The organism is Streptomyces sp. NPDC004126, from assembly GCF_050275515.1.
Classification (GTDB): domain Bacteria; phylum Actinomycetota; class Actinomycetes; order Streptomycetales; family Streptomycetaceae; genus Streptomyces.
The window spans coordinates 1-42,697 of the sequence record NZ_JBNNPF010000061.1; the positions used below are offsets into that span (position 1 = coordinate 1).

Sequence of the window (42,697 nt, forward strand, 5' to 3'; positions counted from 1 at the left end):
GCTGGAATTTCGCTGCGCGAAATCCAGCCCCGCCGGCGTTTGAGGCGCGGGGTCTGGGGCGGAGCCCCAGGGAACGGGCGAAGGGCGGGTAGGGGACCTCGGCCCGCGCAGCGGCACACCCACCCGCACCCCACCCACCGCCCCCTTCCCAGACGGCGCGCCGCAGGCGGAGGGCGCACAATGGGCCCATGCGTAGGCTCCGCGCAGCCGCACTGGTCGGGGCCGCGGTCCTGCTGGTCTCCGCGGCCGCCCCGGCGGGAACGGCCGCGCCGCAGCCGCCACCGCCCCCGGGACCCCGCCTCTCCGACGCCGCCGTCGCCGCCGCGGTCGCCCGCCTCGACGCCACCATCGCGGCCGGCATGCGCCGCACCGGCGTCCCCGGCGTCTCCGTGGCCGTCGTCCACGACGACGAGGTGCTCTACCTCAAGGGCTTCGGGCTCCGCCGCACCGGCGAGACCGCCAAGGTCGACCCCGACACCGTCTTCCAGCTGGCCTCCGTCTCCAAGCCGGTCACCACCACCGTCATCGCCGGCGCCCTCAGCTCCCCCGACGCCTGGGACAAGCCGCTCGGCGACACCCTCCCCGGCTTCGCCCTCAAGGACCCGTGGGTCACCTCGCACGTCACCCCCGCCGACCTGCTCTCGCACCGCAGCGGCCTCCCCGACCACGCCGGGGACCTCCTGGAGGACCTCGGCTACGACCGGGCGTACATCCTCGGCCACCTCCGCGAGGAGCCGCTGAGCCCGTTCCGCTCCAGCTACGCCTACACCAACTTCGGGTTCACCGCCGCCGCCGAGGCCGTCGCCCGCGACCACGGCGTGAGCTGGCAGAAGCTCAGCGAGGACACCCTCTTCAAGCCCGCCGGGATGACCCGCACCAGTACCGAGTTCTCCGCCTACGCCAACGCCCCGGACCGGGCGTACGGCCACGCGAAGAACCCCGACGGGACCTGGAGCCCCCGCCACGTCCGCGACGCCGACGCCCAGACCCCGGCGGGCGGGACCAGCTCCACCGCCCGCGACATGTCCCGCTGGCTGCGGCTGCAGCTGAACACCGGCACCCTCGACGGCAAGCGCGTCATCCCCGCCGACACCCTCACCCGCACCCGGATCCCCGAGATCGTCTCCCAGGCCCAGACCCCCCGCGGCGTCCCGCAGTTCTACGGGCTGGGCTGGAACGTCAACTACGACGACGCGGGCCGGCTGCGCCTGAGCCACTCCGGCGGCTTCGAGCTCGGCGCCAACACCAACGTCACGATGGTCCCGCTGGAGCGCCTCGGCATCGTCGTCCTGACCAACGGCTCCCCCGTCGGCCTGGCCGACTCCATCGCGCTGGACTTCTTCGACATCGCGGAGCACGGCAAGCCGACCGCCGACTGGCTGGGGCTCATCGCCGCCACGTACGAGCAGCTGAACGACGCGGTCCGGTCCGACACCGACTACGCCCACCCCCCGGCCGGAGCCGGGCCCGCCCGCGACGACAGCGCCTACACCGGCACCTACGAGAACCCGTACTACGGCCCCGCCACCGTCACCGCCGACCCCTCCGGCAAGGGCCTGGTCCTCTCCCTCGGGCCGAAGCCGATGCGCTTCCCCCTGACCCACTACGACGGCGACACCTTCAGCTTCGAGACCAGCGGCGAGAACGCCGCCGGCCGCACCGGGGTGTTCTTCTCCGACGGCACGCTCCGCATCGAGTACCTCGACCAGAACCACCTCGGCACCTTCACCCAGAAGTAGCCGCCTACCCTGGTCCCGATGACCCGCAGATCCCACATCCCGCCCGCGCCCCTCCCCCAGCAGGCCGGTATCGACCCGGTCCGGATGCGCCTGCCCCCCGACCACGAGGGCCGCTGGCCCACCCTCGGCGCCTACCTGACCGAGCGGTACGCCGGTACGCGCGGCTCCGAGTCCATGGCGCGGCTGCTCGCCGGCGGCCGGGTGCTGGGCGAGGGCGGGCGGGTGCTGCGGCACGAGGACCCGTACGAGCCGGGCGGCTGGCTCTGGTTCCACCGGGACATGCCGCCCGAGCCGGCCGTGCCCTTCCCGATCGGCGTGGTCCACCGCGACCGGCACCTCCTGGTGGTGGACAAGCCGCACTTCCTGGCGACCACCCCGCGCGGCACCCACGTCACCGAGACCGCGCTGGCCCGGCTGCGGCGGGAGCTGGACCTGCCGGAGCTGAGCCCCGCGCACCGCCTGGACCGGATGACGGCCGGGCTGGTGATGTTCAGCATCCGGCCCGAGGACCGCGGCGCCTACCAGCTGCTGTTCCAGCAGCGCCTGGTGCGCAAGGAGTACGAGGCCCTCGCGCCCCACGATCCCTCGCTGGAGCTGCCCCGGCTGGTCCGCAGCCACATCGAGAAGACCCGCGGGGTGATGGCGGCCGTCGAGGTGCCCGGCGCCGAGCCGAACGCCGAGAGCCTGGTCGAGCTCACCGGCGTACGGGAGGGTCTGGGCCGCTACCGGCTGACCCCGCACACCGGCCGCACCCACCAGCTGCGGGTGCACATGAACTCCCTGGGCGTGCCCATCCTGGGCGATCCCGTCTACCCGGTGGTCGCCGAGGCGGCGGATCCGGCGGACTACCGGCGCCCGCTCCAGCTGCTGGCCCGGACCCTGGAGTTCACCGATCCGGTCACCGGCACCCGGCACCGGCTGGAGACCGGGCTCACCCTCCGGGCGTGGGAGGACCGGGCGGGCTGGGAGGCGGGCCCGGCGGCGTGAGCCCGGCGATCCGCAGGGCGGCGTCGGCGGCGGCCTCCGCGAAGGCCGCGACCGGGCGGCCGGGATCGGAGCGGCGGACCAGCATGACGCCCTCGATCAGGCCGAAGACCAGGTCGTTGCGCAGGGCCAGCCCGCCCCGCTCCCGCGCCAGTTCGGCACCGGCGGGGGTGTCGGCGAGCAACGCCCGGTAGCCGTCGCGCAGTTCCCCGCGCATCCGCCGGAACCGCGCCAGCCGCGGCTCCCCCAGCTCGGGCAGCAGGTAGAGGGCGCCCAGGTCGTACGGGCCGCCGCACAGCAGCAGCACGTCCGAGCGGCACAGCTCCCACAGCCGCAGGGCGGCCGGCCGGGCGGTGTCGGCCAGCAGCCGGCGCGACAGCGCCAGTGAGGGCGAGACCGTGGACTCCAGGAGTTCGGCGAGGAGTTCCTCCTTGCCGCCGAAGTAGTGGTACATCGTGGCCTGCCGCATTCCGGCCCGTTCGGCCACCGCCCGGGTGGTCGTGGCCCCGTACCCCCGGACGGTGAACAGCTCGGCCGCCGCGCAGAGGAGTTCCTCGCGCGGCGGCCGGCCGCTGTCCCGTCTCAGCTGGTCGGCGCGCGGCCGACCGACCCGTCTCGGGCCTTCGCCCGTTCCCCCGCTCATACGCTCGATCGTCGCACAGGACACCGGCGAACGATCATGGCAAGAGATGAGATCCGGCCATCAGGGGCTTCGGACGAAGCCCCAAAACCGCCTAGCCGACCGAGCTGTAGGCCACTACGCCCCGCAACAGGGCGTCGACGGCCTTGCGGGCGTTGCGCGCCACCGTGCTCCCGCCCGCCGAGGACGGCGGGGCCGTCGAGGCGGGGGCCGCCTGCGCGATCTGCCCGAGGACGTCGATGACCTGCTTGCACCAGCGCACGAAGTCGCCGGCCGGCATCTCCGCCTCGCGCAGCACCTCGTCCAGGCTCTTGTCGGAGGCCCACTGGTAGGCCGCCCACGCGAAGCCGAGGTCCGGCTCGCGCTGGCCCACGCCCTCCGCCTGGTTGATGCGGTGCTCCTCCTCCAGCGCGTCGAGCCGGCCCCAGATGCGGACCATCTCGCCGAGCGCCGTCTTCGCCGCGCCGTTCGGCACCTTGGGCGGTGCCGCGTCGTCGGACTGCCGCGCCTCGAAGACCAGCGCCGAGACGCAGGCGGCCAGTTCCGCGGGGTTCAGGCCCTCCCAGACGCCCTCGCGCAGGCACTCCGAGGCCAGCAGGTCCAGCTCGCCGTAGAGCCGGGCCAGGCGCTTGCCGTGCACGGTGACCTCGTCCTCGCGCAGGTAGTCCAGCTCGGTGAGCAGCGCGTGGATCCGGTCGAAGGTGCGGGCGATGGTGTTGGTCCGGCCCTCGATGCGCCGCTCCAGCTGCTGCGTGTCCCGCTTGAGCCGGTGGTAGCGCTCCGCCCAGCGGGCGTGGTCCTCGCGCTCGTCGCAGCCGTGGCAGGGGTGCGCCCGCAGTTCGGCGCGCAGCCGGGCGATCTCGCGGTCGTCCGCCGCGGCGGCCCGGCCGGGCCGGTGCCGCTTCGGGTCGATGTGGCCGGCCTTGTTGCGCAGCGCCGTCGCCAGGTCCCTGCGGGACTGCGGGGAGCGCGCGTTGAAGGTCTTGGGGATCCGCATCCGGTCGATGGCCTCGACCGGGACCGGGAAGTCGATCGCGGCGAGCCGCTTGACCTGCCGTTCGGCGGTGAGCACCAGCGGGCGCGGGCCCTCGTGGTACTCGTGGCCGCGGTGCCCGTTGCTGCGGCCGCCCGGCACTCCCGGGTCCAGGACCAGTGCGAGGCCGGCGAACTTGCCGGTGGGGACGTGGATGACGTCGCCCGGCTTGAGCTTCTCCAGCGAACCGGCCGCCTGGGCCCGGCGCTGGGCCGCGCCCTGCTTGGCGAGGTCGGTCTCGCGGTCCTTGAGGTCGCGGCGCAGCCGCGCGTACTCCTCGAAGTCGCCGAGGTGGCAGGTCATGCCCTCCCGGTAGCCTTCCAGGCCCTCCTCGTTGCGCTGGACCTGCCGGGAGATCCCGACGACCGAGCGGTCGGCCTGGAACTGCGCGAAGGAGGTCTCCAGCAGTTCGCGGGAGCGGTGGCGGCCGAACTGGGAGACCAGGTTGACGGCCATGTTGTACGAGGGCTTGAAGCTGGAGCGCAGCGGGTAGGTGCGGGTGCCGGCGAGCCCGGCGAGCTGGACCGGGTCCATCCCGCGCTGCCACAGCACCACCGCGTGGCCCTCGACGTCGATGCCGCGCCGGCCGGCCCGGCCGGTGAGCTGCGTGTACTCGCCGGGGGTGATGTCGGCGTGCTGCTCGCCGTTCCACTTGACGAGCTTCTCCAGGATGACCGTGCGCGCGGGCATGTTGATGCCGAGGGCGAGGGTCTCGGTGGCGAAGACGGCCTTGACGAGGCCGCGTACGAACAGCTCCTCGACGACCTCCTTGAAGGTGGGCAGCATGCCCGCGTGGTGCGCGGCGATGCCCCGCTCCAGGCCTTCGAGCCACTCGTAGTAGCCGAGGACGTGGAGGTCTTCGGCGGGGATGGACGCGGTCCGCTCCTCGACGATCTCGCGGACCTTGAGGCGCGCGGTGTCGTCGTTGAGCCGCAGGCCCGCGTACAGGCACTGCTGGACGGCGGCCTCGCAGCCGGCCCGGCTGAAGATGAAGTTGATGGCGGGCAGCAGGTTGTCGTTGTCGAGGCGGGCGATCACCTCGGGGCGGCCCGGGGTCCAGATCCGGCTGCGGGAGCGGCGTTCGCGCTCGCGGTCGGCCTCGCGGACCATCTTGCCGCGGCGCCGGTCCTTGGGGCTGTAGCCGCGGCTGTTCTCCTCGCGGGCCATGCGCAGCAGGTCGGGGTTGACCTCGCGGCGGGCGGAGCCGCGGCCTCCGTGGTCGGACTCCTCCTCGAAGAGGTCGTAGATCCGCCGGCCGGCCATCACGTGCTGCCACAGCGGTACGGGGCGCTCCTCGGAGACGATGACCTCGGTGTCGCCGCGGACGGTGTCGAGCCAGTCGCCGAACTCCTCGGCGTTGGAGACGGTCGCGGAGAGCGAGACGAGGGTCACCGACTCGGGGAGGTGGATGATCACTTCCTCCCAGACGGCGCCGCGGAAGCGGTCGGAGAGGTAGTGCACCTCGTCCATCACCACGTATCCGAGGCCGCTGAGCGCCTGGGAGCCCGCGTAGAGCATGTTGCGGAGCACCTCGGTGGTCATCACGACCACGGGGGCGTCGCCGTTGACGCTGTTGTCGCCGGTCAGCAGGCCCACCTTGGCGGCGCCGTAGCGCTTGACGAGGTCGGCGTACTTCTGGTTGGACAGGGCCTTGATGGGCGTCGTGTAGAAGCACTTGCGGCCCTGCTGGAGGGCGAGGTGCACGGCGAACTCGCCGACGATGGTCTTGCCCGAGCCGGTCGGGGCGGCCACCAGGACGCCCTTGCCGGCCTCCAGTGCCTTACAGGCCTCGATCTGGTACGGGTCCAGGTCGAATTCGTACATCTCCCGGAAGGGGGCCAGGGCGGAGGCCTCTTCGGCGGCGCGGATCCGGGCAGCGGCGTACCGCTCGGCGGGTGAGAGTTCTTCGGTCATCTTGTCTTCGAGACTACCCGCCGCCTCTGACAACAGTCGCGGTCATTTATGTGAGGAGCCGGACCGCCCCGGGAACGCACTCGGCGGTCACCGGGAGGGGGCCCAGCGGCTCCCCGTCGGCGTAGGCGGTCAGGCCGGGGGCTTCGAGGGTGACCTTGGCGGCCCGGTGGACGGTGACCTTGGGGTGGGACAGGTGCGTCCCCTTGTAGACCTGCGGGAACACCTTGAGCAGGGTGCCGCGGCCGCAGTCGCCGACCACCGTGACGTCGAAGAGCCCGTCGTCGGGCTCGGCGTCGGCGCAGATGCGCATCCCGCCGCCGTACGAGGTGCCGTTGCCGACGGCGACGAGGGTGGCCTCCGTCTCGATGACCGGCCCGTCGTCGAGGGTGATCCGGTACGGGAAGGGCCGGAAGGCGGCCAGCTCCAGGGCGATGGCCAGGTCGTACTTGAAGCGGCCCAGCGGCAGCCGGCTCCGGTTGCCGCGGTCGTTGACCCGCGAGTCGAAGCCGGAGCACAGCACGGTCCCGTACCAGCTGCCGGCCACCCGCCCGAGGTCGATCTCCCGGATCCGGCTCTCCTTGAGGGCGGCGGCGGCCAGCCGGCCGGCGCCGGCCGGGTCGCGTACGGGCAGCCCGAGCGAGCGGGCGAAGTCGTTGCCGGTGCCGGCCGCGACCACGCCGAGCGGGACCAGCGTCCCGGCCAGGGCCTGCAGGGCGAGGGAGACGACTCCGTCGCCGCCCACCGCGATCACGGCTCCGGTGCCCTCCCGGACCGCGGCGCGCAGCCGGGCCAGGGCGTCGGCGGCGTCGGTGCCGACGACGGTCCGTACGGAGAAGCCGGCGGCCCGGAGCGCGGAAGCGGCCGGCTGCGCGGCGTGCGCGCCCCGGCCGCGTCCCGCGGTGGGATTGACGAAGAGGGTGATCTCAGCGGTCACCCACCGGAACCTACCTGTCAGGTGGCGTCGTCGTAACCGTTGATCTGGCGGCGTCCGCCGTCGTCCTGGCCGGGCAGCGCGGAGGCGGACGGGGCGGCTCCGGCCGCGCCGACCGGGGCCGGGGTCAGGTCCAGCTCGGAGGCCTCGTCGTCGTCGAGCCCGGCGTCGGGGTCGTTGCGCTTACGCCTGCGGTCGTTCAGCAGGCAGATGCCGAGGGCGATGAAGTACAGGGCGACGATCGGGGAGGCCAGCGTGAGCATGGTGAGCGGGTCGCCGGTGGGCGTGGCGAAGGCCGAGAAGATCGTGATGCCGAGCACCATGGCGCGCCACCAGCTGCCCAGCCGCTTCGCGGTGAGGACGCCGGTGAAGTTCAGCAGCACCAGCATCAGCGGCAGCTCGAAGGCGAGGCCGAAGACCACGACCATGCGCGTGACCAGGTCGAGGTAGTCGTCGACCGGGAGCAGGTTCTTGACGTGGTCCGGGGTGAAGCCGAGGAGGATCTCCGCCGTCTGCGGCAGGATCTTGTACGCGAGGACCGCGCCGGCGACGAAGAGCGGAGCGCCGACGGCGACGAAGCTCAGCGCGTACTTCTTCTCGTTGCGGTGCAGGCCGGGGGCGGCGAACGCCCACAGCTGGTACAGCCAGACCGGGGCGGAGAACACGATGCCCGCGGACAGGCCGACCTTCAGCGCGATGGAGAAGGGCGCGGTCAGGCCGTTGGTGGTCATCTCGGCGCAGGGGGCGCCGTTGCGCTGGTGCGTGGCGCCGCCGGTGCAGCCCACGGACGACAACATCGGCTCCAGCAGGAAGTCGATGATCGGCCGGTAGTAGTAGGCCGCGACGACCGTGATCACGACGATCGCCACCACCGACTTCAGCAGCCGGTTCCTCAGCTCACGCAGGTGCTCGACGAGCGGCATCCGCCCTTCGGCGTCCTTCGCCTGCCGGTCGTTCTTCCCCTGCTTGCGGGCAGACTTGAGCAACCCACGTCCCTTGTCTCGTTGCAGATGACTGTCGTGACGGGCGACCGCCGCGCGTCAGCCCTGGGTGGTGCGGTTCGTCTCGTTCACGGGCCGGGCGCTGGTGACGTCACCGGGCGCGGCCTGGATGGTGCGCGGGGCGACGGGCTGCTGCGCGGCCTGGTCGGCGGCGGGAGCGGCGGCTTCGGCGTCGGCCTCGCCGTCCTTCTTCATCGCCTTGGCCTCGCTCTTGAGGATGCGGGCCGACTTGCCGAGCGAGCGGGCCATCTCGGGGAGCTTCTTGGCGCCGAACAGCAGCACGATGACAGCGATGATCAGAAGGATCTCAAGGGGCTTCAGATTGCCGATCATGTGTGTCTTCCTTCTCACCGAAACGGCTGGTTGTGGTGGCCTTGGGCGATACCGGACAAAGATCCGGTACCGCTCTGACATGGATCGTAACCCCCGAGGGTTAACGCCCGGCAATCCCCGGGGGTATCCGCGATTGCCTGCCGCACCGACGGTACGGGTCCGGCTCCGCGGTTTCCATATCCAGAGGGCTACGTGCTCGTGGCGCGACCGCTACGGGGCCGCCGCCCGCCCGGCCCGGGCGAGGTCGGCCGCGGCCCGTTCCAGGTCGCCCGAGGCCTCGGTGATCCGGCGGCTGGCCAGCGCGACCTGCCCGGCCAGCCGCCGCACCTCCAGGAAGACCCGCAGGGCGAGGACGGACAGGACGGCGAGCCCGAGGAATCCCAGGGCGATCGCGAGCATCGGCCACAGCATGCCAAGAGCCTAGCGCCCCCCCTCACACGCTGCGCAGGGTGCTCACTCCCCCGCCCGTCAGCAGCTCCACGATGCGCTCACCGGCGGGTTTGCGGACGGCCGCCGCGCACTCGGGGCAGGTGAAGGAGTAGAAGGTGGCGCGCCGGCTGCCGCCGATGGCCAGGCGCAGCGCGTCCGCCGCGAGCTCGAAGCGCGCCCGGCACTCGGGACATGCCGCCTTGAACGTGACCGGTACGAGACCTGCTGATCGCGACATGGCTCCCCGCTCCCTCTAGACCTGTTCCCCGTACCCCGCGAGCGCCTCTCCAGCGGCCTTCCGGGCGCTGTCCGCCAGCTCCGGCGGCGACACGATCCGCCCGTCGCGGCCCAGGCGCAGCGCGAGCCGGCGCAGCGAGGCCGGGTCGGGGCTGCGCAGCGTGATCCGCAGGCCGCCGTCGGTGAGCTCCTCGGCGCTGTCGTGCGGGTAGTACTCGGCGACCCAGCGCCCGCCGGGGCCCACCTCGACGACCACCTCCGGGTCCTCGGCGGCCGGCTGCACCAGGCCCACCGACAGGTCCCGGGGCTCGATGGCGGGCGGCTCGGCCCGCTCGTCGAGGAGGCGGATCTCGGCGACCCGGTCGAGCCGGAAGGTGCGCCGGGCCTCGGAGAGGTGGCACCACCCCTCCAGGTACGTGTGCCCGACCGCGAAGAGCCGGATCGGGTCGACGGTGCGCTCGGTGAGCTCGTCGCGGGCGGGCGAGTAGTAGCGCAGCCAGAGGCGGCGCCGCTCGGAGATGGCCCGGTCGACGTCCGCGAAGACGCCGCCCTCGGACTCGAAGGTCACCGACAGGCGGGAACTGGCCCCGGCGGCCTCGCCGGCGGCGGCCTCCAGCTTGGCGGTGGCCCGCAGCAGCGCGTCCCGGTCGCTCTCGCGCAGCCCCGGCAGGGTCGCGACCGCCCGGGCGGCGACCAGCAGGGACGTGGCCTCGTCGGCGGCGAGCCGCAGCGGCTCGGCCGTGGACTCCCCCGAGGCGTCGGCGTTGTGCCACCAGATGCGGTCGCCGTCGGTGTCGATGTCGAGCAGGTCCCCGCCGCGGAAGCTGGTGCCGCACATGGGCAGCACGTCGAGGTCCGAGATCAGCTCGTCCTCGGTGATCCCGAAGGCGCGGGCGACGTCCGCGACGTGCGCGCCGGGGCGCTCGCGCAGGTAGGTCACCAGGGACAGCATCCGGCGGGTCTGGTCGATGGCGTTCGCGGCCATGCTGCTACGTCTCCCCCTCAGGGCGTTGCTGCTGTAGTTGTTCGGGTTCGGCTCCGGGCGGCGGCGGTCAGCCCTGGGCGACGGCGCGCAGCCGGTCGACCACGTCGGCCCGCAGGTCGGCCGGACCCACCACGACGACGTCGGGACCGAACTCCACGAGCCAGGCGTCCAGCCCGTGCCCGTAGGGGATCTCCAGCTCGTCCCAGCCGTCGCCGCCCTCGCGCACGGCGGTGGCCTTGGCCCGCAGCGGGTAGCCCGCCCCGGCGCGCAGCCGGATCAGCGCCGAGCGCTCGGCGCCCTCGCCGGCCCAGGCCGCCACGGTCTCGCGCACGGTCACCACGTCCGGTACGTCGGCGGTGTACTTCCCGGCCCGGGAGCGGACCTTGCCGGTGATCCGGGAGAGCCGGAAGACCCGCTCCGCCCCGCGGTCGCGGTCCCAGCCGGCCAGGTACCAGTGGCCGCGCCAGCACTCCAGGGCCCACGGCTCCACCTGGCGGGGCTCGGGGCGGGCGGCGTTGGACTTGCGGTACTCGAACACCACCGGCCGCCGGTCGCGGCAGGCCAGCATCAGCGGTTCGAAGGCCGCCTCGTGGACGGGGATCCGCGGTTCGATGGCGCTGTGCTGGCCCTCGTACGGGTCGCCGGCCTCCGGCATCCCGCCGGCCCGGAGCTTCTGCAGCGCGCCGCTGGCCGCCCCGGCCAGCCGGGCCTGCTGCCACACCTTGGCCGCCAGCCCCAGGGCGGCGGCCTCCTCGGCGTCCAGGGAGACGGGCGGCAGCCGGTTGCTGTCCCGGCGGGCCAGGTAGCCGGTCTCGCCCTCCAGGTTCTCCACGGTCTCGATCACCAGACCGAGCTCGCGCAGATCGTCCTTGTCCCGCTCGAACATCCGGTTGAACGACTCGTCGTTCCCTGCTTCGAGGTAGGCCTCGATGGAACCGCGCAGCTCACGCTTGCTGAGGGGACGGCGCGTCCCCAACAGGCACAGCGCCAGGTTCATCAGCCGCTCGGCCTTGGCGATCGCCATCGACGCCCTTCCCCCCACTCTTCGGCACACACTCGTGACCGTTGACCGTACCGCCCCCGCGGTCCCCGGCAAAAGCGAGGGCCCCCGCCTCACGGCGGGGGCCCTCGGTGATCACAGCGGGTGAGATCAGACGCCCATCAGGTCGCAGACGAAGATCAGCGTCTCGCCCGGCTTGATGGCGCCGCCGGCACCGCGGTCGCCGTAGGCGAGGTGGGCCGGGATCGTCAGCTTGCGACGGCCGCCGACCTTCATGCCCTGGATGCCCTGGTCCCAGCCCGGGATGACCTGGCCGATGCCCAGGATGAACTGCAGCGGGGCGCCGCGGTTCCAGGAGGCGTCGAACTCCTCACCGGAGGAGAAGGCAACGCCCACGTAGTGGACGGAGACCTTGTTGCCGGCCTCGGCGACCGGGCCGTCGCCCTCCCAGATCTCCTCGATGACCAGGTCGGTCGGGACCGGACCCTCGGGGAAGTCGATCTCGGGCTTCTCGAGCTCGCGCACGGAACTGCTCCTCATACGTACGAAACGATGTACAACCGGAACAGTCTTACACTGCTCCGACGATGTCCACGACGAAGACGAGCGTGGAGTTGGCCGGCAGGTCCTCACCCTTGGCCTGGTCCTTGTACGCCTGCTCCGGCGGGATCACCAGCAGCACGCGGCTGCCGATCTTCTTGCCCACCAGGCCCTTGTCCCAACCCTCGATGACCTGGCCCTCGCCGATCTTCGTCGAGAACGGCTGACCGGTCTTCCAGGAGGTGTCGAAGAGCTTGGCCGCGTCCTTGCCCTGGTTCGGGGCCCACGCCGCACCGCTGTACTGCATGTAGACGGTCTGGCCCTTCTTGACCTCCGCGCCCTTGCCCTCGATCAGGACCTTGTCGACCAGCTCCTTCGGCGGGTCGTTCTTCGGGATCGTGATCGTGGCGGCCTTGTCCTCGTCGGCCTTCACCTGCGGGAGGTCGGACGGGATCGGCGCCTGGGTGCCCTCGGCCTTCTTCGGCAGCACGGAGTCCACGTCGAGGACGAACACCAGGTTGTCCTTCGGGCCGACGCCCAGCTGCGGCTGGCCCTGCTCACCGAAGGCCGCCGCCGGCGGGGCCACGACCAGCAGACGGCTGCCGACCTTCTTGCCCAGCACCGCGTCGCTGAACAGCGGCAGGATCTGCGGCGAACCGGCCGGGACGACGAGCGGCTGGCCGTTCTCGTCGTAGGAGCCGCTGAGCTCCTTGCCGCTCTTCCAGACCTTGCCCGTGTACTTCGTGACCACGAGATCGTCCTTCTTGATCTCCGGCCCGGTGCCCTCCTTGACGGTGTTCACCACGAACTTGCCGCTCGGCTCGCCCTTGGGAACGGTGATCTCCGCCTTCTTGCCGGCCTCACCGGCGACCGTCGGCATCGGGTCGGCCGACGCCACCGGCTTCGGCACCTCGGTCTTGCCGGCACTGGCCGACGGGGACGCCGCGGAGTCCTTCTTCTCGTCGTCGCCCCCTCCGCAGGCCGCGGTGAGCATCAGAGCCGGCACGATGAGCGCGGCAGCAAGTCGGCGTCGCACAATGGTCCTCAGGGTCGCTGGAATGGTCCGTCGTAGCGGCCCACTCTACGGGCTGGCCCCTGCGCGACAAGGCGGTGGCGTGCGGGAACCCCGCACGCCACCGCGTACGGGGTTCCCGGCCGGACCGCGTCACATCCCGGCGATCAGCTTCTCCACCCGGTCGTCCACCGACCGGAACGGGTCCTTGCACAGCACCGTGCGCTGCGCCTGGTCATTGAGCTTCAGGTGCACCCAGTCGACCGTGAAGTCCCGCCGCTGCTCCTGCGCCCGGCGGATGAAGTCGCCGCGCAGCCTGGCCCGGGTGGTCTGCGGGGGCACCGACTTGCCCTCGAAGATCTTCAGGTCGTTGCACACCCGCGCCGCCTGGCCCTTGCGCTCCAGCAGGTAGTACAGGCCCCGGCGGCGGTGGATGTCGTGGTACGCGAGGTCTATCTGGGCGACCCGCGGGTTGGACATCGTCATGTTGTGCTTGGCCCGGTACCGCTCGATCAGCTGGTACTTCATCACCCAGTCGATCTCGGTGCCGATCCGGTCCAGGTCCTGCGCCTCGACGGCCTCCAGGGTGCGGCCCCACAGCTCCAGGACCTGCGCCACGACGCCGGTGTTGATGCCCCGCCGGTCGGCGAAGTCGAGGGCCTTGTCGAAGTACTCCCGCTGGATCTCCAGCGCCGAGGCCTCCCGGCCGGACGCCAGGCGCACCTTGCGCTGGCCCGTGATGTCGTGGCTGACCTCCCGGATCGCCCGGATCGGGTTCTCCAGGGTCAGGTCCCGCATCACCGTCCCCGCCTCGATCATGCGCAGGACGAGGTCGGTGGCGCCCACCTTGAGCAGCATCGTCGTCTCGGACATGTTCGAGTCGCCGACGATGACGTGCAGCCTGCGGTAGCGCTCCGCGTCGGCGTGCGGCTCGTCGCGGGTGTTGATGATCGGCCGGGAGCGGGTCGTGGCGGAGCTGACGCCCTCCCAGATGTGCTCGGCCCGCTGGCTGACGCAGTAGACCGCGCCCCTGGGCGTCTGCAGCACCTTGCCCGCGCCGCAGATCAGCTGCCGCGTGACGAGGAACGGAATCAGGATGTCCGCGAGGCGGGAGAATTCTCCGTGCCGGGCCACGAGATAGTTCTCATGACAGCCGTACGAATTGCCCGCCGAGTCGGTGTTGTTCTTGAAGAGGTAGACGTCGCCCGCGATTCCCTCCTCGTGCAGGCGGCGTTCGGCGTCGACGAGCAGGCCCTCGAGAATGCGCTCGCCCGCCTTGTCGTGAGTGACCAGTTCGGTCAGGTTGTCGCATTCGGGTGTTGCATATTCCGGATGCGAACCCACGTCGAGGTAGAGGCGGGCGCCGTTCCGCAGGAAGACATTGCTGCTGCGGCCCCATGACACAACACGGCGGAAGAGGTAGCGCGCCACTTCGTCAGGAGACAGTCGGCGCTGTCCCCTGAACGTGCACGTGACGCCGTACTCGTTCTCCAGCCCGAAAATGCGGCGGTCCATGACTGAACATTACGCCTTCCGCACACTTCTGAAACCGAGTTCGAGAACGGCGTTCCGGTCAGTTCTTGATCAACGGCTCCCGGGCGGCCTCCGCCGCACCCTCCGAGGACCCGTCCGCCGACCCCGCCACCGCCCGGCTGCGGCCCGCACCGGCCATCGCCCGCTGAGTCAGCATCAGCACCAGCAGGGCCGCGGCTCCTCCACCGCAGGCCACCGCGAAACCGGCCGCCACACCGCCCCGTTCCAGCGCCGGACCCGCCGCCGCCGTACCGATCGCCGCGCCGACGCCGAAGAAGGTCACCAGCCAGGAGAAGGCCTCCGTCACCGTGCCCGCCGGCGCGTGCCGGTCCACCACGATGAACGCGCACGCCAGCGAAGGCGCCAGGAACACGCCCGCCAGCGCCGCCAGCGCCGTCATCGCCACCGGACCGACGTCCAGCAGCAGCGGCAGGTAGCAGACGGCCAGCAGTCCCACCAGCAGCCGCAGCCGCCGCTCCGGCGCCCCGGCCCACTGCCGCGCCCCGTAGAACACGCCGCCGACCAGCGCGCCCAGACCCAGCGCCGCCATCAGCCAGCCGTACACCGCCTGGCCGCCGTTGTCGTCCGCGTACGCCACCGCGGCCACCGCGATCGAGCCCAGCGCCATGCCGACGAAGAAGAACGCGCCCAGCAGCGCCAGCAGCCCGCGCGAGCGCAGCGCGCCCAGCCAGTGCGCCTCGCGCGGCGCGGAGCGCCAGGTCCGCGAGGGCTCCGAGAGCACCACCATCAGCACACCGAGCAGACCCACGCCGTTCAGCACCAGCAGCGCCACCGCCGGAGACCACAGGGCCACGCACAGGGTGACCAGCAGCGGCCCGACCGTGTACATGATCTCCTGGGCCACCGCGTCCATCGCGTACGCCGCGTGCACCCGCTCCTCGCGGCCGCCGAGCACCCCCGGCCACAGGGCCCGCAGGCCGCCCTCCAGCGGCGGGGTGAAGAGGCCGGAGAGCACCATCGCGCCGTACGCGGCACCCACCGAGTCCGTGCCGGCCACCGCCAGCCAGACCATGCCCGCCGCCGACACCAGCGCCGCGGGCAGCTGCACGCGCGGCTGCCCGTACAGGTCCACGGCCCGGCCCAGCAGCGGCTGGCCGACGGCGTTGGCGAGGCCGTACACGGCCGCCAGCGCGCCCGCCAGGCTGTAGCTGCCGCCCTGGTCCCGGACGAAGAGGACGATCGCGATCGCCGCCGTGGCGTTCGGCAGCCGGCCTATCAGGGTGCCCGCCAGCAGCCTCGCGGCGTACCTGGTCCTGAGCAGCTCCGCGTAACCCGCGGCCATGACCGCCCCCTTCTGCCCGGATCCACGCCCGGGGTAATACGTATAACGAGACACGTCATACGTACCATGGCGGCAGACCCGGGGTCCACCCGGCGAGCCACGCGCACCCGCCCCACCTCGCATTTCAGGAGCTACCTGTGACGAGACCCACCAGCCGCGACGTCGCCACCGCCGCCGGGGTCTCCCAGGCCACCGTCTCCCTCGTCCTCGGCGACAAATGGCGCGGCCGCGTCTCCGAGCGCACCGCCGCCCTCGTCCGCGAAGCCGCCACCACCCTCGGCTACCGCCCCAACCTCGCCGCCCGCAACCTCCGGCTCGGCAGCACCCGCACCGCCCTCCTCGTCGTCCCCGCCCTCACCAACGAGTTCTTCGCCCGCGTCTACACCGGCGCCGCCCGCGTCGCCGCCGAGCACGGCTTCGGCGTCGTCCTCTACCCCTCCCCCGAAGGCACCGGCCCCGCCCGCGACCCCTTCGCCTCCGCCCGCGCCGCCCTCGACGGCGTCATCGCCTCCTCCATGGCCACCGACGCCCTCGAAGCCCTCGGCGGCGACGGCCTCCCCCTCGTGATGCTCGACAGCGACCCCGCCGCCGGACGCGCCGCCGCCCACGTCAACCTCGCCATCACCGACGGCATGCGCCAGGTCACCGAACACCTCCTCGGCCTCGGCCACCGCCGCTTCCTCCACCTCGCCGCCGACGTCGACTCCTGGACCTTCGACATCCGCGCCGAAGCCCTCGCCGCCCTCCTGCGCCCCCACGCCGTCCTGCGCGGCGCCCGGGCCGCGCTCACCGTCGACGCCGCCCGCGCCGTCGCCGGGGCCGCCCTGGCCGACCCCCGGGACCGGCCCACCGCCGTCATCTGCGACGACGACATCCTCGCCGCCGGCGTCTGCAAGGCCGCCCGGCGCCTGGGCCTGCGCGTCCCCGAGGACCTCTCCGTCACCGGCGTCGACGACCTCGCCCTCGCCACCGCCGTCGAACCCGAGCTCACCACGGTCGCCCTGCCCGCCGAGCGCGTCGGCGAACAGGGCATGACCGCCCTCCTCGCCGTCCTCGACGGCACCCCCTGGACCGCCCCCGAGATCCCCGTCGCCCTCACCGTCCGCGACTCCACGGGCCCCGCCCCCGCGCCCTGAAACGCGCGTGGGCCCCGGTCCACCCCCCATCGGGAGCGGACCGGGGCCCACGGCACCACACGGCCTACTCGGCGTCGTCCTCCGACACCTCGTCGTTCGAGACGGCATCCGCCTGGGCGGCCGCCGGAACGTCCGCCTCCAGCAGCCGCGCCAGCTGCCGGCCCCGGATCCGCTTGAACTTGCGCTGCTGCGACCGCGTACGGTCCAGCACCGCGACCTCCAGGCGCTCCGCCGGAATGGTCTTGTCCGCGCCGTTCGCCTGGCTCGACAGCGCCTGCACCGCCAGCTTGAGCGCGTCGGGCAGGGTCATCCCGTCCTGGTGGCGCTGGTCGAGGTAGGTGCTGATCTGCTCGGCGTTCCCGCCGACCGCGACCGAGCCGTGCTCGTCCACGATCGAGCCGTCGTGCGGCAGCCGGTAGATCTGGTCCCCGGCGGCCGTCGCACCGACCTCGGCGACGACCAGCTCCACCTCGTACGGCTTCTCGCCGGCCGAGGAGAAGATCGTGCCGAGGGTCTGCGCGTACACGTTCGCCAGACCGCGCGCCGTCACGTCGTCACGGTCGTAGGTGTACCCGCGCAGATCGGCGTAGCGGACGCCGCCAATCCGCAGGTTCTCGTACTCGTTGTACTTGCCGGCGGCCGCGAAGCCGATCCGGTCGTAGATCTCGCTGAACTTGTGCAGCGCACGGGACGGGTTCTCGCCGACGAACACGATGCCGTCGGCGTACTGCAGCACGACGAGGCTGCGGCCGCGGGCGATGCCCTTCCGGGCGTATTCCGCCCGGTCGGCCATGGCCTGCTGGGGTGACACATAGAACGGAGTCGACACCGGTTATCCGTCCCTTTCTTCTGGGCGACGAGACGAGGACTGGTCAGAGCAGGGCGGCACGCGGTCCGTCGGGCTCCTGGAGCCGACGGTCCGTCACCTTCCGGGCGAGCGCCTGCGACTCGTCCTCGTCCAGCCTGCGGAAGCCCTCGTCGGTGATGACGGTGACGATGGGGTAGATGTGGCGGTACAGGTCCGGGCCGCCGGTCGCCGAGTCGTCGTCGGCGGCGTCGTACAGCGCCTGGACGACCAGCGTGGTGGCCTGCTCCTCCGACAGGTCGGGGCGGTACAGCTTCTTCATCGAACCCCGGGCGAAGATCGAACCGGAACCGGTGGCGGCGTACCCGTGCTCCTCGGAGCGGCCGCCGGTCACGTCGTAGGAGAAGATCCGGCCCTTCTCCTTGGCCTCGTCGTACCCCGCGAAGAGCGGCACGACGGCGAGCCCCTGCATGGCCATCCCCAGATTGCTCCGGATCATGGTGGACAGCCGGTTGGCCTTGCCCTCCAGCGACAGCGTCGCCCCTTCGACCTTCTCGAAGTGCTCCAGCTCCAGCTGGAACAGCTTGACCATCTCCACGGCCAGGCCGGCCGTACCGGCGATGCCGACCGCGGAGTACTCGTCGGCCGGGAACACCTTCTCGATGTCCCGCTGCGCGATCATGTTCCCCATGGTCGCCCGCCGGTCACCGGCGAGCACGACCCCGCCGGGGAAGGTCACGGCGACGATGGTCGTCCCGTGCGGCGCCTCGACGATCCCCTCGGGCAGCCGCCGGTTCCCCGGCAGCATCTCGGGCGCGTGCGCGCCCAGGAAGTCCATGAAGGACGACGACCCCGGCGTCAGGAAGGCTGCCGGTAGACGCCCTGTGCTACGAGTGTTGGGTTCCACAGGTTTCCTTCCACGTAAGCGGCTGCACGCCGTATGACGTCCGGCCGATCCTTGTACTGCCCCATGGCTGCGCGGCAGCCGGACGGTGCGCCTCGGACCATACCCGCCTGATGATCACCAAGGCAGTCGGGCCTTCGATTCGAAGGCTAGAGGGCCTACTGGCCACCCTTTTGCACGAAGGACCGCACGAAGTCCTCGGCATTCTCCTCCAAGACATCGTCGATCTCGTCCAGAACCGAGTCGACGTCGTCGGAGAGCTTCTCCTGCCGTTCCTTGAGGTCGGACTGCGCTTCCGCGGCCTGCTCCTCGACCTCTTCGGTCGAGCGAGTGGCCTTCTGCTGTCCGCCGCCGGTGTCCTTGGTCGCCATGTCTACCTCACCCCGCTCGGTTCGCACGCTCACACGGAGAGACCCCGGGATTCGGGACCTCTCAAGATCAGACCCTACGTCGGACCCTACAAGGAGGGTCCGGCGTTCGTCCCCGTACTTTCACAACGTCCGGGTTCCTTCATGATTCCCGGGCCGGAGGCCTTTCAGGCCACCTCACTGCCCCGAAAGCACCCGGACCAGGTCCTCCGCCGTACGGCAGCGGTCCAGGAGCTCCTTGACGTGGTTCCGGGTCCCCCGGAGGGGTTCCAGGGTCGGGACCCGCTGGAGGGAGTCGCGGCCCGGGAGGTCGAAGATCACCGAGTCCCAGGAGGCCGCCGCCACGTCGTCCGCGTACTGCTCCAGGCAGCGGCCGCGGAAGTACGCCCGGGTGTCCTCCGGGGGCTTGCTCTCGGCCCGCTCCACGGCCGGCTCCTCCAGCAGCCGCTTCATCTTGCCGCGGGCGACCAGCCGGTTGTACAGGCCCTTCTCGGGCCGTACGTCCGAGTACTGGAGGTCCACCAGGTGGAGGCGCGCCGCGTCCCAGCCGAGTCCGTCGCGCCTGCGGTAGCCCTCCAGGATCTCCCGCTTGGCGATCCAGTCCAGCTCCCCCGCCAGGCTCATCGGGTCGGTCTCCAGCCGGCCCAGCACGTCCTCCCAGCGCCCCAGGACGTCCTTGGTCTGCTCGTCCGCGTCCGTCCCGAACCGCTCGTCCACGTACTTCCTGGCCAGCTCGAAGTACTCCATCTGGAGCTGTACGGCGGTCAGGGTGCGCCCGCTGCGCAGCGTGATGAGGTGCTGGAGGTCGGGGTCGTGGGAGACCTGGTGGAGGGTGCGGACGGGCTGGTCGACGGCGAGGTCGACGTTGATGAAGCCGTCCTCGATCATGGACAGGACGAGCGCGGTCGTGCCCAGCTTGAGGTACGTCGAGATCTCGGAGAGGTTCGCGTCGCCGATGATCACGTGGAGGCGGCGGTACTTCTCGGCGTCCGAGTGGGGCTCGTCGCGGGTGTTGATGATGGGCCGCTTGAGGGTGGTCTCCAGCCCGACCTCGACCTCGAAGTAGTCCGCCCGCTGGCTGATCTGGAAGCCGTGCTCGCGGCCGTCCTGGCCGATGCCGACGCGGCCGGCCCCGGTGACGACCTGGCGGGAGACGAAGAAGGGGGTCAGGTGTCGCACGATGTCCGAGAAGGGGGTCTCCCGCTTCATCAGGTAGTTCTCGTGCGTGCCGTAGGAGGCGCCCTTGTTGTCGGTGTTGTTCTTGTAGAGGTGGATCGGCTGGGCGCCGGGCAGCTGGGCGGCCCGCTCGGCGGCCTCGGCCATGATCCGCTCGCCGGCCTTGTCCCAGAGCACGGCGTCGAGGGGGTTGGTGACCTCGGGCGAGCTGTACTCGGGGTGGGCGTGGTCGACGTAGAGGCGGGCGCCGTTCGTGAGGATGACGTTGGCGAGGCCGATGTCCTCGTCGGTCAGCTGGCTGCTGTCGGCGGCCTCGCGGGCGAGGTCGAAGCCGCGGGCGTCCCGCAGCGGATTCTCCTCCTCGAAATCCCAGCGGGCGCGTCGCGCCCGGTGCATCGCCGCCGCGTAGGCGTTGACGATCTGGGACGAGGTGAGCATGGCATTGGCGTTCGGGTGCCCCGGAACGGAGATCCCGTACTCCGTTTCGATCCCCATTACTCGCCGTACGGTCATGCGGCCCTCCTTGCCCGGCGGCGCTCCCGTTCGGGAGCGGCGCTCAAGTACCGCTGGTGCTCCGGTGCGTCGTGTGCGGTGCCCGTCCCCGCACTGCGCGACCGGCGGTACGGAAGAGCCTAGAACCACTCCGCGCTGGTGGGGAGATCATTTCAGTCATTGAATTCGCCTTGTCACCGGCTGAAAAGGGCGGGCCCAAGGCTGGCCGTGAATGCGGGGCGGTAAAGCAGTCGGCCGCGGGTGCCGTGTGAGGCACCCGCGGCCGCCTCGCTCCGTCAGAGGTACTGACCCGTGTTCGCCACCGTGTCGATGGAGCGTCCGGTGTCCGCGCCCTGCTTTCCGGTGACGAGCGTGCGGATGAATACGATCCGCTCGCCCTTCTTGCCGGAGATGCGGGCCCAGTCGTCCGGGTTGGTGGTGTTCGGCAGGTCCTCGTTCTCCTTGAACTCGTCCACGCACGCCTGGAGGAGGTGGGAGACCCTCAGACCCTTCTGGTTGTGTTCGAGGAAGGCCTTGATGGCCATCTTCTTGGCCCGGTCCACGATGTTCTGGATCATGGCGCCGGAGTTGAAGTCCTTGAAGTAGAGGACTTCCTTGTCGCCGTTGGCGTACGTGACCTCGAGGAAGCGGTTCTCCTCGGTTTCGGCGTACATCTGCTCGACGACGGTCTGGATCATGCTGTGGACGGCCACCTGGGGCGAGCCGGAGTGCTCGCCGAGGTCGTCCGCGTGGAGCGGGAGCGAGGCCTTGAGGTACTTGGCGAAGATGTCCTTCGCCGCCTCGGCGTCCGGGCGCTCGATCTTGATCTTCACGTCGAGGCGGCCGGGGCGCAGGATGGCCGGGTCGATCATGTCCTCGCGGTTGGAGGCGCCGATGACGATGACGTTCTCCAGGCCTTCCACGCCGTCGATCTCGGCGAGCAGCTGGGGGACGATGGTGTTCTCCACGTCCGAGCTGACGCCGGATCCGCGGGTGCGGAAGAGGGATTCCATCTCGTCGAAGAAGACGATGACGGGGGTGCCCTCGCTCGCCTTCTCCCTCGCACGCTGGAAGACGAGGCGGATGTGCCGCTCGGTCTCGCCGACGTACTTGTTGAGGAGCTCGGGGCCCTTGATGTTCAGGAAGTACGACTTGCCGGCCGCCTGCCCGGTCACTTCCGCGACCTTCTTGGCAAGGGAGTTGGCGACGGCCTTGGCGATGAGCGTCTTGCCGCAGCCGGGCGGGCCGTAGAGCAGGATGCCCTTCGGGGGCCGAAGTTCGTGCTCCTTGAACAGGTCGGGGTAGAGGTACGGGAGCTCGACGGCGTCGCGGATCAGCTCGATCTGGTCGCCCAGGCCGCCGATCTTCTCGTAGTCGATGTCCGGGACCTCTTCGAGGACCAGGTCCTCGACCTCGCTCTTGGGGACGACCTCGTAGACGTAGCCGGAGCGGGGCTCGAGCAGGAGGGCGTCGCCGGGGCGGATGGTGATGTCCAGGAGCGGCTCGGCGAGCCTCACCACCCTCTCCTCGTCGGTGTGCCCGACCACCAGGGCGCGCTCGCCGTCCTCCAGGATCTCCTTGAGGGTGACGATGTCCCCGGCCCGCTCGAACTCCATGGCCTCGACCACGTTGAGCGCTTCGTTGAGCATGACCTCCTGGCCGCGCCGGAGGTCTTCCGGGTCGACGCTGGGGCTCACGTTCACGCGGAGCTTGCGCCCGCCGGTGAAGATGTCGACGGTGCCGTCCTCGTTCGCCTGAAGGAAGACACCGAAGCCGGCCGGCGGCTGTGCGAGGCGGTCGACCTCTTCCTTGAGGGCCACGATCTGGTCGCGGGCCTCACGGAGGGTGTTCGCCAGTCGTTCGTTCTGCGCGGAGACGCCTGCCAGATTCGTCTGGAGCTCGACGATCCGCTCTTCGAGAATCCTCGTGTGTCGCGGAGAGTCGGCGAGCTTGCGTCGCAGGACGGCGATTTCCTGCTCGAGATAGGCAACCTGGCCAGCGGGGTCCTCAGACCCTCGCCCGGGCCGGATGCCGCGGTTGATGTCGTCGTCGTGGGCTGCCACGGTCCTCACCTCCTCCAAGGGGAGCTGGACGCTTCCTGACCCTACCTGGGCTGGTGGTGATTGAAACCCCTAGATCACAAAGACGGTAGAGGTGTGTCCGATCTTCACCCTTGCGTACTCCCTCACGCCAGGGAAATACCCACCCTTCAACATCGGAAAGCAGCCGGTTGTAAGGTCGAACTGTTCAACACCCGTCAGGGGTCGCGCGACTTGCCGCGAGTCCTGTCCGGGGCGGATCACTCAGAGCAGGAAACGGCAGGAGATATGACCGTGCAGCAGGAGGCCCCGACGGGTGGTTCCGACGGGGCCGGGGAGCCGCTGGAGGTCTGGATCGACCAGGACCTGTGCACCGGGGACGGCATCTGCGTGCAGTACGCCCCGGAGGTGTTCGAGCTGGACATCGATGGTCTGGCGTACGTGAAGAGCGCTGATGACGAGCTGCTCCAGGAGGCGGGGGCGACCACTCCGGTTCCCCTGGTGCTCCTGCAGGACGTGGTCGATTCGGCCAAGGAATGTCCGGGAGACTGCATCCACGTGCGCCGTGTTTCGGACAGGGTCGAGGTGTACGGCCCGGACGCGGAGTGACGGTTCAAACACGTCCGGCGGCCGAGTCCGTCAGCTCCTGGCGGAATTTCCCGCCGGTCCAGCGCCACTTGGCGAGCTGCTTCACGTCGGGCTCGTAGCGCGGCACGGAGGGTGACGAGTAGCCCAGCAGGCGTGCGGTGACGTAGCCGTCGCGCACGGTGAGGCCGGTCACGTTCCGCCGCTGCCCGGCGTCGAGGAGGGTGGCGACGACCCGGGGGGCGGAGCCCTCCCGCGGGTCCTGGGCCAGTACGTAGAGCGCGTGGGGCGGGGTGCCGGAGCCCGCGTCGCAGCGGACGGCCGCCACGGTCTCGGGGCGGCCGTCGCCGTCGAGGTCGCCCTGGGCGGTTTCGGTGACGGTGTGCGGGGTGCCCTTGCAGTCCAGGGGGTACGCGGCCGCGTGCGCGTCGGGGGCCGTCGGGGCCGGGGCGGCGTCGGGGCCGGACGCGGGGGTGGCTCCGGTGGCCCGGCCGGGCTGGAGCAGTCCGGCGCCGGCTATGACGGCGGCGAGGGCGGTGGCCGTGGCGAGCCAGTGGACGGGCCTGGTGCGACCGTGCGCCAGGTCGGTGGGGCTGTGCAGCACGCCGGGTGTCTCCTGTGCGAAGGGTGACGGGGAGCCAGCATCGTGCCACACGTCACACAGGAGTGGAACGACCGGGTCCGACCCGCACGACACCGCGCCCCGACGACACTGCGCCCTGACAACGAAGAAGCGCTGTGGCGCAGTTCCCGGTTCGTACGGGGAACTGCGCCACAGCGCTTTCGTGTTGGCGGGGTGCGCTACGCGGAGCGGTCGCTGCCGGGGCCCTCGTAGTCCTCGCCGTAGGCGCCCTTGGAGGGGCGGCGGCGGCGCATGGGGGGCTCGACGCCGTCGGCGAGGCGGCGGGCGGTGACCAGGAAGCCGGTGTGGCCGATCATCCGGTGGTCGGGGCGGACGGCGAGGCCCTCGACGTGCCAGTTGCGGATCATCGATTCCCACGGCTGCGGTTCGGCGTAGCAGCCGAACTCGCGGATGGACTCGACGGTGCGCGAGAGCTGGGTGGTGGTGGCCACGTAGCAGCAGAGGATGCCGCCGGGGACGAGGGCCTTGGAGACGGCCTCCAGGCACTCCCAGGGGGCGAGCATGTCGAGGATGACGCGGTCGACGTCGGTGTCGGACAGGTTGTCCTGGAGGTCGCCGACGGTCAGCTGCCACGCGGGGTGCGGGCCGCCGAAGTAGCGCTCGACGTTGGCCGTGGCGATCTCGGCGAAGTCCGCGCGGCGCTCGTAGCTGTGGAGCATGCCCTGGTCGCCGATGGCGCGCAGCAGGAAGCTGCTGAGGGAGCCGGAGCCCACTCCCGCCTCCACGACGCGGGCGCCGGGGAAGATGTCGGCGAAGGCCAGGATCTGGCCCGCGTCCTTGGGGTAGACCACGGCGGCACCGCGGGGCATGGACAGGACATAGTCGGGGAGCAGGGGGCGCAGCGCGAGGTACGCGACGTTCCCCGTGGTACGGACAACACTGCCCTCGGGAGCACCGATCAGCTCGTCGTGCGGGAAGGAACCCTTGTGGGTGTGGAAATTCTTCCCGGCTTCGAGCGTGAACGTGTAGTGGCGGCCCTTGGGGTCGGTGAGCTGAACCTGGTCCCCGACCTCGAAGGGCCCGCGTCGGCGGGCGGCACCGGTCGGTTCGGACATGTGACCAGTGTATTGGGTTCAGGACTGGGGCCGCGCCATGGCCTTCACGAAGGCCTTCTCGACGTCGAGGGTGGACAGGACGCCGTAGATCTCGCCGGTGGGTTCGAGGACGAGGTACTCGGTGGCGGGGGTGGCGCGGAGGTGGTCGAGGAGTTCTTCGCCGGTGAGGTCCGCGGAAACCTTCATGCCGTCGGTGAGGTCCTGGGCGAGGGTGCTGACGGCGACCCAGGGGCGGCGGTGTTCGGGGACGGAGGCGATGGCGGTCTCGCGGACGATGGCGGTGGGGTCGCCCTGGCCGTCGACGACGACGAGGGCGCGGGCTCCGGCCTCGTTGGCGCGGCGGAGGGCTTCGGAGAGGGGGGTGGCGGTCTGGACGGGGATGGCGCGGCGGGTGAGGGCGCGGGCGCGGAGTTCGGGGAGGTGTTCGCGCAGGCGGGCCATGCGGAGGCTGTTGCCGGCGCCGGTCCAGATGATGGCGGCCAGGATCGCGGCGAGGAGGGCGTCCATGACGGTGTCCATGCCGCCGATTTCCCGGGTGGGGTTGCCGAGGACCCCGGTCTGGGTGAGGAGCGGCAGTCCGATGAGGACGGTGACGGCGAGGGCGCGGCCGACCCAGGCGGCGGCGACGGTGCCGGTCATGGGTTTGCCGGTGATGCCCCAGATGACGGCGCGGAGCATGCGGCCGCCGTCGAGGGGGAGGCCGGGCAGGAGGTTGAAGGCGGCGACGAGGAGGTTGGAGATCATCAGGCCGGCGAGGAGGACGCCGGGGACGGTCGCGGGGTGGACGGCCTTCATGCCGAGGTAGAAGGCTCCGGCGAGGGCGAGGGAGAGGAGGGGGCCGACGAAGGCGAGGACGAATTCGCGGCCGGGGGTCTCGGACTCCTTCTCGATCTCGGAGACCCCGCCGAAGAACTGGAGCTGGATGCGGCGCACGGGGAGCTTGTAGCGGAGCGCGGCGATGGTGTGCGCCAGTTCGTGGACGAGGACGGAGGCGTAGAAGGCCACGGCGAAGAAGAGGGAGACGAGGTAGCGCGCGGGGCCGAGGTCGGGCAGGACCCGGTCGAGCTGGTCTCCGAAGACCCAGGTGATGAGCGCGGCGACGAGGAACCAGCTGGGCGAGACGTAGACGGGCACGCCGAAGGGGCGGCCCATGAGGATGCCGCCGCCCGGGTCGGAGCGCTTGGACCTGCGCTCGCCGGTTTCGTCGGTGTCTGCCACGGTTTTCCTTCGTTCGTGCGGTGCTTCCGGTGGGCCGCGTCGCGTCGGTGGCGCGGTGCGCTGTTGCGCGGTGTGATGCTCCGATCATGCAGTGCGAGGGGCCCTTAGTCGATGGTATGCGCGTGCTGTCCGTCCCGGGTCGTAGGGTTTTACGCATGACGACGACCCCCGGTGCCGGTTCCGCAGATGCTTCTTCGGGTGCTTCCCGGCCGACCTCGCTGTCCCCGTCGCGGGCCGGTGACTTCATGCAGTGCCCGTTGCTGTACCGGTTCCGGGTGATCGACCGGCTTCCGGAGAAGCCGAGTGCGGCGGCGACGCGGGGGACGCTGGTGCACGCGGTGCTGGAGCGGCTCTTCGATCATCCGGCGCACGAGCGGACGGTGCCGCGGGCGAAGGAGCTGCTGCCGGGGCAGTGGGAGCGGCTGCTGGAGGCGAAGCCGGAGCTGGCGGAGCTGTTCCCGGAGGGGGACGAGGGGGCGGGGCTGGCGCGCTGGCTGTCGGAGGCGGAGGCGCTGGTGGAGCGCTGGTTCACGCTGGAGGACCCGACGCGGCTGGAGCCGGTGGAGCGGGAGTTCTTCGTGGAGGCGGAGCTGGAGTCGGGGCTGCGGCTGCGCGGGATCATCGACCGGGTGGACGTGGCGCCGACGGGTGAGGTGCGGATCGTCGACTACAAGACGGGCAAGGCGCCGCGGCCGGAGTACGCGGAGGGCGCGCTGTTCCAGATGAAGTTCTACGCGCTGGTGGTGTGGCGGCTGCGGCAGGTGGTGCCGCGGCGGCTGCAGCTGGTGTACCTGGGGAGCGGGGACGTGCTGACGTACGACCCGGTGCCGGCGGACCTGGAGCGGGTGGAGCGGAAGCTGCACGCGCTGTGGGAGGCGATCCGGGAGGCGACGGAGACGGGTGACTGGCGGCCGCGGCCGACGAAGCTGTGCGGCTGGTGTGACCACCAGGCGGTGTGTCCGGAGTTCGGGGGTACTCCCCCGGTGTATCCGCTGGTGGTGCGGCCCCGGGACGGGGCGGATCGCCCGGCCGGTTCCTGATCCGCCGGCCAGGGCAGAATGGGCGGCGTCCGCCGTTGCCGCCCGACGAATACGAGGTACCCCGTGGCGATCCGCGTCCTGCTTGTCGACGACCAGCCACTGCTGCGCACCGGTTTCCGGATGATCCTGGAGGCGGAGGGTGACCTCGTGGTGGTGGGCGAGGCCGGGGACGGTCTGCAGGCGTTGGAGCAGGTGCGGGCGCTGCAGCCGGACGTGGTGCTGATGGACATCCGGATGCCGCGGATGGACGGGGTGGAGGCGACCCGGCAGATCACCGGGCCGGACCGGAACGGGCCGGCGAAGGTGCTGGTGCTGACCACCTTCGACCTGGACGAGTACGTGGTGGAGGCGCTGCGGGCGGGGGCGAGCGGGTTCCTGCTGAAGGACGCGCCGGCGAACGAGCTGGTGCAGGCGATCCGGGTGGTCGCGGGGGGTGAGGCGATGCTGGCGCCGAGCATCACGCGGCGGCTGCTGGACAAGTACGCCGGTCATCTGCCGTCGGGTGAGCAGAGCCTGCCGGACACGCTGGGGACGCTGACCGAGCGTGAGGTGGAGGTGCTGAAGCTGGTGGCCCGGGGGCTGTCGAACGCGGAGATCGCGGCGGACCTGTTCGTCAGCGAGACGACGGTGAAGACGCATGTGGGGCACGTGCTGACGAAGCTGGGCCTGCGCGACCGGGTGCAGGCGGCGGTGTACGCGTACGAGAGCGGTCTGGTGCGTCCGGGCGCGCAGTAGGGCGTACGCCCCCGGGTACGGCTCCGCCCCGGCTCCCTTCTCGGGGGCCGGGGCGGAGGTGTGTCCGGGGCGGGTCAGCCCTTGCTGATCTCCCAGAAGCGGAAGACCGTGGAGGCGTCCAGGGACCACTGGAGACCGGTCACGTTCTGGCGGGCGACGGCGTACTGCTTGCTCTGCCAGAGCGGGAGGATCGGGAGCTCGTCGGCGACGATGTCCTGGAGGCGGGTGTAGTCCGTGTTGGCCGCGGTGCGGTCGGACTTGGTGGAGGTCGCGGGGATGATGGTCCCGGTGATCTCCTTGTTGTCGTAGTTGTTGCGCAGGACGTTGTCCGGGCCGAAGAACGGCTGGGTGAAGTTGTCGGCGTCGGGGTAGTCGGGGACCCAGCCCTTGACGTACACGCCGTACTTGCCGGCGTCGATGTCCTTCTCGTACTGCTCGAACTCGACGGACTTGACGTCGGCGTCGAAGAGGCCGCTGTCGTTGAGCTGCTTGGCGATGACCTGGAACTGGTGGTCGGTGGAGGGGCCGTAGCGGGACGGCGTCGACCACAGGGTCAGCTTGATCTTGCCGGTGATGTTGGCGGCCTTGAGGACCGCCTTGGCCTTCTCCAGCTGCGGCGAGCCGCCGTAGCGGTCGAAGTACGGGGTGGTGTGTCCGGCGATGCCGGCCGGGACGATCGAGTAGAGCGGGGCGGCGGTGCCCGCGTACACGTCCTTGACGAGCGCTTCGCGGTCGACGAGGTAGGCGATCGCCTTGCGGACGGGGAGCTTGCCGACGACGGGGTCGCTGACGTTGAAGACCAGGTGCTCGACTTCGGCGCCGGTGCCCTGGACGACGTCGACCTTGTTGTCGCCGGTCTTGGTGGCGGCGAGGCCGGCGATGTCCTTGGCGGCGAGGCCGCGGAAGGCGAAGTCGACGTCGCCGCTCTCCAGGACGGTCTTCAGGCCGGCCTGGTCGCCGTTGAAGAACTTCAGCGTGACGCCGGTGTTCTTGGCCTTGGCCTTGCCGCTGTAGGAGTCGTTGACCGAGAAGTTGGCGCTCTTCTCGCTGAAGGCGTCCAGCTTGTAGACGCCGGAGCCGACGGCCTTGTTGTCGGTGCGGAGCTTGTCGGCCGGGTATTCCTTGTGGTCGACGATGGCGCCCGCGCCCGACGCGATCTTGCTGGGGAAGGTGGCGTCGGAGGACTTCAGCTTGAAGACGACGGTCTTCTCGTCGGGGGCCTCGATGCCGGCGATCGACGAGAGCATCACGGCGGGGCCGTTGGGGTCGTTGATCTTCAGGGTGCGCTCGAAGGAGAACTTGACGTCCTTCGAGGTGAGGCTGTTCCCGTTGCTGAACTTGAGGCCGCTGCGCAGGGTGCACTTGTACACCTTGCTGTCGCCGCCCTCGAAGTTGCAGGCCTGGGCGGCGTCGGGCTCGGGGGTGGTGCCGCCCTTGGGGAACGTCAGCAGGGACTGGAAGACGTTGTTGAAGAGCAGCCAGGAGCCCGGGTCGTAGCCCGACGCGGGGTCGACGGACTTCACCTTGTCGGATATGCCCATGACCACGCCCTTGCCGTTGCCGGCGGCGGAGCCGTCCTGCGAACCGCAACCGCTGAGCAGCGCTGCGGCAGTGGCCGCGCCGAGCGGGGCTGCCAACCACTGGTTACGTCTCTTCACGCGAATTCCTTCACAGTCTTGTCTGTCGTTGCGCCGGCCTGCGACGTCCGCCGCCGGTCCTGCCGGTCTCAGCCGCTGACACCCCGGCCGAGTTCCCACAGCTGGAGGTCGGAGATGGCGTTGACCGACCATTCCACTCCGGTGATCCCGTCGCGTGCGGCGACGTACTGCTTGCCCTGCCACAGGGGCAGGACGGGGACGTCGTCGGCGACGATGTCCTGCATCTCCGTGATCGCGGGCACGGCGACGTTGCGGTCGGCCGCGCGGCGGGATTCGGGGATGAGCCTGGTGCGCACCGCGGTGTTGGCGTACGGCGTGCCCAGGAAGTTGTCCTGCTCCAGGAACGGGGCGAGGAAGTTGTCGGGGTCCGGGTAGTCGGGGAACCAGCCGAGCCCGTAGGCGGCGTAGTCGCCCTTCTTCTGGGCGGGGCGGAAGGTGCCCCACTCGTTGCCCTGGACGGTGATGTCGAACAGCTGGGTGGAGTTCAGCTGGGCCTTGAGTGCCTCGAACTCGGCGGCGGTGCCGTCGCCGTAGTGGTCCGTGGTGTAGTTCAGGGTCAGCTTGACGGGGGGCTTGACCCCGGCGGCCTTGAGGATGTCGGCGGCCTTGGCGGTGTTGGCCTCGCCGTACTTGTTGTAGAACGAGTTGACGTGGCCGGGCACGGCGGTGGGGACGAGCGAGTACAGGGGCTGCGCGGACTTGCCGTAGACCTTCGAGATCACGTTGTTGCGGTCGACGGCGGCGGCGAGGGCCTGGCGCACGGCCTTGTTGCTGACGGTCGGGGCGTCGGTGTTGAAGCCGATGTAGCGGATCTCCAGGCCGGGCATCGGGGTGAGCTTGACGCCCTTGGGGGGAGTCTTCGCGAACTCGGTGATCTGGGCGGGCGACAGGGTGCGGGAGACCACGTGGATCTTCCCGTCGGTGAGCGCCTTGCCCATGGTGGTGGAGTCGTCGAAGGTGCGCAGTTCGACCTTGTCGTTCTGCAGCTTGATGTCGCCCTTGTAGTTCGGGTTCTTGGTGAAGACCGCGCGGACGAGGTGGTTGTCCTTGACCTCGGCCTTCATCGTGTAGGGGCCGGAGCCGTCGACGGTGAAGCCGGGGCGGAGCTTCTTGGCCTCGTAGTTCTTCTCGCTGACGATGCCGGCGGCGGGGGTGGCGAGCTTGTACGGGAAGGTCGCGTCGGCGGTCTTCAGGTGGAAGACGACGGTGTCGGTGCCCTTGGTCTCGACGGTGTCGAGGGTGGAGAGGAGGGCGGAGGGGCCGTTCTCGTCCTTGATCGCGCGGACGCGGTCGATGGAGAACTTGACGTCCTTGGCGGTGACCGGGTCGCCGCTCGCGAACTTCAGGCCGGGCCGCAGGGTGCAGCGGTAGCTCTCGTTGCCGGTGTCGGTGAAGCGGCAGTCGGAGGCGGCTTCGGGGACGGGCTGGCCGCCGCCGCGCGGGGTGCGCACGAGCGTCTGGACGGTCTGGCGCAGGATGTTCCAGGCGCCGGCGTCGTAGGCGTAGGCGGGGTCGAAGGGGGCGGGAGCGTAGTCGGCGGCCTCGAACCGGTCGGTGGTACCGACGACGATCGCTCCGGACGCTGCTCCTCCGCCGCTCGCGCTGCCACATGCGGACAGCGCGGGGGTGAGCAGGCCGATCGCGGCCGTCAGCACCATGGTCTTGCGGTTCATGCTGGAAGTACTCCCTCACCCGGCACTTGTTCAAAGCGGCGTAGAGGGCACTTCGCGGCGGTCGCCCGTTCAGGGCGGAACGATCGGGCCGGTGTTTGACGATCGGTCCACGCGCGTACCGGCGCAAGGGTGCGCGGCCGGTACGGCAAGGGTGCGTGCGGAGTGCCCGCGTCGACATTAGTGGGCTGGGGCGGGATGGCTGGAACTGGCAGGAGTTGGGGTGTAATCGCACCGTGATGGGTGCGGACTTACCGCTTATGCCGGAGTCCTCGCAGATGCGGTCAGGAGATGATCAATCCGGACACAAAGGAAGCCCCCGGAGCCTGCGTGCGGGCTCGGCGGGGGCTTCCCGGGTGACCAAGGTCACCTGGCATTTCTCTCACGGACGGGGTGGAATTTCGGCCTCCGGGGTTAGAGGCGGAAGATCCTCCTGCCGGGCCGGGGACCCGGCCCCGTCGCGTACGGCACGGAGTGTGCGCGCTCAGTTCAGCGGAGTGATGAGCGAGCGCAGGAAGGGCAGGTCCACGTCCTCCAGCGAGCGGACGACGGTCCGGCCGGGCGCGGGCTCGATGACGCCGACGGAGGGGACGGCCACGACCCGGCAGCCGGCCGCCTCCGCGGCGGCGACCCCGGTGGCGGTGTCCTCGATCACGGCGCAGCGCGAGGGGTGCGCGCCGAGGGTGCCGGCGGCGATCAGGTACGGGTCGGGGTGGGGCTTGGTACGGGGCACCTCGTCGCCGGCGACCGTCAGCGTGAAGCGGTCGCGGCCGAGGGTGAGCAGCACCTGGTCGATGACGCGGCGGTGCGAGGCGGACACCAGGGCGGTGGGCACGTTGTGCCGGGCCAGCTCGCTCAGCAGGCGCTCGGCGCCGGGCATCAGGGGGACCCGGTCGGCGATGCGGGCCTCGAACCGCTCGTTGAGCAGGACGCTCAGCTCGGCGAGGCCGATGGCGGCTCCGGTCTGCTCGATGAGGAAGGACGCGCTGCGGCTCATGGGGCCGCCGACGACCACGTCCCGCCAGGACTCGTCCAGGCGGTGGCCGAGCTCCAGGAAGATCTGTTCCTCGATCTCCCACCAGAAGCCCTCGGTGTCGACGAGGGTGCCGTCCATGTCCAGCAGCACCGCCTGCAGGGCGTGCCCGTCGGCCGTGCGGGCGACGGGTGCGGGAACGGTGCTGGTCATGCGTACGCCTCTCGTGGGGACGACAAGGCCGGCCACCTCGCCCCGCGGGGACATCCCCTCGGGAACAGGTGACCGGCCTGTTTGGGACCGACCAGTGTACGCCGATCTACGTCAGCGTGCGTTGAAATACTTCGCTTCGGGGTGGTGGATGACGATCGCGTCGGTGGACTGCTCGGGGTGGAGCTGGAATTCCTCCGAGAGGTGGACGCCGATGCGCTCCGGCTGGAGGAGGTCGGCGATCTTGGCGCGGTCCTCCAGGTCGGGGCAGGCGCCGTAGCCCAGGGAGAAGCGGGCTCCCCGGTACTTGAGGTCGAACATGTCGGCGACGGCGGCCGGGTCCTCGCCGCCGAAGCCGAGCTCGGCGCGGACGCGGGCGTGCCAGTACTCGGCCATGGCCTCGGCGAGCTGGACGGAGAGTCCGTGCAGCTCCATGTACTCGCGGTAGGCGTCGGCGGCGAACAGCTTGGCGGTGGCCTCGCCGATCTTGGAGCCGACGGTGACGACCTGGAGGCCGACGACGTCGGTCTCCCCGGACTCCTCCGGACGGAAGAAGTCGGCGAGGCACAGGCGGCGGCCGCGGCGCTGGCGGGGGAAGGTGAAGCGGGTGCGCTCGTTGCCCTGCTCGTCGAGGATGATCAGGTCGTCGCCCTTGGAGACGCAGGGGAAGTAGCCGTAGACGACGGCGGCTTCGAGCAGGTTCTCGGTGTGCAGCTTCTCCAGGAGGCCGCGCAGGCGCGGGCGGCCCTCGCTCTCGACGAGCTCCTCGTAGGTGGCTCCGCCGGCGCGGGCCTGCTTGAGGCCCCACTGGCCCTTGAAGAGCGCCTGCTCGTCCAACCAGGAGGCGTAGTCCTTGAGCGGGATGCCCTTGACGACGCGGGTGCCCCAGAAGGGCGGGGTGGGGACGGGGTTGTCGACGGAGACGTCGGAGCGGCCGCCGCTCTCCTCGGGCTCCTCCACCTGGAGCGCGGCGGTGTCGCGCTTGGCGACGCGGCGCTGCTTGAGCTCGGGCAGGGTGGCGCCGGGGACTCCGCGCTTGACGGCGATGAGGGCGTCCATGAGGCGCAGGCCCTCGAACGCGTCGCGGGCGTAGCGGACCTCGCCCTCGTAGATCTCGTGGAGGTCCTGCTCGACGTAGGCGCGGGTCAGGGCGGCGCCGCCGAGGATCACCGGGTAGTCCGCGGCCAGCTTGCGCTGGTTCAGCTCCTCCAGGTTCTCCTTCATGATCACGGTGGACTTCACGAGGAGGCCGGACATGCCGATGACGTCGGCCTTGTGCTCCTGGGCGGCTTCGAGGATCGCGGAGACCGGCTGCTTGATGCCGATGTTGACGACGTTGTAGCCGTTGTTGGTGAGGATGATGTCGACGAGGTTCTTGCCGATGTCGTGGACGTCGCCGCGGACGGTGGCCAGCACGATCGTGCCCTTGCCCTCGTCGTCGCTCTTGTCCATGTGCGGTTCGAGGAAGGCGACCGCCGTCTTCATGACCTCGGCGGACTGGAGGACGAAGGGGAGCTGCATCTGGCCGGAGCCGAACAGCTCGCCGACGACCTTCATGCCCTCCAGGAGGGTGTCGTTGACGATGTCGAGGGCGGGGCGGTCCTGGAGGGCCTCGTCGAGGTCGGCCTCCAGGCCGTTCTTCTCCCCGTCGATGATGCGGCGCTGGAGGCGCTCCTCCAGGGGCAGGGCGAGGAGTTCCTCGGCGCGCCCGGCCTTGAGGGACTTGGTGTTGACGCCCTCGAAGAGGGCCATGAGCTTCTGCAGGGGGTCGTAGTCGCCCTCGCGGCGGTCGTAGATCAGGTCGAGGGCGGTGTTGACCTGCTCGTCGTCGAAGCGGGCGATCGGCAGGATCTTGCTCGCGTGGACGATGGCGGAGTCCAGGCCCGCCTTGACGCACTCGTCGAGGAAGACGGAGTTCAGCAGGACGCGGGCGGCCGGGTTCAGGCCGAAGGAGATGTTCGACAGGCCCAGGGTGGTCTGCACGTCGGGGTGGCGGCGCTTGAGCTCGCGGATCGACTCGATCGTCGCGATCCCGTCCTTGCGGGACTCCTCCTGCCCCGTGCAGATCGTGAACGTGAGGGTGTCGATGAGGATGTCCGACTCGCGGATGCCCCAGTTGGTGGTGAGGTCCTCGATGAGGCGTTCGGCGATGGCGACCTTGTGCTCGACGGTGCGGGCCTGACCCTCCTCGTCGATGGTCAGCGCGATCAGCGCCGCGCCGTGCTCCTGCGCCAGACGGGTGACCTTCGCGAAACGCGACTCCGGCCCGTCACCGTCCTCGTAGTTGACGGAGTTGATGACCGCACGCCCGCCCAGCTTCTCCAGACCCGCCTGGATGACGGGGACCTCGGTCGAGTCCAGCACGATCGGCAGGGTGGAGGCGGTGGCGAAACGGCCGGCCAGCTCCTGCATGTCGGCCACGCCGTCACGGCCCACGTAGTCCACGCACAGGTCCAGCATGTGCGCGCCCTCACGGATCTGGTCCCGGGCCATCTCCACGCAGTCGTCCCAGCGGGCATCCAGCATCGCCTCACGGAACTTCTTCGACCCGTTCGCGTTCGTCCGCTCACCGATCGCCATGTACGAGGTGTCCTGCCTAAACGGCACCGTCTGGTACAGCGACGCCGCACCCGGCTCCGGCTGCGGAGAGCGCTGGGTGATCGCCGCGCCCCGGACCCGCTCCACGACCTGCCGCAGGTGCTCGGGAGTGGTACCGCAGCAGCCGCCCACCAGCGACAGCCCGTACTCGCGGACGAAGGTCTCCTGCGCGTCCGCGAGCTCGGGGGCCGACAGCGGGTAGTGCGCGCCCTGCTTCGTCAGTACCGGCAGGCCCGCGTTCGGCATGCAGGACAGCGGGATGCGGGCGTTGCGGGCCAGGTAGCGCAGGTGCTCGCTCATCTCCGCGGGACCCGTCGCACAGTTCAGACCGATCATGTCGATCCCGAGCGGCTCCAGAGCCGTCAGCGCCGCCCCGATCTCGGAACCCAGCAGCATCGTGCCGGTGGTCTCGACGGTGACGGAGCAGATGAGCGGGACGGTGACGCCGAGGGCCTCCATGGCGCGGCGGGCGCCGATGATGGAGGACTTGGTCTGCAGGAGGTCCTGGGTGGTCTCGACGAGCAGCGCGTCGGCGCCGCCGGAGATCAGGCCTTCGGCGTTGATCTGGTAGGCGTCGCGGATCTGGGCGTAGGTGATGTGGCCCAGGGTGGGCAGCTTGGTGCCGGGGCCGATGGAGCCGAGGACCCAGCGCTGCTGTCCGGTGGAGGCGGTGAACTCGTCGGCGACCTCGCGGGCGATGCGGGCGCCGGCCTCGGACAGCTCGAAGTTGCGTTCGGGGATGTCGTACTCGGCCAGGGCCGCGTAGTTGGCGCCGAAGGTGTTGGTCTCGACGCAGTCCACGCCCACCGAGAAGTACGCCTCGTGGACCGAGCGGACGATGTCGGGGCGGGTGACGTTCAGGACCTCGTTGCAGCCCTCCAGCTGCTGGAAGTCCTCCATCGAGGGGTCCTGTGCCTGGAGCATGGTTCCCATGGCTCCGTCGGCGACGACCACGCGGGTCGCGAGCGCCTCTCGGAGGGCATCGGCCCGTGTCTGGGTGTCTGCGGGCGGGTTCGGCAACGAGGCCATGGTTGAGCTCCCTGGGCTGCGACGGCTGTCGGCTTTGCACCCTCTGTGTCAAGGGTGCACGCGGTCAGGGTAACCGCGCGGCGGCGGACCCGGTGAGGGCGTCCCACGTGGCGGACTGCATCCTGTGGCCGGGAGCCGCGTGGAAAGGTGCACCGGGCACGCCGCACCGTAAAACACCCAACCATGCACGAGGTCGGCATCGACCGATAGTGTTCAGCATTGTCGAACTACGTCAGCAGGAGGCTGCGCGATGGCACGGAACATCCAGTCGCTCGAACGAGCCGCTGCGATGCTGCGGCTCCTGGCCGGCGGGGAACGCCGGCTGGGCCTCTCGGACGTGGCGTCCTCCCTGGGCCTGGCCAAGGGCACGGCGCACGGGATCCTGCGCACGCTGCAGGCCGAGGGTTTCGTGGAGCAGGACCCTGCCTCCGGGCGCTACCAGCTGGGCGCGGAGCTGCTGCGGCTGGGCAACAGCTACCTGGACGTGCACGAGCTGCGCGCCCGCGCGCTGGTGTGGACGGACGACCTGGCGCGGGCCAGCGGCGAGAGCGTGTACGTGGGCGTGCTGCACCAGAGCGGGGTGCTGATCATGCACCACGTGTTCCGGCCGGACGACAGCCGTCAAGTGCTGGAGGTGGGGGCGATGCAGCCGCTGCACTCCACGGCCCTGGGCAAGGTGCTGTCGGCCTACGACCCGGTGGCGCACACGGAGGCCCTGGACGCGGAGCGGGAGGCCTTCACGCCCCGCACGGTGACCGACGCGGCGGGCTTCGAGGGCCTGCTGGACCTGACCCGGGCGCGCGGCTGGGCCTCGGACGTCGAGGAGACCTGGGAGGGCATCGCCTCGGTGGCCGCCCCCATCCACGACCGGCGGCGGATGCCGGTCGGCGCGGTGGCCGTCGCGGGCGCCGTGGAGCGGGTCTGCGGGGAGTCCGGGGAGCCCCGGCCGGCCCTGGTGGCCTCCGTGCGGGACTGCGCGCGGTCGGTTTCGCGCGATCTCGGCGCGGGCCGGTTCTGAGCTTGACCTGATCCATTCGGTCCACCCAATGACCCCCCTCGCGGGTCATTCGGGTGGACTTTGGCGTTTTCGGATCGGCCATTGGCCTGATTTGGGCGATCGTACCGAGTGGTAACGATCCGGTTCTTTGACCTGGTCAGCCCTTGACGCGTTCTTCACCCAGGCGGAAAACTGCCGTTCATCGGTCGGCATTGTCGAACAGCTACCGGCAATACGCGTTAGGCTGTGGCGAGGCCATGGACCGGTGAAGCACTCACCGAGTGTGCGGACCACCGGAGGGACCCGGTGTCCGCCCACCCCTGGACGTAAGACAAAGGAGTCGCGGGTGTCCAGCTCCGACATCTTCATCGGCGAGACCATCGGTACCGCCCTGCTCACTCTGCTCGGCGGCGGCGTGTGCGCCGCCCTCACGCTCAAGAGCTCCAAGGCCCGCGGCGCGGGCTGGCTCGCGATCACCTTCGGGTGGGGCTTCGCGGTCCTGATCGCCGCCTACGTCTCCGCGCCGCTCTCCGGCGCGCACCTCAACCCGGCGGTCACGGTCGGCATCGCCGTCAAGACCGGCGAGTGGGGTGACGTCCCCGTCTACTTCGCGGGCCAGCTGCTCGGCGCCATGCTCGGCGCGGTCCTGATGTGGATCACCTACTACGGCCAGTTCCGCGTGCACCTGGCGGACCCCGAGAACATCAAGGACGCCAAGCTGGGTCCGGAGGACCCGCACCCGCACGACCAGGCCGGCCCGGTCCTCGGCATCTTCTCCACCGGCCCCGAGATCCGCAACGTGGTCCAGAACCTCGCCACGGAGATCATCGGCACCTTCGTCCTGGTCATCGCGATCCTGACGCAGGGCCTCCAGGACGGCGGCAAGGGCCTCGGCGTCATCGGCGTCCTGATCACCTCCTTCGTCGTCGTCGGCATCGGCCTCTCCCTCGGCGGTCCGACCGGCTACGCCATCAACCCGGTCCGCGACCTCGGTCCCCGCATCGTCCACGCCCTGCTCCCGCTGCCCAACAAGGGCGGCTCGGACTGGGGGTACTCCTGGATCCCGGTCGTCGGCCCGCTCGTCGGTGCCGCGCTCGCCGGCGGTCTGTACAACATCGCGTTCGCCTGATCAGCTTCGGCCGCGCTCGCAAGAACCGCACCGCCCTCCTGATTCCGCCTACTCAACAGACCTGCCAGGAGCAGCCATCATGACCAGCAGCACCGGCCCCTTCATCGCCGCGATCGACCAGGGCACCACCTCCTCCCGCTGCATCGTCTTCGACCGCGACGGCCGCATCGTGGCCGTCGACCAGAAGGAGCACGAGCAGATCTTCCCGAAGCCGGGCTGGGTCGAGCACGACGCCGTCGAGATCTGGACCAACGTCCAGGAGGTCGTCGCCGGCGCCATCGCCAAGGCCGAGATCACCGCCGCCGACGTCAAGGCGGTCGGCATCACCAACCAGCGCGAGACCACCGTCCTGTGGGACAAGAACACCGGCGAGCCGGTGCACAACGCGCTGGTCTGGCAGGACACCCGCACCGACGCCCTGTGCAAGGAGCTCGGCCGCAACGTCGGCCAGGACCGCTTCCGCCGCGAGACCGGCCTGCCGCTGGCGAGCTACTTCGCCGGCCCGAAGGTCCGCTGGCTGCTCGACAACGTCGAGGGCCTGCGCGAGCGCGCCGAGGCCGGCGACATCCTCTTCGGCACCATGGACTCCTGGGTCATCTGGAACCTCACCGGTGGGGCCCAGGGCGGTGCGCACGTCACGGACGTCACCAACGCCTCGCGCACCATGCTGATGAACCTGCACACCCTGGCCTGGGACGAGAAGATCGCCGAGTCGATGGGCGTCCCGCTCAACGTGCTCCCCGAGATCCGGTCCTCCGCCGAGGTCTACGGCCACGTCAAGGAAGGCGTCCTCGCGGGCGTCCCGGTCGCCTCGGCGCTCGGTGACCAGCAGGCCGCCCTCTTCGGCCAGACCTGTTTCGCCGAGGGCGAGGCGAAGTCCACCTACGGCACCGGCACGTTCATGCTCATGAACACCGGCGACAAGATCATCAACTCCTACAGCGGCCTGCTGACCACGGTCGGCTACCAGATCGGCGACCAGAAGCCGGTCTACGCCCTGGAGGGCTCCATCGCCGTCACCGGCTCGCTCGTCCAGTGGATGCGCGACCAGATGGGCATGATCAAGACCGCCGCCGAGATCGAGACCCTCGCGCTCTCGGTCGAGGACAACGGCGGCGCCTACTTCGTGCCGGCCTTCTCCGGCCTGTTCGCCCCGTACTGGCGCTCCGACGCCCGCGGTGTGATCGCCGGCCTCACCCGGTACGTCACCAAGGCGCACATCGCCCGTGCCGTCCTGGAGGCCACCGCCTGGCAGACCCGCGAGATCACCGACGCCATGACCAAGGACTCCGGCGTCGAGCTGGCCGCCCTCAAGGTCGACGGCGGCATGACCTCCAACAACCTGCTGATGCAGACGCTCTCGGACTTCCTGGACGCCCCCGTGGTGCGCCCGATGGTCGCCGAGACCACCTGCCTCGGCGCCGCCTACGCCGCCGGCCTGGCCGTCGGCTTCTGGCCCGACACCGACGCCCTGCGCGCCAACTGGCGCCGCGCGGCGGAGTGGACCCCGCGGATGCCCGCCGACCAGCGGGACCGCGAGTACAAGAACTGGCTCAAGGCCGTCGAGCGGTCCATGGGCTGGATCGACGACGAAGACGCCAGCTGACGCACCGGCTGAGCCGATCGACGAGGAGCTGAAAGAGATATGAGCACCCTGCAGAGCGTTCCCGCCCTGGGCACGCACCCGACTTCCGGTGCCAACGCGAGCCGCGCGGAGACCCGCGAGCAGCTCTCGAAGGCCACGTACGACCTGCTGGTCATCGGCGGTGGGATCCTGGGCACCTCGGTGGCCTGGCACGCCGCGCAGTCGGGTCTGCGGGTTGCCATGGTGGACGCCGGCGACTTCGCCGGCGCCACCTCCTCGGCCTCCTCGAAGCTCGTCCACGGCGGTCTGCGCTACCTGCAGACCGGCGCGGTCAAGCTGGTGGCGGAGAACCACCACGAGCGTCGGGTGCTGGCCAAGGACGTGGCCCCGCACCTGGTCAACCCGCTCACCTTCTACCTGCCGGTCTACAAGGGCGGTCCGGTGGGTGCGGCCAAGCTGGGCGCGGGCGTCTTCGCCTACTCCGCCCTCTCGGCCTTCGGCGACGGCATGGGCAAGGTCATATCGCCGGCCCGTGCCGTCGCCGACAACCCCGGCCTCAAGACGGACAACCTCAAGGCCGTCGCGGTCTACTACGACCACCAGATGAACGACTCCCGCGTCGCCGTGATGACGGTCCGCGCGGCCGTCGAGTCCGGCGCGGTCGTCCTCAACCACGCCGAGGTCACCGGCCTGCGCATGACGCGCGGCCGGGTCAGCGGCGCCGAGCTCAAGGACCGCCTGGACGGCACCGAGTTCGGAGTCGACGCGCGCGTCGTGCTCAACGCCACCGGCCCGTGGGTGGACCACCTGCGGCGCATGGAAGACAAGCACGCGATGCCGTCGATCCGCCTCTCCAAGGGCGCGCACATCGTCATGAAGCGCAAGTCGCCGTGGAAGGCCGCCATGGCCACCCCGATCGACAAGTACCGCATCACCTTCGCCCTCCCGTGGGAGGACCAGCTGCTGCTCGGCACCACCGACGAGGTGTACGAGGGCGACCCGGCGGACGTGCGCGCCACCGAGTCCGACATCCAGCAGATCCTGGACGAGGCCGCGTTCTCCATCAAGGACGCCGACCTCGACCGCTCGCTGATGACGTACGCCTTCGCCGGCCTGCGCGTGCTCCCCGGCGGCCCCGGCGGCGTCGAGAAGGCCAAGCGCGAGACGGTCGTCTCCGAGGGCGCGGGCGGCATGCTGTCCGTGGCCGGCGGCAAGTGGACCACGTACCGCCACATCGGCCGCGTGGTCATGGACAAGCTCGCCAAGCTCCCCGGCAGCCCGCTGACCGAGGACATGGAGCCGGTGAAGTCCCTCGTGCGCCGCGTCCCGCTGCCCGGTGTCGCCAACCCGAACGCGGTCGCGCACCGCCTGCTGGTGGACCGCGAGCCCGGCGCCCGCATGGACCCGCTGACCGCCCGCCACCTGGCCTCGCACTACGGCTCGCTGGCCTTCGACATCGCCCGCCTGGCGAACGAGGACGCGGCGCTGGCCGAGCGCATCCACCCGGACGGTCCGGAGATCTGGGCGCAGGTCGCCTACGCCCGCGACAACGAGTGGGCCGAGACGGTCGACGACGTGCTGCGCCGCCGTACGACGGTGACGGTCCGCGGCCTGGACGACGAGGCCGTACGGGCCCGCGTCGAGGAGATGCTGGGCCGCAAGGCATAGCTCGTACGCAGGTGGGGAAGAGGGGCGGTTCCGAGGGGAACCGCCCCTCTGTCGTGGGCTGTGGCCGACGCACCACGAAGGCTTAGGCTGGCCCACGTACGCAAGGAACTTCGGAAGGAGACCTGGGTGATCGAGCTTGAGGGCGTGCCCGAGCTGATCGACCCGGTCATGGTGGCCGCGTTCGAGGGCTGGAACGACGCGGGCGACGCCGCCTCCGGTGCGGTGGCGCACCTGGACCGGGAGTGGAAGGGCGAGGTGTTCGCGGCGCTGGACGCCGAGGACTACTACGACTTCCAGGTCAACCGGCCGACGGTGTGGCTGGACAACGGGGTCAGGAAGATCACCTGGCCCACGACGCGGCTGTCGGTGGTCCGGATCGGCGGCGCGAAGCCGCGCGACCTGGTGCTCGTACGGGGCATCGAGCCGTCCATGCGGTGGCGGTCGTTCTGCAACGAGCTGCTCGGGTTCGCGCACGAGCTGGGCGTCGAGATGGTCGTCATCCTGGGCGCGCTGCTGGGCGACACCCCGCACACGCGGCCGGTGCCGGTCAGCGGGGTGACCTCGGACGCGGACCTGGCGCGGACGATGGACCTGGAGGAGACGAAGTACGAGGGCCCGACGGGCATCGTGGGGGTGCTCCAGGAGGCCTGCACGCACGCCGGGGTCCCGGCGGTCTCGCTGTGGGCGGCGGTGCCGCACTACGTGTCGCAGCCGCCGAACCCGAAGGCGACGCTGGCGCTGCTGAACCGGCTGGAAGACCTGATCGACATCCGGATCCCGCTCGGCGAACTGCCGGAGGACGCGCGGGCGTGGCAGCTGGGCGTGGACCAACTGGCCGCCGAGGACAGCGAGGTCGCGGAGTACGTCCAGACGCTGGAGGAGGCGCGGGACACCGCCGATCTGCCGGAGGCGTCGGGTGACGCGATCGCGCGGGAGTTCGAGCGGTACCTGCGGCGGCGGGATCCCTCCGCCGCCGCGGAGCAGCCGGGCGACGGCTCGTACCTGCGGGACACCTCCAGCGGCCTGACACGGCCCCCGCGCCGCCGCCCGGACCCGTCCGGGGAGGAGCCCCCGGCCCCGCCGGAACCGGACGAGCCGGGCGACACCCCGGAGGCGTAGCCCTGCGGGGCGGCCCGGGGTCGCCGCTGCGCGGGCGGCTCGCGCCGTGCGCCCGGGCCGGGGAGACGCCGCTGCGCGGGGCGGTCCCCTACCCGCCCTTCCACCGTTCCCAGGGGCTCCGCCCCAGACCCCGCGCCTCAATCGCCGGCGGGGCTGGAATTTCGCTGCGCGAAATCCAGCCCGCGCGGCGTTTGAGCGCAACGGGGTCAGGGGCGGAGCCCCTGGGAACGGTGGAAGGGCGGGTAGGGGAC

At 70.7% G+C, this 42,697-nt stretch carries 36 protein-coding genes; 11 read left to right on the top strand and 25 right to left on the bottom strand.

Going from position 1 to position 42,697, the window contains the following annotated elements:
• The first annotated feature begins 188 nt into the window (after nucleotides 1-188).
• Together ACQKM2_RS35185 and ACQKM2_RS35190 are read left to right on the top strand one after the other, a co-directional pair.
• Nucleotides 189-1,739, top strand: a complete 1,551-nt coding sequence (locus ACQKM2_RS35185) for a serine hydrolase (protein ID WP_427717047.1) — start codon at nucleotides 189-191, stop codon at nucleotides 1,737-1,739.
• Nucleotides 1,740-1,757: 18 nt separating this feature from the next.
• Complete coding sequence (locus ACQKM2_RS35190; RefSeq protein WP_427717049.1) at nucleotides 1,758-2,726, top strand: pseudouridine synthase; 969 nt, start codon at nucleotides 1,758-1,760, stop codon at nucleotides 2,724-2,726.
• On the opposite strand, the gene ACQKM2_RS35195 is transcribed toward ACQKM2_RS35190, so the two are convergent.
• The 13 genes from ACQKM2_RS35195 to ACQKM2_RS35255 all read right to left on the bottom strand — a co-directional run bounded on the left by ACQKM2_RS35195 (nucleotide 2,671) and on the right by ACQKM2_RS35255 (nucleotide 15,614).
• Nucleotides 2,671-3,366 (bottom strand): helix-turn-helix domain-containing protein, encoded by a 696-nt coding sequence (locus tag ACQKM2_RS35195; RefSeq protein WP_427717050.1) that lies wholly within the window; start codon nucleotides 3,364-3,366, stop codon nucleotides 2,671-2,673. The two genes, ACQKM2_RS35190 and ACQKM2_RS35195, sit on opposite strands and share 56 nt — an antisense overlap.
• Before the next feature lie 91 nt (nucleotides 3,367-3,457).
• A complete protein-coding gene (locus tag ACQKM2_RS35200; RefSeq protein WP_427717051.1) occupies nucleotides 3,458-6,310 on the bottom strand; it encodes a DEAD/DEAH box helicase in 2,853 nt (950 codons plus the stop codon).
• A 46-nt stretch (nucleotides 6,311-6,356) separates the two neighbouring features.
• Nucleotides 6,357-7,244 (bottom strand): diacylglycerol kinase, encoded by an 888-nt coding sequence (locus ACQKM2_RS35205; RefSeq protein ID WP_427717052.1) that lies wholly within the window; start codon nucleotides 7,242-7,244, stop codon nucleotides 6,357-6,359.
• Nucleotides 7,245-7,261: 17 nt separating this feature from the next.
• Nucleotides 7,262-8,227, bottom strand: coding sequence for a twin-arginine translocase subunit TatC (tatC, locus tag ACQKM2_RS35210; RefSeq protein WP_427717054.1), 966 nt, complete (start codon nucleotides 8,225-8,227; stop codon nucleotides 7,262-7,264).
• Nucleotides 8,228-8,281: 54 nt separating this feature from the next.
• On the bottom strand, nucleotides 8,282-8,575 hold the full coding sequence (gene tatA / locus ACQKM2_RS35215; RefSeq protein WP_427717056.1) for a Sec-independent protein translocase subunit TatA: 294 nt from the start codon (nucleotides 8,573-8,575) through the stop codon (nucleotides 8,282-8,284).
• Between the two features lie 210 nt (nucleotides 8,576-8,785).
• Nucleotides 8,786-8,986 (bottom strand): hypothetical protein, encoded by a 201-nt coding sequence (locus ACQKM2_RS35220; protein ID WP_007263171.1) that lies wholly within the window; start codon nucleotides 8,984-8,986, stop codon nucleotides 8,786-8,788.
• 22 nt (nucleotides 8,987-9,008) lie between these two features.
• Nucleotides 9,009-9,242 carry a hypothetical protein gene (locus ACQKM2_RS35225; RefSeq protein ID WP_007263172.1) on the bottom strand — a complete coding sequence of 78 codons (234 nt, stop codon included), beginning with the start codon at nucleotides 9,240-9,242 and terminating at the stop codon, nucleotides 9,009-9,011.
• 15 nt (nucleotides 9,243-9,257) lie between these two features.
• Nucleotides 9,258-10,226, bottom strand: a complete 969-nt coding sequence (locus tag ACQKM2_RS35230; RefSeq protein WP_125600214.1) for a helix-turn-helix transcriptional regulator — start codon at nucleotides 10,224-10,226, stop codon at nucleotides 9,258-9,260.
• A 67-nt stretch (nucleotides 10,227-10,293) separates the two neighbouring features.
• Complete coding sequence (locus ACQKM2_RS35235) at nucleotides 10,294-11,250, bottom strand: helix-turn-helix transcriptional regulator (protein ID WP_427717057.1); 957 nt, start codon at nucleotides 11,248-11,250, stop codon at nucleotides 10,294-10,296.
• Between the two features lie 126 nt (nucleotides 11,251-11,376).
• Nucleotides 11,377-11,751 (bottom strand): FKBP-type peptidyl-prolyl cis-trans isomerase, encoded by a 375-nt coding sequence (locus ACQKM2_RS35240; RefSeq protein ID WP_427717058.1) that lies wholly within the window; start codon nucleotides 11,749-11,751, stop codon nucleotides 11,377-11,379.
• Nucleotides 11,752-11,797: 46 nt separating this feature from the next.
• Nucleotides 11,798-12,802, bottom strand: a complete 1,005-nt coding sequence (locus ACQKM2_RS35245; RefSeq protein ID WP_427717059.1) for an FKBP-type peptidyl-prolyl cis-trans isomerase — start codon at nucleotides 12,800-12,802, stop codon at nucleotides 11,798-11,800.
• Nucleotides 12,803-12,931: 129 nt separating this feature from the next.
• Nucleotides 12,932-14,293, bottom strand: a complete 1,362-nt coding sequence (gene pafA, locus ACQKM2_RS35250; RefSeq protein WP_007263177.1) for a Pup--protein ligase — start codon at nucleotides 14,291-14,293, stop codon at nucleotides 12,932-12,934.
• Between the two features lie 58 nt (nucleotides 14,294-14,351).
• The gene (locus ACQKM2_RS35255; RefSeq protein ID WP_427717061.1) at nucleotides 14,352-15,614 is read right to left on the bottom strand and encodes an MFS transporter; all 1,263 of its coding nucleotides are present in this window, start codon (nucleotides 15,612-15,614) and stop codon (nucleotides 14,352-14,354) included.
• Between the two features lie 137 nt (nucleotides 15,615-15,751).
• On the opposite strand from ACQKM2_RS35255, the gene ACQKM2_RS35260 reads away from it, so the two are divergent.
• Complete coding sequence (locus ACQKM2_RS35260; RefSeq protein ID WP_427717063.1) at nucleotides 15,752-16,750, top strand: LacI family DNA-binding transcriptional regulator; 999 nt, start codon at nucleotides 15,752-15,754, stop codon at nucleotides 16,748-16,750.
• Between the two features lie 64 nt (nucleotides 16,751-16,814).
• Here ACQKM2_RS35260 and prcA read toward each other — a convergent pair whose 3' ends face one another.
• The 5 genes from prcA to arc form a co-directional block, all read right to left on the bottom strand.
• Nucleotides 16,815-17,579, bottom strand: coding sequence for a proteasome subunit alpha (gene prcA, locus ACQKM2_RS35265; protein WP_362472096.1), 765 nt, complete (start codon nucleotides 17,577-17,579; stop codon nucleotides 16,815-16,817).
• 43 nt (nucleotides 17,580-17,622) lie between these two features.
• The gene (gene prcB / locus ACQKM2_RS35270; protein ID WP_427717065.1) at nucleotides 17,623-18,462 is read right to left on the bottom strand and encodes a proteasome subunit beta; all 840 of its coding nucleotides are present in this window, start codon (nucleotides 18,460-18,462) and stop codon (nucleotides 17,623-17,625) included.
• A gap of 155 nt (nucleotides 18,463-18,617) precedes the next feature.
• Nucleotides 18,618-18,830, bottom strand: coding sequence for a ubiquitin-like protein Pup (locus ACQKM2_RS35275; RefSeq protein ID WP_042803062.1), 213 nt, complete (start codon nucleotides 18,828-18,830; stop codon nucleotides 18,618-18,620).
• A 174-nt stretch (nucleotides 18,831-19,004) separates the two neighbouring features.
• The gene (gene dop, locus ACQKM2_RS35280; RefSeq protein WP_125816225.1) at nucleotides 19,005-20,516 is read right to left on the bottom strand and encodes a depupylase/deamidase Dop; all 1,512 of its coding nucleotides are present in this window, start codon (nucleotides 20,514-20,516) and stop codon (nucleotides 19,005-19,007) included.
• 275 nt (nucleotides 20,517-20,791) lie between these two features.
• The gene (gene arc / locus ACQKM2_RS35285) at nucleotides 20,792-22,558 is read right to left on the bottom strand and encodes a proteasome ATPase (protein ID WP_427717068.1); all 1,767 of its coding nucleotides are present in this window, start codon (nucleotides 22,556-22,558) and stop codon (nucleotides 20,792-20,794) included.
• Between the two features lie 264 nt (nucleotides 22,559-22,822).
• On the opposite strand from arc, the gene ACQKM2_RS35290 reads away from it, so the two are divergent.
• Nucleotides 22,823-23,143 (top strand): ferredoxin, encoded by a 321-nt coding sequence (locus ACQKM2_RS35290; RefSeq protein WP_042800683.1) that lies wholly within the window; start codon nucleotides 22,823-22,825, stop codon nucleotides 23,141-23,143.
• Between the two features lie 4 nt (nucleotides 23,144-23,147).
• Here the strand turns inward: ACQKM2_RS35290 and ACQKM2_RS35295 are convergent, their stop codons facing one another.
• The 3 genes from ACQKM2_RS35295 to ACQKM2_RS35305 form a co-directional block, all read right to left on the bottom strand.
• Nucleotides 23,148-23,723, bottom strand: a complete 576-nt coding sequence (locus ACQKM2_RS35295) for a hypothetical protein (protein ID WP_427717069.1) — start codon at nucleotides 23,721-23,723, stop codon at nucleotides 23,148-23,150.
• A gap of 197 nt (nucleotides 23,724-23,920) precedes the next feature.
• A complete protein-coding gene (locus ACQKM2_RS35300; RefSeq protein ID WP_007263187.1) occupies nucleotides 23,921-24,817 on the bottom strand; it encodes a tRNA (adenine-N1)-methyltransferase in 897 nt (298 codons plus the stop codon).
• Nucleotides 24,818-24,835: 18 nt separating this feature from the next.
• Nucleotides 24,836-26,035 carry a site-2 protease family protein gene (locus tag ACQKM2_RS35305; RefSeq protein ID WP_427717070.1) on the bottom strand — a complete coding sequence of 400 codons (1,200 nt, stop codon included), beginning with the start codon at nucleotides 26,033-26,035 and terminating at the stop codon, nucleotides 24,836-24,838.
• A gap of 155 nt (nucleotides 26,036-26,190) precedes the next feature.
• Here ACQKM2_RS35305 and ACQKM2_RS35310 point away from each other — a divergent pair, with 155 nt between their 5' ends.
• Together ACQKM2_RS35310 and ACQKM2_RS35315 are read left to right on the top strand one after the other, a co-directional pair.
• Nucleotides 26,191-27,075: a RecB family exonuclease gene (locus tag ACQKM2_RS35310; protein ID WP_362471770.1), complete on the top strand. Its 885-nt coding sequence runs from the start codon at nucleotides 26,191-26,193 to the stop codon at nucleotides 27,073-27,075.
• A 63-nt stretch (nucleotides 27,076-27,138) separates the two neighbouring features.
• A complete protein-coding gene (locus ACQKM2_RS35315; protein ID WP_362471768.1) occupies nucleotides 27,139-27,810 on the top strand; it encodes a response regulator transcription factor in 672 nt (223 codons plus the stop codon).
• Between the two features lie 74 nt (nucleotides 27,811-27,884).
• On the opposite strand, the gene ACQKM2_RS35320 is transcribed toward ACQKM2_RS35315, so the two are convergent.
• The 4 genes from ACQKM2_RS35320 to metH form a co-directional block, all read right to left on the bottom strand.
• A complete protein-coding gene (locus ACQKM2_RS35320; protein WP_427717071.1) occupies nucleotides 27,885-29,468 on the bottom strand; it encodes an ABC transporter substrate-binding protein in 1,584 nt (527 codons plus the stop codon).
• A gap of 68 nt (nucleotides 29,469-29,536) precedes the next feature.
• Nucleotides 29,537-31,141, bottom strand: coding sequence for an ABC transporter substrate-binding protein (locus ACQKM2_RS35325; RefSeq protein ID WP_427717072.1), 1,605 nt, complete (start codon nucleotides 31,139-31,141; stop codon nucleotides 29,537-29,539).
• Nucleotides 31,142-31,622: 481 nt separating this feature from the next.
• Nucleotides 31,623-32,324 (bottom strand): HAD family hydrolase, encoded by a 702-nt coding sequence (locus ACQKM2_RS35330; RefSeq protein ID WP_427717074.1) that lies wholly within the window; start codon nucleotides 32,322-32,324, stop codon nucleotides 31,623-31,625.
• A gap of 111 nt (nucleotides 32,325-32,435) precedes the next feature.
• A complete protein-coding gene (metH, locus tag ACQKM2_RS35335; protein WP_427717076.1) occupies nucleotides 32,436-35,948 on the bottom strand; it encodes a methionine synthase in 3,513 nt (1,170 codons plus the stop codon).
• Nucleotides 35,949-36,198: 250 nt separating this feature from the next.
• Between metH and ACQKM2_RS35340 the strand changes: the two genes are divergently transcribed.
• The 5 genes from ACQKM2_RS35340 to ACQKM2_RS35360 all read left to right on the top strand — a co-directional run bounded on the left by ACQKM2_RS35340 (nucleotide 36,199) and on the right by ACQKM2_RS35360 (nucleotide 42,446).
• Entirely contained in the window at nucleotides 36,199-36,966 is a 768-nt protein-coding gene (locus tag ACQKM2_RS35340; RefSeq protein WP_405981468.1) for an IclR family transcriptional regulator, read from the top strand.
• Between the two features lie 325 nt (nucleotides 36,967-37,291).
• The gene (locus ACQKM2_RS35345; protein ID WP_405981467.1) at nucleotides 37,292-38,074 is read left to right on the top strand and encodes an MIP/aquaporin family protein; all 783 of its coding nucleotides are present in this window, start codon (nucleotides 37,292-37,294) and stop codon (nucleotides 38,072-38,074) included.
• Between the two features lie 79 nt (nucleotides 38,075-38,153).
• On the top strand, nucleotides 38,154-39,680 hold the full coding sequence (glpK, locus tag ACQKM2_RS35350) for a glycerol kinase GlpK (protein ID WP_427717078.1): 1,527 nt from the start codon (nucleotides 38,154-38,156) through the stop codon (nucleotides 39,678-39,680).
• Between the two features lie 39 nt (nucleotides 39,681-39,719).
• Nucleotides 39,720-41,327 carry an FAD-dependent oxidoreductase gene (locus tag ACQKM2_RS35355; protein WP_427717080.1) on the top strand — a complete coding sequence of 536 codons (1,608 nt, stop codon included), beginning with the start codon at nucleotides 39,720-39,722 and terminating at the stop codon, nucleotides 41,325-41,327.
• Nucleotides 41,328-41,453: 126 nt separating this feature from the next.
• Nucleotides 41,454-42,446, top strand: a complete 993-nt coding sequence (locus ACQKM2_RS35360; RefSeq protein WP_427717081.1) for a PAC2 family protein — start codon at nucleotides 41,454-41,456, stop codon at nucleotides 42,444-42,446.
• The last annotated feature ends 251 nt before the right edge of the window (nucleotides 42,447-42,697 follow it).

Excerpts from the sequence above, each read along its gene's own strand:
- ACQKM2_RS35230 (WP_125600214.1), bottom strand. The coding sequence starts at position 10,226 with ATGGCCGCGAACGCCATCGACCAGACCCGCCGGATGCTGTCCCTGGTG.
- ACQKM2_RS35330 (WP_427717074.1), bottom strand. The coding sequence starts at position 32,324 with ATGACCAGCACCGTTCCCGCACCCGTCGCCCGCACGGCCGACGGGCAC.
- ACQKM2_RS35200 (WP_427717051.1), bottom strand. The coding sequence starts at position 6,310 with ATGACCGAAGAACTCTCACCCGCCGAGCGGTACGCCGCTGCCCGGATC.
- ACQKM2_RS35225 (WP_007263172.1), bottom strand. The coding sequence starts at position 9,242 with ATGTCGCGATCAGCAGGTCTCGTACCGGTCACGTTCAAGGCGGCATGT.
- ACQKM2_RS35255 (WP_427717061.1), bottom strand. The coding sequence starts at position 15,614 with ATGGCCGCGGGTTACGCGGAGCTGCTCAGGACCAGGTACGCCGCGAGG.
- ACQKM2_RS35290 (WP_042800683.1), top strand. The coding sequence starts at position 22,823 with ATGACCGTGCAGCAGGAGGCCCCGACGGGTGGTTCCGACGGGGCCGGG.
- ACQKM2_RS35325 (WP_427717072.1), bottom strand. The coding sequence starts at position 31,141 with ATGAACCGCAAGACCATGGTGCTGACGGCCGCGATCGGCCTGCTCACC.
- ACQKM2_RS35185 (WP_427717047.1), top strand. The coding sequence starts at position 189 with ATGCGTAGGCTCCGCGCAGCCGCACTGGTCGGGGCCGCGGTCCTGCTG.
- tatA (WP_427717056.1), bottom strand. The coding sequence starts at position 8,575 with ATGATCGGCAATCTGAAGCCCCTTGAGATCCTTCTGATCATCGCTGTC.
- ACQKM2_RS35195 (WP_427717050.1), bottom strand. The coding sequence starts at position 3,366 with ATGAGCGGGGGAACGGGCGAAGGCCCGAGACGGGTCGGTCGGCCGCGC.
- pafA (WP_007263177.1), bottom strand. The coding sequence starts at position 14,293 with ATGGACCGCCGCATTTTCGGGCTGGAGAACGAGTACGGCGTCACGTGC.
- ACQKM2_RS35310 (WP_362471770.1), top strand. The coding sequence starts at position 26,191 with ATGACGACGACCCCCGGTGCCGGTTCCGCAGATGCTTCTTCGGGTGCT.
- ACQKM2_RS35340 (WP_405981468.1), top strand. The coding sequence starts at position 36,199 with ATGGCACGGAACATCCAGTCGCTCGAACGAGCCGCTGCGATGCTGCGG.
- glpK (WP_427717078.1), top strand. The coding sequence starts at position 38,154 with ATGACCAGCAGCACCGGCCCCTTCATCGCCGCGATCGACCAGGGCACC.
- dop (WP_125816225.1), bottom strand. The coding sequence starts at position 20,516 with ATGACCGTACGGCGAGTAATGGGGATCGAAACGGAGTACGGGATCTCC.
- ACQKM2_RS35220 (WP_007263171.1), bottom strand. The coding sequence starts at position 8,986 with ATGCTGTGGCCGATGCTCGCGATCGCCCTGGGATTCCTCGGGCTCGCC.
- ACQKM2_RS35355 (WP_427717080.1), top strand. The coding sequence starts at position 39,720 with ATGAGCACCCTGCAGAGCGTTCCCGCCCTGGGCACGCACCCGACTTCC.
- ACQKM2_RS35190 (WP_427717049.1), top strand. The coding sequence starts at position 1,758 with ATGACCCGCAGATCCCACATCCCGCCCGCGCCCCTCCCCCAGCAGGCC.
- ACQKM2_RS35300 (WP_007263187.1), bottom strand. The coding sequence starts at position 24,817 with ATGTCCGAACCGACCGGTGCCGCCCGCCGACGCGGGCCCTTCGAGGTC.
- metH (WP_427717076.1), bottom strand. The coding sequence starts at position 35,948 with ATGGCCTCGTTGCCGAACCCGCCCGCAGACACCCAGACACGGGCCGAT.
- ACQKM2_RS35275 (WP_042803062.1), bottom strand. The coding sequence starts at position 18,830 with ATGGCGACCAAGGACACCGGCGGCGGACAGCAGAAGGCCACTCGCTCG.
- ACQKM2_RS35235 (WP_427717057.1), bottom strand. The coding sequence starts at position 11,250 with ATGGCGATCGCCAAGGCCGAGCGGCTGATGAACCTGGCGCTGTGCCTG.